This is a genomic window from Rhizobium rhizogenes NBRC 13257 (genome assembly GCF_000696095.1).
In the GTDB taxonomy this organism is placed as follows: Bacteria; Pseudomonadota; Alphaproteobacteria; order Rhizobiales; family Rhizobiaceae; genus Rhizobium; species Rhizobium rhizogenes.
The window spans coordinates 55497-112433 of sequence record NZ_BAYX01000009.1 but is presented as its reverse complement, the minus strand read 5'-3'; the positions used below and the strand labels follow the sequence as shown (position 1 = coordinate 112433).

At 61.2% G+C, this 56937-nt stretch carries 51 protein-coding genes and 1 riboswitch (1 of these 52 cut by a window edge); of the genes, 23 read left to right on the top strand and 28 right to left on the bottom strand.

Translation table 11 applies throughout. The annotated features are described in order from the left end of the window. Window positions 1–56: 56 nt before the first annotated feature. The 3 genes from RRH01S_RS33570 to RRH01S_RS21285 are packed head-to-tail and all read left to right on the top strand — an operon-like array spanning window position 57 to window position 3152. Entirely contained in the window at window positions 57–413 is a 357-nt protein-coding gene (locus RRH01S_RS33570) for an endonuclease domain-containing protein (RefSeq protein WP_012651037.1), read from the top strand. 1 nt (window position 414) lies between these two features. Then, entirely contained in the window at window positions 415–2643 is a 2229-nt protein-coding gene (gene glyS / locus RRH01S_RS21290; RefSeq protein WP_042474129.1) for a glycine--tRNA ligase subunit beta, read from the top strand. A 14-nt stretch (window positions 2644–2657) separates the two neighbouring features. Further along, on the top strand, window positions 2658–3152 hold the full coding sequence (locus RRH01S_RS21285) for a 2-thiouracil desulfurase family protein (RefSeq protein WP_012651039.1): 495 nt from the start codon (window positions 2658–2660) through the stop codon (window positions 3150–3152). 73 nt (window positions 3153–3225) lie between these two features. Here the strand turns inward: RRH01S_RS21285 and RRH01S_RS21280 are convergent, their stop codons facing one another. The 3 genes from RRH01S_RS21280 to purD all read right to left on the bottom strand — a co-directional run bounded on the left by RRH01S_RS21280 (window position 3226) and on the right by purD (window position 7251). After that, window positions 3226–5040, bottom strand: a complete 1815-nt coding sequence (locus tag RRH01S_RS21280; RefSeq protein ID WP_007703771.1) for a methyl-accepting chemotaxis protein — start codon at window positions 5038–5040, stop codon at window positions 3226–3228. Window positions 5041–5430: 390 nt separating this feature from the next. Beyond that, complete coding sequence (locus RRH01S_RS21275) at window positions 5431–5859, bottom strand: plant virulence effector HPE1-like domain-containing protein (RefSeq protein WP_007703769.1); 429 nt, start codon at window positions 5857–5859, stop codon at window positions 5431–5433. 120 nt (window positions 5860–5979) lie between these two features. After that, on the bottom strand, window positions 5980–7251 hold the full coding sequence (purD, locus tag RRH01S_RS21270; protein ID WP_007703767.1) for a phosphoribosylamine--glycine ligase: 1272 nt from the start codon (window positions 7249–7251) through the stop codon (window positions 5980–5982). Window positions 7252–7496: 245 nt separating this feature from the next. Here purD and RRH01S_RS21265 point away from each other — a divergent pair, with 245 nt between their 5' ends. Then, on the top strand, window positions 7497–9806 hold the full coding sequence (locus RRH01S_RS21265) for a Tex family protein (protein WP_012651041.1): 2310 nt from the start codon (window positions 7497–7499) through the stop codon (window positions 9804–9806). A gap of 145 nt (window positions 9807–9951) precedes the next feature. After that, window positions 9952–11211 (top strand): cyclopropane fatty acid synthase, encoded by a 1260-nt coding sequence (locus tag RRH01S_RS21260; protein WP_007703762.1) that lies wholly within the window; start codon window positions 9952–9954, stop codon window positions 11209–11211. Between the two features lie 87 nt (window positions 11212–11298). On the opposite strand, the gene RRH01S_RS34195 is transcribed toward RRH01S_RS21260, so the two are convergent. Both RRH01S_RS34195 and RRH01S_RS21255 read right to left on the bottom strand, forming a co-directional pair. Continuing rightward, window positions 11299–11715, bottom strand: coding sequence for a hypothetical protein (locus RRH01S_RS34195; protein ID WP_131596048.1), 417 nt, complete (start codon window positions 11713–11715; stop codon window positions 11299–11301). A gap of 109 nt (window positions 11716–11824) precedes the next feature. Further along, entirely contained in the window at window positions 11825–12259 is a 435-nt protein-coding gene (locus RRH01S_RS21255) for a hypothetical protein (RefSeq protein ID WP_007703758.1), read from the bottom strand. 307 nt (window positions 12260–12566) lie between these two features. On the opposite strand from RRH01S_RS21255, the gene RRH01S_RS21250 reads away from it, so the two are divergent. From RRH01S_RS21250 to RRH01S_RS21240, 3 genes are all read left to right on the top strand, one after another. Next, window positions 12567–13340 (top strand): MipA/OmpV family protein, encoded by a 774-nt coding sequence (locus RRH01S_RS21250; protein ID WP_178125486.1) that lies wholly within the window; start codon window positions 12567–12569, stop codon window positions 13338–13340. Between the two features lie 64 nt (window positions 13341–13404). Then, on the top strand, window positions 13405–14364 hold the full coding sequence (gene ubiA / locus RRH01S_RS21245; RefSeq protein ID WP_007703754.1) for a 4-hydroxybenzoate octaprenyltransferase: 960 nt from the start codon (window positions 13405–13407) through the stop codon (window positions 14362–14364). A 48-nt stretch (window positions 14365–14412) separates the two neighbouring features. Then, entirely contained in the window at window positions 14413–14865 is a 453-nt protein-coding gene (locus RRH01S_RS21240) for a GNAT family N-acetyltransferase (protein WP_007703752.1), read from the top strand. Window positions 14866–14937: 72 nt separating this feature from the next. Here the strand turns inward: RRH01S_RS21240 and RRH01S_RS21235 are convergent, their stop codons facing one another. After that, window positions 14938–15504 carry a DUF6101 family protein gene (locus RRH01S_RS21235; RefSeq protein ID WP_007703751.1) on the bottom strand — a complete coding sequence of 189 codons (567 nt, stop codon included), beginning with the start codon at window positions 15502–15504 and terminating at the stop codon, window positions 14938–14940. Window positions 15505–15823: 319 nt separating this feature from the next. Here RRH01S_RS21235 and RRH01S_RS21230 point away from each other — a divergent pair, with 319 nt between their 5' ends. Both RRH01S_RS21230 and RRH01S_RS21225 read left to right on the top strand, forming a co-directional pair. Continuing rightward, window positions 15824–18334, top strand: coding sequence for a DUF1217 domain-containing protein (locus RRH01S_RS21230; protein ID WP_042474126.1), 2511 nt, complete (start codon window positions 15824–15826; stop codon window positions 18332–18334). Between the two features lie 218 nt (window positions 18335–18552). Next, window positions 18553–21534, top strand: coding sequence for a DNA translocase FtsK (locus RRH01S_RS21225; protein WP_174014995.1), 2982 nt, complete (start codon window positions 18553–18555; stop codon window positions 21532–21534). Window positions 21535–21818: 284 nt separating this feature from the next. Here the strand turns inward: RRH01S_RS21225 and RRH01S_RS21220 are convergent, their stop codons facing one another. From RRH01S_RS21220 to RRH01S_RS21210, 3 genes are read right to left on the bottom strand one after another with little or no spacing between them, the layout of a single operon-like run. Next, window positions 21819–23249: an FAD-binding oxidoreductase gene (locus RRH01S_RS21220; RefSeq protein WP_042474120.1), complete on the bottom strand. Its 1431-nt coding sequence runs from the start codon at window positions 23247–23249 to the stop codon at window positions 21819–21821. Window positions 23250–23283: 34 nt separating this feature from the next. Further along, complete coding sequence (locus RRH01S_RS21215) at window positions 23284–24258, bottom strand: L-threonylcarbamoyladenylate synthase (protein WP_042474119.1); 975 nt, start codon at window positions 24256–24258, stop codon at window positions 23284–23286. 58 nt (window positions 24259–24316) lie between these two features. Continuing rightward, window positions 24317–24928: a DUF6656 family protein gene (locus tag RRH01S_RS21210; protein WP_007703736.1), complete on the bottom strand. Its 612-nt coding sequence runs from the start codon at window positions 24926–24928 to the stop codon at window positions 24317–24319. 90 nt (window positions 24929–25018) lie between these two features. Between RRH01S_RS21210 and RRH01S_RS21205 the strand changes: the two genes are divergently transcribed. The 3 genes from RRH01S_RS21205 to RRH01S_RS21195 all read left to right on the top strand — a co-directional run bounded on the left by RRH01S_RS21205 (window position 25019) and on the right by RRH01S_RS21195 (window position 28285). Further along, window positions 25019–25420 (top strand): ACT domain-containing protein, encoded by a 402-nt coding sequence (locus tag RRH01S_RS21205; RefSeq protein WP_042474116.1) that lies wholly within the window; start codon window positions 25019–25021, stop codon window positions 25418–25420. Window positions 25421–25646: 226 nt separating this feature from the next. Further along, window positions 25647–25850, top strand: a riboswitch (cobalamin riboswitch). A gap of 98 nt (window positions 25851–25948) precedes the next feature. Continuing rightward, window positions 25949–27193, top strand: a complete 1245-nt coding sequence (locus RRH01S_RS21200; protein WP_034520441.1) for an aromatic ring-hydroxylating oxygenase subunit alpha — start codon at window positions 25949–25951, stop codon at window positions 27191–27193. A 3-nt stretch (window positions 27194–27196) separates the two neighbouring features. Further along, window positions 27197–28285 carry an FAD-binding oxidoreductase gene (locus RRH01S_RS21195; protein WP_012651044.1) on the top strand — a complete coding sequence of 363 codons (1089 nt, stop codon included), beginning with the start codon at window positions 27197–27199 and terminating at the stop codon, window positions 28283–28285. Here RRH01S_RS21195 and RRH01S_RS21190 read toward each other — a convergent pair. Next, window positions 28282–29286: a glycoside hydrolase family 25 protein gene (locus RRH01S_RS21190; protein ID WP_037222160.1), complete on the bottom strand. Its 1005-nt coding sequence runs from the start codon at window positions 29284–29286 to the stop codon at window positions 28282–28284. The two genes, RRH01S_RS21195 and RRH01S_RS21190, sit on opposite strands and share 4 nt — an antisense overlap. Before the next feature lie 217 nt (window positions 29287–29503). On the opposite strand from RRH01S_RS21190, the gene RRH01S_RS21185 reads away from it, so the two are divergent. Continuing rightward, a complete protein-coding gene (locus tag RRH01S_RS21185; RefSeq protein WP_007703727.1) occupies window positions 29504–29995 on the top strand; it encodes a BA14K family protein in 492 nt (163 codons plus the stop codon). 75 nt (window positions 29996–30070) lie between these two features. On the opposite strand, the gene RRH01S_RS21180 is transcribed toward RRH01S_RS21185, so the two are convergent. Further along, on the bottom strand, window positions 30071–31072 hold the full coding sequence (locus tag RRH01S_RS21180; RefSeq protein WP_012651046.1) for a transporter: 1002 nt from the start codon (window positions 31070–31072) through the stop codon (window positions 30071–30073). Window positions 31073–31341: 269 nt separating this feature from the next. Between RRH01S_RS21180 and RRH01S_RS21175 the strand changes: the two genes are divergently transcribed. Then, window positions 31342–33120 (top strand): acyl-CoA dehydrogenase family protein, encoded by a 1779-nt coding sequence (locus RRH01S_RS21175; RefSeq protein WP_007703721.1) that lies wholly within the window; start codon window positions 31342–31344, stop codon window positions 33118–33120. Between the two features lie 10 nt (window positions 33121–33130). Beyond that, window positions 33131–33883, top strand: coding sequence for a crotonase/enoyl-CoA hydratase family protein (locus tag RRH01S_RS21170; RefSeq protein WP_007703718.1), 753 nt, complete (start codon window positions 33131–33133; stop codon window positions 33881–33883). Between the two features lie 9 nt (window positions 33884–33892). Here the strand turns inward: RRH01S_RS21170 and RRH01S_RS21165 are convergent, their stop codons facing one another. Next, window positions 33893–35143 (bottom strand): class I SAM-dependent RNA methyltransferase, encoded by a 1251-nt coding sequence (locus RRH01S_RS21165; RefSeq protein WP_007703716.1) that lies wholly within the window; start codon window positions 35141–35143, stop codon window positions 33893–33895. Beyond that, window positions 35140–35880: a TlyA family RNA methyltransferase gene (locus RRH01S_RS21160; protein WP_007703712.1), complete on the bottom strand. Its 741-nt coding sequence runs from the start codon at window positions 35878–35880 to the stop codon at window positions 35140–35142. Before RRH01S_RS21160 ends, RRH01S_RS21165 begins: the two co-directional genes overlap by 4 nt. A gap of 339 nt (window positions 35881–36219) precedes the next feature. Here RRH01S_RS21160 and RRH01S_RS21155 point away from each other — a divergent pair, with 339 nt between their 5' ends. Together RRH01S_RS21155 and RRH01S_RS21150 are read left to right on the top strand one after the other, a co-directional pair. Next, the gene (locus tag RRH01S_RS21155) at window positions 36220–38157 is read left to right on the top strand and encodes a methyl-accepting chemotaxis protein (protein WP_007703710.1); all 1938 of its coding nucleotides are present in this window, start codon (window positions 36220–36222) and stop codon (window positions 38155–38157) included. A gap of 308 nt (window positions 38158–38465) precedes the next feature. After that, window positions 38466–39494, top strand: coding sequence for a sensor domain-containing diguanylate cyclase (locus RRH01S_RS21150; protein ID WP_012651047.1), 1029 nt, complete (start codon window positions 38466–38468; stop codon window positions 39492–39494). 55 nt (window positions 39495–39549) lie between these two features. On the opposite strand, the gene dxs is transcribed toward RRH01S_RS21150, so the two are convergent. The 5 genes from dxs to RRH01S_RS35245 all read right to left on the bottom strand — a co-directional run bounded on the left by dxs (window position 39550) and on the right by RRH01S_RS35245 (window position 44159). Then, a complete protein-coding gene (dxs, locus tag RRH01S_RS21145) occupies window positions 39550–41466 on the bottom strand; it encodes a 1-deoxy-D-xylulose-5-phosphate synthase (RefSeq protein WP_007703705.1) in 1917 nt (638 codons plus the stop codon). 125 nt (window positions 41467–41591) lie between these two features. Further along, complete coding sequence (locus tag RRH01S_RS21140; RefSeq protein WP_007703703.1) at window positions 41592–42515, bottom strand: pirin family protein; 924 nt, start codon at window positions 42513–42515, stop codon at window positions 41592–41594. A 74-nt stretch (window positions 42516–42589) separates the two neighbouring features. After that, on the bottom strand, window positions 42590–42841 hold the full coding sequence (locus RRH01S_RS21135) for an exodeoxyribonuclease VII small subunit (RefSeq protein ID WP_007703701.1): 252 nt from the start codon (window positions 42839–42841) through the stop codon (window positions 42590–42592). A gap of 2 nt (window positions 42842–42843) precedes the next feature. Next, window positions 42844–43785, bottom strand: coding sequence for a histone deacetylase family protein (locus RRH01S_RS21130; RefSeq protein WP_007703698.1), 942 nt, complete (start codon window positions 43783–43785; stop codon window positions 42844–42846). 242 nt (window positions 43786–44027) lie between these two features. Continuing rightward, window positions 44028–44159: an acyl carrier protein gene (locus tag RRH01S_RS35245; protein ID WP_161833884.1), complete on the bottom strand. Its 132-nt coding sequence runs from the start codon at window positions 44157–44159 to the stop codon at window positions 44028–44030. Between the two features lie 450 nt (window positions 44160–44609). Here RRH01S_RS35245 and RRH01S_RS21125 point away from each other — a divergent pair, with 450 nt between their 5' ends. Beyond that, window positions 44610–45011 carry an acyl-CoA thioesterase gene (locus RRH01S_RS21125; RefSeq protein ID WP_012651048.1) on the top strand — a complete coding sequence of 134 codons (402 nt, stop codon included), beginning with the start codon at window positions 44610–44612 and terminating at the stop codon, window positions 45009–45011. A 3-nt stretch (window positions 45012–45014) separates the two neighbouring features. On the opposite strand, the gene RRH01S_RS21120 is transcribed toward RRH01S_RS21125, so the two are convergent. Genes RRH01S_RS21120 through RRH01S_RS21110 form a run of 3 tightly spaced genes read right to left on the bottom strand, consistent with a single transcriptional unit; the run spans window position 45015 to window position 46886 of the window. Beyond that, window positions 45015–45578 carry a biotin transporter BioY gene (locus tag RRH01S_RS21120; protein WP_007703675.1) on the bottom strand — a complete coding sequence of 188 codons (564 nt, stop codon included), beginning with the start codon at window positions 45576–45578 and terminating at the stop codon, window positions 45015–45017. 28 nt (window positions 45579–45606) lie between these two features. Next, complete coding sequence (locus RRH01S_RS21115) at window positions 45607–46209, bottom strand: energy-coupling factor transporter transmembrane component T family protein (RefSeq protein WP_007703672.1); 603 nt, start codon at window positions 46207–46209, stop codon at window positions 45607–45609. After that, complete coding sequence (locus tag RRH01S_RS21110; protein ID WP_007703668.1) at window positions 46209–46886, bottom strand: energy-coupling factor ABC transporter ATP-binding protein; 678 nt, start codon at window positions 46884–46886, stop codon at window positions 46209–46211. The genes RRH01S_RS21115 and RRH01S_RS21110 overlap by 1 nt, the downstream gene beginning before the upstream one ends. A 108-nt stretch (window positions 46887–46994) precedes the next feature. On the opposite strand from RRH01S_RS21110, the gene RRH01S_RS21105 reads away from it, so the two are divergent. Beyond that, window positions 46995–48185 carry a winged helix-turn-helix domain-containing protein gene (locus tag RRH01S_RS21105; RefSeq protein ID WP_012651050.1) on the top strand — a complete coding sequence of 397 codons (1191 nt, stop codon included), beginning with the start codon at window positions 46995–46997 and terminating at the stop codon, window positions 48183–48185. 123 nt (window positions 48186–48308) lie between these two features. Here the strand turns inward: RRH01S_RS21105 and ribB are convergent, their stop codons facing one another. Further along, window positions 48309–49412, bottom strand: coding sequence for a 3,4-dihydroxy-2-butanone-4-phosphate synthase (gene ribB / locus RRH01S_RS21100; RefSeq protein ID WP_042474111.1), 1104 nt, complete (start codon window positions 49410–49412; stop codon window positions 48309–48311). A gap of 10 nt (window positions 49413–49422) precedes the next feature. After that, window positions 49423–50520, bottom strand: coding sequence for a chorismate synthase (gene aroC / locus RRH01S_RS21095; protein ID WP_042474249.1), 1098 nt, complete (start codon window positions 50518–50520; stop codon window positions 49423–49425). A 309-nt stretch (window positions 50521–50829) separates the two neighbouring features. Between aroC and RRH01S_RS21090 the strand changes: the two genes are divergently transcribed. Next, a complete protein-coding gene (locus RRH01S_RS21090; RefSeq protein ID WP_007703658.1) occupies window positions 50830–51090 on the top strand; it encodes a DUF1344 domain-containing protein in 261 nt (86 codons plus the stop codon). 35 nt (window positions 51091–51125) lie between these two features. Here RRH01S_RS21090 and RRH01S_RS21085 read toward each other — a convergent pair whose 3' ends face one another. From RRH01S_RS21085 to RRH01S_RS21070, 4 genes are all read right to left on the bottom strand, one after another. Next, complete coding sequence (locus tag RRH01S_RS21085) at window positions 51126–51722, bottom strand: histidine phosphatase family protein (protein ID WP_007703656.1); 597 nt, start codon at window positions 51720–51722, stop codon at window positions 51126–51128. A 20-nt stretch (window positions 51723–51742) separates the two neighbouring features. After that, window positions 51743–52561: an enoyl-ACP reductase FabI gene (gene fabI, locus RRH01S_RS21080; RefSeq protein ID WP_007703652.1), complete on the bottom strand. Its 819-nt coding sequence runs from the start codon at window positions 52559–52561 to the stop codon at window positions 51743–51745. A 121-nt stretch (window positions 52562–52682) separates the two neighbouring features. Further along, window positions 52683–53831, bottom strand: a complete 1149-nt coding sequence (locus RRH01S_RS21075; RefSeq protein WP_007703649.1) for a DnaJ C-terminal domain-containing protein — start codon at window positions 53829–53831, stop codon at window positions 52683–52685. 295 nt (window positions 53832–54126) lie between these two features. Then, entirely contained in the window at window positions 54127–54585 is a 459-nt protein-coding gene (locus RRH01S_RS21070) for an RT0821/Lpp0805 family surface protein (RefSeq protein WP_012651054.1), read from the bottom strand. A gap of 63 nt (window positions 54586–54648) precedes the next feature. Between RRH01S_RS21070 and pdxH the strand changes: the two genes are divergently transcribed. After that, window positions 54649–55269 carry a pyridoxamine 5'-phosphate oxidase gene (gene pdxH, locus RRH01S_RS21065; protein WP_007703644.1) on the top strand — a complete coding sequence of 207 codons (621 nt, stop codon included), beginning with the start codon at window positions 54649–54651 and terminating at the stop codon, window positions 55267–55269. 4 nt (window positions 55270–55273) lie between these two features. On the opposite strand, the gene RRH01S_RS21060 is transcribed toward pdxH, so the two are convergent. Beyond that, the gene (locus tag RRH01S_RS21060) at window positions 55274–56332 is read right to left on the bottom strand and encodes a polysaccharide deacetylase family protein (protein WP_007703641.1); all 1059 of its coding nucleotides are present in this window, start codon (window positions 56330–56332) and stop codon (window positions 55274–55276) included. 229 nt (window positions 56333–56561) lie between these two features. Here RRH01S_RS21060 and RRH01S_RS21055 point away from each other — a divergent pair, with 229 nt between their 5' ends. After that, window positions 56562–56937: the 5' end (the start) of a D-alanyl-D-alanine carboxypeptidase family protein gene (locus tag RRH01S_RS21055; protein ID WP_007703638.1), read on the top strand. It continues 914 nt past the right edge of the window; only the first 376 of its 1290 coding nucleotides appear in the window; its start codon is at window positions 56562–56564; its stop codon lies beyond the right edge, outside the window.

Below are 56937 nucleotides of genomic sequence, written 5' to 3'. Positions count from 1 at the left end.
AACAGTCGCCGCCTGCGCGCTGGTTCAACCGATGCCGAGACGAAGCTTGGAAGCATTTGTGGCGCATCCCCATCGAAGGCACGCATTTTCGACGCCAAGTTCCGATTGGGCGCTATTTCGCTGATTTCGCCTGCCACCAGATAGGTTTGATTATCGAACTCGACGGCAGCCAGCACGCGGAAGATGCGGCAAGGCGTTATGATGCCGAGCGCACGGCATTTCTCGAACATCAGGGCTATCACGTCGCCCGGTTTTGGATTGCCGAGGTAACGGATGAGATTGAGGCTGTTCTGGATACGATATTTGCCATTGTGCAGCAGCGGCAAATTTTGCTAGCAGAGGCCGACCATTTTCACCACACTCCGGCACACCGTGCCGACCCTCTCTCTCAAGGGGAGGGTGAGGAACATTGACATGCCCGATCTCCTTCTCGAACTCCGCTCCGAGGAAATTCCCGCCCGTATGCAGCGCAAGGCTGCCGGCGATCTGAAGAAGCTGGTGACCGACGCTCTGGTCGAGGCTGGTCTGTCCTATGAGGGCGTGCGCGAATATTGGACGCCGCGACGTCTGACGCTGGATATTCGCGGCGTGACGGCGCGCTCCGCCGATGTGCGCGAGGAGCGCAAGGGGCCGCGCACCGACGCCAACGAAAAGGCGATCGAAGGCTTTTTGCGCGGCGCTGGTCTGTCGTCCGTTTCCGAAGCACAGGTGCAGAGCGATCCGAAGAAGGGCGATTTCTACGTTGCTGTCATCTCCAAGCCCGGCCGTGCCGCCGAGGAGATCGTTGCCGACGTCATGCCCTGGATCATCCGCGATTTTCCGTGGCCGAAATCGATGCGCTGGGGCAAAGCGTCGGCCAAGCCCGGCTCGCTGCGCTGGGTGCGCCCGCTTCAGTCGATCGTCTGCACGTTCGGCACAGAGCATGAAGAAACGGTGGTCATCCCCTTCGAAATCGACGGCATCGTCGCCTCGAACGTGACCTACGGCCACCGCTTCCATGCGCCGGGCCCGATCACCGTCAAGCGTTTCGACGATTACGTGTCCAGCCTGGACAAGGCCAAGGTCATTCTTGATGCCGAGCGCCGCAAGGATATCATCCTGCATGACGCCCGCGACATCGCCTTTGCCAACGGTTTGGAACTGGTCGAGGACGAGGGCCTGCTGGAAGAGGTGTCCGGCCTGGTGGAATGGCCGCAGGTGTTGATGGGGTCCTTCGAAGAGGATTACCTGTCGATCCCCTCGGAAATCATCCGCCTGACCATCAAAACCAACCAGAAGTGTTTCGTCACCCGCCGGCAAGACTCCCACCTCCCCCTTAACGGGGGAGGTCGCAGCGAAGCTGCGGGTGGGGGTGACCCCTTGCTCCAACAAAATCACCCCACCCCGGCACTTCGTGCCGACCCTCCCCCTCAAGGGGAGGGTGCGCTCTCCAATCGCTTCATCCTCGTCTCCAACATTCAGGCGACGGATGGCGGCAAGGAGATCATCCACGGCAACGGCAAGGTCGTGCGCGCCCGTCTTTCCGACGCGCTGCATTTCTGGAAGCGCGACCAGGGCGATCTGCCGGACCTCGAAACGCTGGAGGCCTCCGCTGCGAAATTCGGCCTCGATCTGAAGAAGCCGCTCGACCAGCGCATGGCCAAGCTCGACGCGCTGAACGTCACCTTCCATGCCAAGCTCGGCAGCCAGGGCGAACGCGTTGCCCGCATTCGTACGCTGGCGGCCGAACTCGCCAAGATCACCGGCGCCGATCCGCTCAAGGTCGACCGCGCGGCCGTGCTCGCCAAGGCCGACCTGCGCACTGAAGCCGTTGGCGAATTCCCCGAGCTTCAGGGTCTCATGGGCCGCAAATATGCGGCGCTGCAGGGTGAAGACGCTTCCGTCGCCGCTGCTATCGAGGATCATTACAAGCCGCAAGGTCCGTCCGACCGCGTGCCGGACGACAAGGTGGCAATCACCGTGGCGCTGGCCGACAAGCTGGACACGCTGATGGGCTTCTGGGCGATCGACGAAAAGCCCACCGGTTCGAAGGACCCCTATGCGCTGCGTCGTGCGGCTTTGGGCGTCGTCCGCATTCTGCTCGAGCGCAAGGTTCGGCTGCCGCTGCTGGCGGTGACGAAGGATGCAGACCTTCTCGCCTTCTTCCACGACCGTCTGAAGGTCTATCTCCGCGATCAGGGCGCCCGTTACGACCTCATCGACTCTGTGCTGACGCCGGAGGCTGACGATCTCCTGATGGTCGCCCGCCGCGTCGAGGCGCTGACGGCCTTCATTACCTCGGAAGACGGCAAGAACCTGCTCGCCGGCACCAAGCGCGCCACGCAGCTCCTCGCCGCCGAGGAAAAGAAGGGCACCGTCGTTGCCGATGGCGTTTCCGAAAGCCTGTTGACGCTCGATGCCGAAAAAGACCTTTTCGCCGCCGTCACCAAGGCTTCGGCCGAAGCCGCCAACGCGATAGTCGGTGAAGACTTCCGCTCCGCTATGGCGGCACTTTCGACGCTGCGCGCGCCGGTCGACCGCTTCTTCGGGGATGTCCTCGTCAACGACGAAGACGCCGCCATCCGCGCCAACCGTCTGGCGCTGCTGCGCCTGATCCGCGAGGCAACGGGGACGGTTGCCGACTTCTCGAAGATTGCGGGGTAAGAAAGGGAGGCGCGATGACCGGAAAAATCCTCGTCAGCGCCTGCCTCATGGGCCACGCCGTCCGCTATGACGGTCGCGCCAAGCCACTTGTTCATCCGGCCATCGACCGATGGCGCGAAGAAGGGCGTCTCGTGACCATCTGTCCGGAGATGTCGGCCGGAATGGTCGTGCCCCGGCCTCCGGCTGAAATTGTTGTGGGAGCAACGGGCGAGGATGTGCTTGCAGGCACGGCGCGCGTGATGGAAATCAGCGGCGGCGATGTCACCGAAGGGTTTCGGCAAGCTGCCGAGAACGCCTTGACGCTCGCCAAGGAAACCGGCTGCCGCTATGCTCTGCTCATCGATGGCAGCCCGTCCTGTGGTTCGGGCTTCATCTACGACGGCACCTTTTCCGGCGGCCGGCATCCGGGCGATGGCGTCACAGCAGCCTTGCTGAAGCGGGCCGGCATCGAGGTCTATTCCGATCATGAAATCGACCGGCTGGTCGAGCGGATTGCCGCCGCCGAGTAATCCTCTTCGATATCTGGACAAAGAAAAACCGCCGGGTGTGCCCGGCGGTTTGTCATGCCCGTTGCGGCGTAGCCTATGCGGCGCGGCGAGTCTGTGCAACGGGGCGGCTGTCGCTGACGTGGAAGCCGCGGATCAGGCCGAGCAGGTCCTCGGTGTCGGCGGCGAGCGTTTCGGCCGATGCCGTCGTCTCCTCCGCCATGGCGGCGTTCTGCTGCGTGGCGGCGTCGAGTTGGTTCATCGACGACGAGATTGAGCGCAGCGTCGTATCCTGCTCGGAGGCGCTGTGGGCGATCTTCGAGACGATCTCGTTGGCCGCTTTGATCTGGTCGGAGATGCGCTTCAGCGCTTCGCCGGCCTCGCCGACAAGGCGGACACCTTGGTCAACCTGGCCGGAGGAGCGGGCGATCTGGTCCTTGATCTCCTTGGCGGCTGCCGCGGACCGTTGGGCCAGTTCGCGCACTTCCTGGGCGACGACGGCAAAGCCCTTGCCGGATTCGCCGGCGCGAGCCGCCTCGACCCCGGCGTTGAGCGCCAGAAGGTTGGTCTGGAAGGCGATTTCGTCGATGACGCCGATGATCTTGCTGATCTCCGTGGACGACTTTTCGATACCGCTCATCGCCTCGATCGCCTGGGCAACCACGGCGTCGCTGCGTGACGCCTCGGTGCTGACGGCGTGAACGCGCTTGCTGGCCTCATGCGCGCCTTCCGCCGTCTGGCGGACAGCGACGGTAAGCTCGTCGAGTGCCGCCGAGGTTTCTTCCAGGCTGGCGGCCTGGCGCTCGGTGCGCTGCGACAGTTCGTTGGAGGCACGGCGGATCTCTTCCTTGCTGACGCCGATGTCGTTGCCCTTGGCATTGACCCGACCCATGGCGGCCTCGAGATGGGAGAGCGCCTCGTTGAAGTTGTTGCGCAGGCCGGCATAGCTGATGCCGATATCGTCGCAGCGCACGGTCAGGTCGCCCCGTGCGAGTTGCTCCAGCGCCTTGCCGATGGTCGAGACGACGCGGGCCTGTTCTTCGGCCTCGTCCTGCTGTTGACGCAGGTTCTGTTGGCGCTCGGCGTTGATTTCCTCATCCTGCGCGACCTGGCGTTCGGTCAATGCATGACGCTCGCGGATCTTCTCCTGCAGCGCCAGAGTGGCCTTGGCCATCAAGCCGATCTCGTTGCGCATGCCGGCATGCGGTATGGTGATTTTCACGTCCTCGTCGGCAACGGCCTTGAGCGCAGCGTGAACCTCGGTGAGCGGTTTGGTGATGCCGCGGATCACGACAAAAGCAGCACCGAGCACTACGATGAAGAGCGCGAGGGTGGACCACAAGGTCGTCCAGATCTTCGCCTCGACCTGCGCGCCGAGGTCGTCCATGTAGACGCCGGTAACGACAACGACCTTCCAGGGCTCGAAGGCGCGGGCATAGGCGGTTTTGGGGAACATGGCATCGGCCGGCTGGCCGGGTTTGTTGGCGTAGAAGTCGGAGAGGCCGCCGCCTTGCTGGCCGAGTTTGACCAGTTCCTCACGATAATAGTGGCCCTTCGGGTCGGGTTGTCCCTTCAGGCTCAGGCCGATTTTCGACTTGTCATAATGGAAGACCATGTTGACGTCGTAGTCATAGCCGAAGAGATAGCCGTCTGGCGTATATTTCATGCTGTTGACGACGGCATAGGCCTGGGCCTTGGCTTGTTCTTCGGTCAGCTTGCCAGCCTGCTCCTGAGCATAATAGAAATTCAGCACGGAAATGCCGGATTCCACCTGCGTACGCAGCATTTCGTAACGCTCGCTATAGATCGCGTCGGCCGATGAGCGGATTTGCAGATAGGTTGCCACGGCGAAAACGGCCATAAGCACGCCCAGAAGGGCAAAGAGCTGATGTGCGATCTTGAGATTCTTCATAGTGCCTCGCAACAGGGTAAGGTGATACCGGCGCGGTTTCCTACCGCCTGTGCGATCGTCTGAGAGAGTCCCAATACGCTTGCCGCTGCTCGAAAAGACATGCTGCTGTCCGGTTCAAGTAAACTCGCGTTTTATGTCTAATAAAGATTTAATCAAAACAGCGGGATCGGCAATTAAGTGGCCTTGAGCGTGAGATATGTTGCGCCGCGATAAATAATGTTGAACCAATTTCAATATTATCTTGAGCCGCAAGCAAAGCGTCCGCGCTTTGTCCATGAAAAACGAATGCGCCCCTGCTTCTCTTCAGGGGCGCATTGGTCCGCCTTGCGGCGGACCCCGTCGACCGAAACTTTGGCCGGGCGGGGCAGGGAACTGGATCGGACAGCTATTTTACTGGCGAAGCTGGAAGCCGGAGAGGTCGAGCGGTGCAGGCTCCTGCGTCCGGGCGTGCTTGGGCAGGGCCGCGGTCTTTGCGGTCATGTCGATGCCGTCGGGCGCTGTGTTCGCGGCCGCCAGCGCCTCGGGCGTCGGCTTGGAGATGAAGACGACCGGCGAGCCGCCCATCCAGGCCTCGGTACGCACCACCTTCTTCTGGCCGTCGACGTCGCGGATGACGATGGATTGCGTGCCCGGCGTCAGTTCCGGCACCACATAGTCCTTCTTGACGATTTGCGGCTTGATGGCCGGGCAATCGGTGCAGACCTTGTCGAGGATGCTGCCGCCGCCTGTCTGCGTCTTGCTGTCGATGGGTTGGATCGACGACGCCATGGCCGAGCCGGCGGCCAGCACGCATGCCAAGGTCAGGAAGAAGGGACGCATAACTACCACTCCGTCTTATCGTGACCGAGAGATTAGCGCGTCTTTGTTTCCATCCCGTCAGGAGATTAGGTAAAAGTTTAGTGGAGACGAGAATTCGGAACAGGCTTTGCGTTTACGTTTTCAGGCTTTTTCCCGCGCGATGGCCTGCCAGCCGATGTCGCTACGATTGAAGCCGTTTTCCCACTCTACCTTGCTGGCAAGGGCATAGGCGCGCTTCTGCGCCTCGCTAACGGTCCTGCCGGTGGCGGTGACGTTCAGCACCCGACCGCCGGTCGCAACCAGCGCGCCATCCTTCAGCGCCGTGCCGGCATGAAACACCTTGGCGCCCTCGCTATCGGCGGGCAGCGCCGCGATCGGCGTGTTCTTGGCATAGGAACCGGGATAGCCCTTCGAGGCCATGACCACGGACAGCGCCACGTCGTCGCTCCATTCCGCGTCGACCTGATCCAGCGTGCCGTTGGCGCACGCCAGAAGCAGCGGCAGCAGGTCGCTCTTTAGCCGCATCATCAGCACCTGGCATTCCGGATCGCCGAAGCGGACATTGTATTCGATCAGTTCTGGCCCTTTCGCGGTGATCATCAGCCCGGCGAAGAAGACGCCGGAGAAGGGATAGCCGCTTTCGGCCATGCCGCGCATTGTCGGCTCGATGATCTCCTTCATGGTCCGCTCGACCATCTCCGCCGTCATCACAGGAGCGGGAGAATAGGCGCCCATACCGCCGGTGTTCGGGCCGGTATCGCCGTCGCCGACACGCTTGTGGTCCTGGGCGGTGGCAAGCGCCAGGGCATGCTTGCCGTCACTAAGGCAGAAGAAGCTGGCCTCCTCGCCATCGAGATAGGCTTCGATCACCACTTCGGCACCGGCCTCGCCAAATGCACCCTCGAAGCAGTCATCGACCGCGGCAAGCGCCTCGTCGACCGTCATGGCGACCGTCACACCCTTGCCGGCGGCAAGCCCGTCTGCCTTGACGACGATCGGCGCACCTTGCTCACGGATATAGACTTTGGCTTTCGGCGCATTGTTGAAGCGTTGGTAGGCGCCGGTCGGGATATTATAGCGGGCGCAGATATCCTTGGTGAAACCCTTGGAGCCCTCGAGCTGAGCGGCGGCCGTGGATGGGCCGAATACAGCAATACCCGCGGCGCGTAGTGCATCGGCGATACCCGCGACCAGCGGTGCCTCCGGGCCGACGACGACGAAGTCGATGGCCTTTTCCTTGCAGAAGGCGACAACCGCGCCATGGTCCTCGATGTCGAGGGCGGCAAGCGTCGCATATTCGGCAATGCCGGGATTGCCGGGCGCGGCATAGAATTCCGTCATCAGCGGCGATTGCGCCAGTTTCCAGGCCAGCGCATGCTCGCGTCCGCCCGATCCGATTAACAGAACTTTCATGGCTTGCCCTCTTCATTAGGTTCTTGTGCGCGGTTAAGGGGGCAGAGCCCAAAGGTCAAGCGGCAAATCCTGTGGAGGCGTGGGCAGCAACATTGCCCTGCCTTTTTATCTCGCTAAAGCGGGACGCTGGTTTTCGAATCGCGATCCCTCCCGGTTGTCCGGATCGGCGATCTCGTCCGAAACCGTTTCGTACTTTCCGGGATCACGCCTATGGTCCCGCCACCGAGTTCAGTTCAGAGAGACATATGGCCGCCGACATTCGCTCCCTTGCCGCAACTATTGCCAACGAGATCAATTCGCGCCCCGATCAGGCCAAGGCCGCGATCGAGCTTCTCGACGAAGGCGCGACGGTGCCGTTCATCGCCCGCTATCGCAAGGAAGTGACCGGCGGTCTCGATGACGGCCAGTTGCGCACGCTGGCGGAACGCCTTGTCTATCTGCGCGAGCTCGAAGCCCGCCGGTCCGCCATCGTCGAGTCGATCAACGGCCAGGGCAAGATGACCGACGAGCTGATGCACAAGATCGCCGTCGTCGCTACCAAGGCCGAGCTGGAAGACCTTTACCTGCCCTATAAGCAGAAGCGCCGCACCCGCGCCGAGATCGCCAGGGAGCGCGGCCTCGGTCCGCTTGCCGATACCATTCTTGCCGACCGCTCCAAGGAGCCGGCTACTCTGGCCGAGGGCTTTCTCACCGCCGACGTGCCTGATGTGAAGACGGCGCTTGAAGGCGCGCGCGATATCATCGCCGAAGGTATTGCCGAAAATGCCGACCTGCTCGGTAAGCTACGCACCTACATGAAAACCAATGCCGCACTGAAGGCCAAGGTCGTCGACGGCAAGCAGGAAGCGGGCGCGAAATTCTCCGACTATTTCGACCATCAGGAACGCTGGGCAACCGCCCCCGGCCACCGCGCGCTTGCCATGCTGCGCGGCTGGAACGAAGAGGTGCTGACGCTGACCATCGAGATCGACGTTGATGCCGTCTCGCCGAACAAGCCGGTCGAGCGAATGGTCGCCACGGCCTACGAGATCGGCTCGAGCCGTCCCGGCGACCGCTGGCTGACGGAGGTCGCGAGCTGGACCTGGCGTGTGAAGCTCTCCATGTCGCTGTCGCTCGATCTGATGCGGGAGCTGCGCGAGCGCGCCGAGGAGGAGGCGATCCACGTCTTCGCCCGCAATCTGAAGGATCTGCTGCTGGCGGCGCCTGCCGGCTCGCGCGCGACCATGGGCCTCGATCCCGGCATCCGCACAGGCGTCAAGGTCGCCGTGGTCGACGGCACCGGTAAGGTGCTGGAGACGACGACGGTCTATCCGTTCCCACCGAGGAACGATGTGCGAGGCACGCAGGCGACCCTGGCGGCGCTGGTCCGCAAGCACAATGTCGAGCTGATCTCGATCGGCAACGGCACCGGCAGCCGCGAGACGGAAAAGCTGGTGGCGGATATGCTCGCCGACCTGCCGGCCCCGAAACCGACCAAGGTTATCGTTTCCGAAGCGGGCGCCTCCGTCTATTCGGCCTCAGAGACCGCGGCGCTGGAATTCCCAGGCCTCGACGTCTCGCTGCGCGGCGCCGTCTCCATCGCCCGCCGTTTGCAGGATCCGTTGGCCGAGCTGGTCAAGATCGAGCCGAAATCGATCGGCGTCGGCCAATACCAGCACGATGTCGATCAGCTGAAGCTGTCGCGCTCACTGGATGCTGTCGTGGAAGACGCGGTGAACGCCGTCGGCGTCGATCTGAATACGGCATCCGCGCCGCTGCTCGCCCGGGTCTCCGGCCTCGGGCCGTCGATTGCCGATGCGATTGTCAAGCATCGCGACGGCGAGGGTCGTTTCGAGACGCGGCGTGATCTCCTGAAAGTCGCCCGCCTCGGTCAGCGTACCTTCGAGCAATGCGCCGGCTTCCTGCGCATCCCCAATGGCAAGGAGCCGCTCGACGCCTCCTCCGTGCATCCGGAAGCCTATGGCGTCGCCAAGAAGATCGTTGCTGCCTGCGGCCGCGATCTGCGCAGCCTGATGGGTGATGCGACTGCGCTGAAGGCGGTCGACCCGCGCCAATTCATCGACGAAAAATTCGGCCTGCCAACGGTGCGCGACATCATCGCCGAGCTGGAAAAGCCGGGTCGCGACCCGCGCCCGAGCTTCAAGACCGCGACCTTCGCGGAGGGGATCAATGAGATCAGCGACCTCAAGCCCGGCATGCTGCTGGAGGGTACGGTAACCAACGTCGCCGCCTTCGGCGCCTTCGTCGATATCGGCGTTCACCAGGACGGCCTTGTGCATGTCTCGCAGCTTGCCGATCGCTTTGTGAAAGACCCGCACGAGATCGTCAAGGCGGGCGATGTCGTGAAAGTGAAGGTTGTGGACGTCGACGCCAAGCGGAAGCGAATCAGTCTGACGATGCGCAAGGATGGCGGCGCTGAGGCGGCCCCGGCTGCGCGTGAGTCGCGAGAGCAAAATGGCGCGCGCAACGCAGGCGGTAAGAACAATAGTCGTCCGAATACCCCTCAGCAGGGTAGTTTCGGTGCCGCCCTGGCGGACGCATTCAAGCGAAAATAAGTACTTAGCACGAATTATTGCAAGAATATCACACTCCGGCGGCGTTGTTGCCGGAGTGCCACAGAGTGCAAAAAGCTGCGCTTGCCACAATGTTCTGAGGCGCTAAAGTTAGCGCTATTGTCATGTCATAACATTCGAGGCGTCCATGGCGTCGGCACTGTTCTCTCTTGTCAAAAAACTGGTCCGTAAAGGCTCCCTGAAACTTACGCTTGCTTCCGGCGAGACGCACATGATCGGCGATGGATCCGGCGAAACAGTCGCCGTCCGCATCGCCGACCAACAGGCGGAGGACGCGGTCGCTCGCGATCCGACGCTGAAGCTCGGCGAAATGTATATGGAAGGGCGCTTCATTCTTGAGCAGGGGGATATCTATGATTTCCTCGCGCTGGTGAAGCAGAATACCACCAACGAAATCTTTGATATGCGTATGGCGACGCTGCTGATCGGCCGCATCGTCTGGCAGCAGCTCAAGAGCCGTTCGCCGATCAACCGCAACAAATACAATGTTGCGCATCACTACGATCTCTCGGCCAAGCTGTTCGATCTGTTCCTCGACGAGGATTGGCAATATTCCTGCGCCTATTTCGTGCCACCGGGTATCAGCCTGGACGAGGCACAGGTGGCCAAGAAGCGCCATATCGCCGCCAAGCTGCTGGTCGAGCCCGGCCAGCGTGTTCTGGAGATCGGCTCTGGCTGGGGAGGCATGGGCATGTATCTTGCCGAAGCCAATCCCGGCCTCGATTTCACCGGCATTACGCTGAGCGAAGAGCAGCTCAAGGTCTCGCGCGAACGCGCCGCCAAGCGCGGCCTGTCCGATCGCGTCCGCTTCGAGCTGCAGGATTACCGCTATCTGAAGGACAGGAAGTTCGACCGCATCGTCTCGGTCGGCATGTTCGAGCATGTCGGCATCGGCGATTACCGCAAATACTTCAACAAGGTTTCGGAGCTGCTCGACGACAACGGCGTCATGCTGCTGCATTCCATCGCCCGTCCGAAGCCAAGCTTTGCGACCAACGCCTTCATCGAGAAGTATATCTTCCCGGGCGGCTATATCCCCTCGGTCGGCGAGACCCTGCCGCCGCTGGAAAAGGCCGGGCTCTTGGTCAAGGATGTCGAAATCCTGCCGATGCACTATGCCCATACGCTAAGGCACTGGCGCAACCGCTTCGTGGCGCGCAAGGCCGAGGCCGTGGCGCTTTACGATGAGAACTTCTTCCGTATGTGGGAGTTCTACCTGGCCGGCTCGGAAATGGGCTTCCGCTGGGATGAGCTTTTCATCATGCAGATCCAAATCACCAAGAACCAGTTCGCGGTTCCCGACAACCGCAACTATATCGGCGAGCGTGAGGCGAAGCTCAGGGAATTCGAGGCGACCCGGGCGCCGCTTGAGAAGATCGTGTTCTGAAGGTTTGTCATCGTTTGGAAGGTTGCGCCGGCCGCATGGAGAACATGGGGCCGGCGTTTTGTCATTGTATGGCCAAACATCGAGCCGCTATTTGACCACCTTGATCGCAACATCAGTCGTCAGTCCTGGCCGGCGAAAGGTCGCTCGGTCGGAGCCGACAAACCCTGGATCGGATCGGTAGAAAACGACGGCACCTTCCACCGATTTTTGGCGGCACGCTGGACTGGAACCCTCGGTTATTGCTTTTGGGCGACCTGAGTGAACTTCAAAACTGATGTTACCATGATCTGGGTATCTGATAGTTTCCGGATAAGTGTAGTATGTATTTTTACAATCTTTTGTTGCAGAAAACATGATTACGAGCGATGTTTTTTTGCCCGAGACGGCCGTTATCGCACGTTGTTCCTGCCTCGTTCCGCCGAACGGCGCGCTGACGCAGCCTGAAAGCGCTAGGCCAGTGACGGCGAGCAAGATACTGCCGCGGACCAGATAGCTGTTTTGCATTTTGTCCCCTTTCGAAAGCGAACACCGAACCATGGCCTCATAGTTCTGTGTTCGATTTTCGACCTCGCCGCCGCCTCACTCCTGCGGATGTGATACGGCGATGGTCCAGTTACTTGCCGACATGAACCGCGAATGTTCTGTCTTGCACTGTGCCGTCTGTATTCAGCCCTGTGAGACGGACCGTGAATTGATCGGTTCCGGCGAAGCCGGGGTTGGAGGTGTAGAAGATATTGTTTCCTTGGACAGGTTTGCCGCTGCAAAGGTAGGCGTTGCTGTCCTTGGGAAACTTTGATGCAACCGGACCATGCTCGACCTCGACCTTACCATGGGCAGGTTGCTTGATGATGCCGGTATAGGGAAAGCCTGCAAAGGTACAATCCGGCTTCACCAGCGAAGCGCCTGTGATCCGTGTCTTCTTGCCGGGCGCAACCCTGCCTGAAAACTGGCTTTGCTTGGCGCCGCCAATTGGCGCGGACACGCAGCCTGAAAGCGCCATGCCGACGCTGAGAAACGCGCCGAGATAAATCAAAGATCCGGGTTTCATTCCACTCTCTCGTTTAATCTTTATATTGGAAATTCATTGTTTATGCCTGAGCCCTGGGGGACACCCTTGATTGAGTAGCGCATGCCAAAATTAAATCGCTGCGACAGATCGGCGCAAGCTGGAAGCCAATGCAAGGCGCGTTGAAAATTGTGCCGTCGATCACGCATTCGGCAGCGCTTGGTTAAGGGAGCGGTAATGCGATCCGGATAATTTGAGACAACTCTCGGAGCGTGTGTATGGCTCCGTTGTATTGCGTATCAAGGAGTTGCATGTGTTTGCGAAGTCGCGTCTATTTTTCACCCTCGGCTTGTTCGTCGCGTCCGCTGGGGCGGCTTCGGCCGGAGACGGCCAGTACTTCTGGTCGGGTAACTGGTACCTAAGCGTCGGTGCGGCCGGTTTCTCGGCGCCCAAGTTCGAAGGCAGCAAGCACAATAAACTGCAGTGGTCGCCGTTGATCTCTGTCGGCAAGCAGGGTCCGGGGCCACGCTTCTCCTCGCGCAACGACAATCCGTCCTTTGCCTTGATCGAGAGTGACGCCTTCCGCGCCGGTATCGTCGGCAAGTTCGTGCCGAGCCGAGACAGCAGCGATGGTCGCGAGCTGAGGGGCCTGAAGAAGGTAAAGTGGGGCCTTGAGGCCGGCGGCTTTGCCGAGGCCTATCCGACCGACTGGCTGCGCGCCCGCGTCGAAGTCCGCCAGGGCATTCGTGCCCATAGCGGCATTGTTGCCGATGCCGCCGTCGACGCCTTCGTCGATATCACGCCGGAACTGCGCCTGTCCGGCGGTCCGCGCATGACGCTCGCCTCCAACGATTATTTCAACACCTACTACGGCGTCGATGCACGGACGGCGGCGGCATCCGGCCTCAGCCGCTACAATCCGGGCGGCGGGGTGAAATCCGTCGGTGCCGGCGGCGCATTGACGTGGAAACCGTCCGAGAACTGGACCACCAGTACTTTCCTGGAATACACGCGTCTTACCGGCCCGGCCGGTGACAGCAGCCTTGTGCGCGAGCGTGGCGATCGCAATCAGCTGCTGGTCGGCGTCTCCGCCAGCTACAAGTTCAATTTCACGATGAACTGAGAAAAGCGCGGGGCTGCGGCCCCGCCGCTTGACCGCGGGCGGCGGATATCACTAATACTCGCCTATGCAAAAGACAGGTGATATCAACGGGCGCGTCGCCGACGCGCCGTCCGGCAACTGGGTTTACCGCATCCTGCCCCCGGTGCTTTGGCCCTATGCGCAGCTCGCGCGCTGGGACAGGCCGATCGGCTGGCAGCTCTTGATGTGGCCGTGCTTCTGGTCGGCGGCTCTTGCCGCCAATGCCGCCGCCGCAGTGGGGCAGTCGCCCGGCTTTCTGGTGGTCTACCACCTCATCCTCTATTTCATCGGCGCGGTCGCCATGCGCGGCGCCGGCTGCACCTATAATGATCTGGTCGATCACAAGATCGACATGGAAGTGGCCCGCACACGCTCGCGTCCGCTGCCGTCGGGCCGCGTGACGCGCTTCCAGGCCAAGGTCTTTATCGCGCTACAGGCGCTGGTCGGGCTGCTGGTGCTTTTGCAGTTCAACTGGTTCGCCGTCATTCTCGGCGTCTTGTCGCTCGCCATCGTCGCGCTCTATCCGTTTGCCAAGCGCTTTACCGACTGGCCGCAGTTTTTCTTGGGGCTCGCCTTTTCCTGGGGCGCGCTGATGGGCTGGGCCGGGCTGTTCGGCAGCCTGTCGCTTGCGCCCATCATGCTTTATGCAGCCGCCATCCTGTGGACGATCGGTTACGACACGATCTACGCCCATCAGGACAAGGAGGATGACGAGCTGATCGGCGTGCGCTCCACCGCCCGGCTCTTCGGCGACAAGACCCGCCTCTGGCTGATTGGCCTCTACGGTGTCGCGCTGGTGCTGATGCTACTGTCCTTCGCGCTGGCGGGGGCGGGATGGCTCTCCTATGTCGGCCTTCTCGTTGCCGGCGGCATGTTCGCCTATCAGATCGCCGTGCTCGACATCAACAATGGGGAGCAGTGCCTGGCGCTGTTCAAATTCAACGGCAAGGTCGGCCTTATTATCTTCGCCGGCCTATTCCTGTCGTTCCTGTTTCTTGTTGCCTGATGAAAACGAGCCGGATTGCCGTCACATAACCAGCGATGGGTGCTTGCCATGGCGTGCGATGTCCGACCGGCTCGCGAAAGTGATGCGAATGCCATCAGCGCGGTGATCCTGTCCGCGCTTCGCGAAACCAACGCGAAAGACTATTCGCAGGATATCATCGCCCGTGTCACGCAGAGTTTCAGCCCCGCCGCGGTGCGAAAGCTTATGGTCAGCCGGACGGTTCTCGTCGCGATGAAAGGCGGGGATGTGGTCGGCACCGCCAGCCTCGATGGTGCTGTGGTCCGCACGGTGTTCGTTTCCCCTTCGGTGCAAGGTCAGGGGACCGGAACTCGGTTGATGGCCGAGATTGAGCGGATAGCATACATCAAGGGTGTCACGCTCCTGACTGTGCCGTCATCCGTCACCGCAGAAGCTTTCTATGCCAGGCTCGGATTCAAGGCTGTCGAGGATAGTTACCACGGCGATGAGCGGACGATCATCATGGAGCGCTCGCTGCCATAACGAAATCGGCCGCAGGGCTGATGCCCCACGACCGATGTCTGACGAATACCAGGATATCAATCCCAGCCGCTTTCAACGCCGCGCGATGATCTCGCGGCCTTCGATCTTCATCTTGAGGCCCAGCGAACCGGTCGAGCGGCGCACCAGGAAGCGCGGACGGCGCTCGGCGAAATAGGAGTGGCGGCGGCGCGGCTGGGTATCGCGGGCGGCGACCCCACCCAGATGCTCTTCCAGCGGACGGGCAACGCCATCGGCTTCGATCATCAGCATCGGAATGCGGAAGGCTTCCGACCACGAGCGCCAGTCGGCGGCGATGTCGCTCAGGTCATGGGCAACGAGGAGAGGGATGCAGAGATCCGGATCGGAATGATGCAATTCCAGCGTCACGGTGACTTCGCCGTCGCCATGATCGATGGCGCGGGCGGCAACACCCATGAAGGCGCGTTTCGGCAGGGCGACGGACAGCGGCAGGCCGCTGGACGGGAGGATCTTGCGCAGCACCGCGCCGCGCTCGTCGATCGTGATGGTGACGTCACCCTCGGCACCCCGCATGGCGTAGCTGACCTGTTGCGGGAAGCGCGCCGGATCAAGCCGCAGTGTGTTTCCAGCCCAATCGGGCTTCAGGACGGTATTTGTCATCTAATCTCTACCCTTGCTTTACCTGAGAGCCGGTTTTCCGGTCTTCTTACGGAGAACGTCATGTCCTCTCGTTGGGTTCAGATTAGGCGGCGTCCCTTCCAGACAGCTTAAAAATTGCGGTTAAGAAAACTTTGCGTCCTCAAATGGTTAGCAAAACCGAATCGATCAGGGTTTCCATAAAGTGAATGCACGGCGCAGGCAGAGCGTGCCGATCCGGCACACGCAATAGATGAAGTATTGTAAGTCTCGGGTAAGGTTTAACTGCGATACTGTGGAGAGATTCACTGGCTTATATTAGAGAATTATTGGGATCGCGCTGATGATATCCACCTATCTTGGTTACACGGTCGCGACCAGGAATATGGCGACGACGCTCAATCAGGTAGCGTCCCAGTCGCAGAACAAGCGTCAGATCGACTACTACAATGCCAATATCGGCAAGGTAACCAATGTCGATGACTTCATGGGCGACTATCAGCTCTATAGCTATGCGATGGAAGCATACGGCCTGTCGGACATGACCTATGCCAAGGCCTTTATGAAACAGGTGCTGACCAGCGACCTCAGCGATTCCACCAGTTTTGCCAATAAGCTGACCGATCCGCGCTACAAGGAATTCGCCGCCGCGTTCAATTTTGGCACGGGCAGCTCCTCGACGGCGCAATCCAGTACCCAGGAAGACGATCTGATCGGCCTTTACAATCAGTCCTTTACGACTGAGGCAACGAATGCGCAGACCGAAACGACCTATTTCAGCCAGAATATCAGCAGCGTTAAGACCGTCGACGACCTCCTGGGCAACAGCCGCCTGAAAAACTACGTGCTGCAGGCCTATGGCCTCGATCCGACCTATACGTCGAATTCGTTCCTGAAGCAGATGCTGACGAGCGATCTCAGCGATCCCGACAGCTTCGTCAATCAGAACGGCAGCGCCGCCGACAAGGCGATCGTCGCGGAATTCAATTTCAATGCCGACGGAACGGTGAAGACCTCGACGGCTGATGCCGATACGACCTACTACGAAAACCATATCAGCACGATCACGTCCGTCAGCCAGCTCACGGCCGATCCCAAGCTGTTCAACTATGTCAAAACCGCCTTCGACATTCCGGCCTATATCACCGCGACCCAATTCAACGCCGCCGCCAAGGATGCAAGTGTTGCGGCGACGAAGGGGCTGACCGATGTCATGGCGCAGTTCAATTTCCAGAGCGACGGTACCGTCGCGAGTGGTTCGCAAGCGCAGACATCGGCTCAGATCAGCGCCACGACGGACGCCTATGCGACGAATTATAAGGGCGGCCCGCAGACGCTCGGCCAAATGGCCGATGTCATGAGCGCTTACAATTCCGCGGTTCCCTCGTACACGACGGATGTCGGCGCCAACGACAACGACCTTTATTACAAGGAGCATATCGGCTCCATCACCACCGTCGACGAACTGACGTCGGATACTCGCCTGTTCGACTATATCAAGACGGCCTATGGGATCGACGCGGATACGCCTGCGGTAGTGCTCAAGAATGCTTTTTCGAGTTCTTCGACCGCGGCCATCTTCGGTCTCACCGATGTCGTCTCGCAGTTCAATTTCCAGGCTGACGGCACCCTTGCCTCGGGTGACACGGCGCAATCCCAGACGGCGATCGATGCCGCGTCGACGGCCTATATGAAGAACTACCAGACGTCGCAGACGTCCTTGACCACCAAAGCCGCCAGCAACTACCAGACGCGCATCGCCGCAGTGAAGACCATTGACGATTTCTTCGCCACCAATGCCACGGCCGATAGCGATACCAGCAACGACAGTCTTCCCGAAGTCTACCAGATGGCGATGCGCGCTTATGGCATCAGCCCGGACGAGATGACGAAGACGCAGATGAAGAAGATCCTCGAAAGTGATCCCTACGATCCGAAGAGCTATGTCAATTCGCTCAAGGACACGCGCTTCACCAATCTCGCCAAAGCCTTCAATTTCGACAGCGACGGCAAGCTGAAACCGCCGGTCCAGGCCTTGTCGCAGACGCAGATCAACAGCTATGTCTCGGAATATTCCAGCCGCAGCAAGATCGGCCTGACGGGCGCCGAGCTGACCAAGGCCACCAGCGACGCCAAGGATGCCGGCACCTATTTTGCGACGAATATCGTCAAGGTCACCAGCGTCACCGATCTTCTCGCCGACAGCAAGCTCACCGACTACATCCTGAAGGCCAACGGCATCGATCCGAAGACGGTCGACACCGCGACGCTGAAAAAGGCCTTCGCCTCCGATCCGAGCGATTCGAAGAGCTTCATCAACACGGATGACGGCGCGCAGTTCAAGAGCATCGTCAATGCCTTCAATTTCGACACGGACGGTAATCTGACCAACACGAAATTAGGGACGGCGCAAAATCAGGGCACGATTGCCGATACGAACGACCTCTTCCTGCATCAGACCCTCGAGGATCAGGAGGGAGAAACCAATACGGGCGTGCAACTGGCGCTTTACTTCCAGCGCAAGGCTCCGGATATCAGCTCCATCTACGATATCATGGGCGACACCGCCCTCTATCAGGTCATCACCACGACCTATAGCCTGCCGAGCTCGATGTCCTCGATGGATGTCGACACCCAGGCCAAGCTGCTTGCCAAATTCGTCGATGTGAGCGATCTGCAGGATCCGACCAAGGTCAACAAGCTCCTGCAGCGATTCTCGGCGATGTACGATCTGGCGAACAACACCACCTCGTCGACATCACCCGCGCTCTCGATCCTGACGAGCTCCTCCTCAAGCGTCGGCATTAGTGCCGATACGCTGCTGTCGATCGCGCAGCTTTCCTCCACCAAGTAATCAATCCCACAAGGGATCTCCGTCGATTCGCGTCGCTTTCCCGGCGACGTAGAGCCAATCGGCATGCCTGTTGCCGTCGTGCCGCTATCGGTCGCTCCCTTGGGCCGGGGATGCGGAATAAGTGCATTCTACGACGATCAGAAGGAACTTATTAACCGTCTTTGCCCTATTCGATTTGGGAAGCCATCGGCAATATCAATGACTGGGTTGCAGGTCTCATGCGTCTTTCCCGAACGAACATTTCGAATGCTGCAAATGGCTCCCAGCCTGAAGGCGAGCTTGACCCGGAACAGGTCGCGGAAGAAGCCCGCCGTGCCGAGCAGATCGCTGCTCGCCGCGCATTCCTGGAAGAAAAAATCCGCACCGTCCGCGAAGCCAAGCGCCAGGCTGAAGAGCGCCGCCGCGCAGAAGAGCGGCGGATTGCCGAAGAGGCGCGCTTGCGAATCGCAGCCGCGCCAAAGCCGGTCGTGGAGGCCCTGCAGGCGAGCACCGTGGCTGCCAGCGAGCCGATCATGCCCGTTACGCCGCAGGGTATCTCGGCCGAGGAGCTTGCCTCGCCCGGCTGGCAGAACGCCTTCCTGATGGGGCCGAACGTCCGCTTCACCCGAACGCGGGAGAACGAGATCGTCAGCCGGCGCGCACCAGCGGAGCCCGTGCCTGTCCTCGTGCCGCCGGCCGCGAACCATGCCGCGATGCGGGTCATGGAACCGCCGGTGGTCGAATCACCGGCGCCGATTGTCGATCGCCCGGCGGAACCGTCGGTCGAATTCGATCTGCCGCCATGGGAGGGCGCGCCGTTTGCGGCTGAAGCCTACCAGCCCACCGTAATTCAGAACTCTCCGGCGACTGCGCCGGACGCATTGGAGATGACTGTCATCGCTACCGCATTTTATAAGGCTCCCGCGACCGCGCTGGATGCTTCTCCGTCATTGCCGAAAATTGCAGAATTCGTTGCCGCGCCTGTCGTCGAGTCGCGGCTCGCCCATCTCTCCGATTTCGCCTTCTGGGACGCCATGCCCTTCGAGGGAGAATTCGTGTCCGCCATCAAGGGGACGCTGGCCCAGCCGGTGCTCGTTCCCGAGATCCAGGCCGAGGTCGAATCGATCGTCGCGAAATTCCGCGTCGTCGAGTGCCGCCGCCCGTCACTCGTTGTTGAAGCACAACAGGAAGCCCCGGTCTCGCCGGTTGTCGCAGTCGTTGCTCCGGTCGAATCCCGGCCGACCCCGATTAATCCGTTCGTCATGGATGAGCTTGCCGCGTTAGAGGCCATTGCCCTGGCGCCTGTGGTACCGGCAGCGATCGAAGCGGTCGCTCCCGTCGCCGTGAAGCCGGCAGCGATGGAGCCCACAGCCTTCGTACCGCCCGCCTTCGTCACTGCCGTCTTTGCCAATGAGGCCGAGGCTGCTGCTGCGCCCAAGGTGGCTCCAGCCAAGCCGGCTCCGGTCATGGTCGTCGCTCCGATGCCGGTGAAGGCATCGGTGCCGCCGGTCGCGGCAGCCGTTGTCGAAGCAGCACCCGTCATTCCCGCCGTCGAGGCCGCCAAACAGCGCCTGATCGATCCGCCGCCGTCGCAGATCACGCCGCGCAGGCCGAACGCCATGACCCCGCCGGAATGGCGGCCGATCGCCCGTAGCGGCGAGGGTGAATATGAATTGCCGCCGCGCGAACTGCTGCAGGAGCCCGTCGCCCGACCCGGCGTGATCATGACGCAGGAAACGCTGGAGCAGAATGCCGGCCTTCTCGAAAGCGTTCTTGAGGACTTCGGCGTCAAGGGCGAGATTATCCATGTCCGTCCCGGCCCGGTGGTCACGCTTTACGAATTCGAGCCGGCCCCCGGCGTCAAATCCTCGCGCGTCATCAATCTCGCCGACGATATCGCTCGTTCGATGTCGGCGCTCTCGGCCCGCGTCGCCGTCGTTCCCGGCCGCAACGTCATCGGCATCGAACTGCCGAACGTCATTCGCGAGACCGTCTATTTCCGCGAGATGATCGAATCCGCGGATTTCGAGAAGAGCGGTTACAAGCTGGCGCTTGGTCTCGGCAAGACCATTGGCGGCGAACCCGTCATCGCTGAACTCGCCAAGATGCCGCATCTGCTGGTCGCCGGCACCACCGGCTCGGGCAAGTCCGTCGCCATCAACACCATGATCCTGTCGCTGCTCTATCGGATGACGCCGGAGCAGTGCCGTCTGATCATGGTCGATCCGAAGATGCTCGAACTCTCCGTCTATGACGGCATCCCGCATCTGCTGACCCCCGTCGTCACCGACCCCAAGAAGGCCGTGATGGCGCTGAAATGGGCGGTGCGCGAGATGGAGGACCGGTATCGCAAGATGTCGCGCCTCGGCGTGCGCAATATCGACGGCTACAACAGCCGCGTTGCCCTGGCCCGCGAAAAGGGCGAGACGATCCACGTCATGGTCCAGACAGGCTTCGACAAGGGCACTGGCGCTCCGATCGAGGAGAGCCAGGAAATGGACCTGACGCCGATGCCCTATATCGTCGTTATCGTTGACGAAATGGCCGACCTGATGATGGTCGCCGGCAAGGAGATCGAAGGCGCGATCCAGCGTCTGGCGCAGATGGCCCGGGCCGCCGGCATCCATCTGATCATGGCGACACAGCGTCCCTCCGTCGACGTCATCACCGGCACGATCAAGGCGAACTTCCCGACACGCATCTCCTTCCAGGTGACGTCGAAGATCGACAGCCGCACGATCCTCGGCGAGCAGGGTGCCGAACAGCTCCTCGGCCAGGGCGACATGCTGCACATGGCCGGTGGCGGGCGCATCTCCCGTGTCCACGGTCCCTTCGTCTCGGATGAAGAGGTCGAAAAGGTCGTCGCGCATCTGAAGACGCAAGGCCGTCCGGAATATCTCGACACTGTCACCGCCGACGAAGATGAGGAAGAAGACGAAGAGGACACCGCAGTTTTCGACAAGGGCGCGATCGCCTCCGAAGACGGCGACGATCTCTACGAACAGGCAATCAAGGTCGTCATGCGCGACAAGAAGTGCTCCACCTCCTACATCCAGCGCCGCCTCGGCATCGGCTATAACCGCGCCGCCTCGCTCGTCGAACGCATGGAAAAGGACGGCCTCGTCGGCCCGGCCAACCATGTCGGCAAACGCGAGATCATCTCGGGCAACCGGAATGGCGGCGGGCAGGCAGCGCAGCCGAGCAATGAGGATTTTGATTGATCCAGCAGGGGGATGATATTGGCCGCGGTAGTCGCGGAGAGTGTTCACCCCCCTCTGTCACTGACGTGACATCTCCCCCACAAGGGGGGAGATTGGTAACTCGCAGCGTCACCTTGCCTCAAACGAACATCGTATCCGCAGAGACCAAAGCATGCTCCCTTGGTTAGGCGGTGCAGCATGCTCCCAACGATCTCCCCCCTTGTGGGGGAGATGTCACGAAGTGACAGAGGGGGGTATCAGAGGCTCGGCATACTCAGAGCTAAACTCTCGGCGCGCAAAGCCTCTCACACCTTCAAAACCTTCCCCGGATTCATCACTCCCGCCGGATCGAACGCCGTTTTGATCCGGCGCATCAGATCCATCTCGATATCCGAGCGGATCGAGGCCAGTTCGTCGCGCTTCAATTGGCCAATGCCGTGTTCGGCGGAAATCGAACCGCCGTGCTTCAGCACCAGTCCATGTACGATCTTGTTCATGTCGTGCCAACGGCCGATGAATTCTTCCTTGTCGGCGCCGACAGGCTGGGAGATGTTGTAGTGGATATTGCCGTCGCCCATATGGCCGAAGGCGCAGATGCGGGCGCCGGGCAGGGCCGCCATCACAGCCACCTCGGCTTCAGCCATGAATTTCGGGATCTGTGCGACCGGCACGGAGACATCGTGCTTGATCGAGCCGCCCTCCGGCTTCTGCGCGTCCGACATGCTCTCGCGCATGTGCCACAGCGCCTTCTGCTGTGCCTCTGAGCTGGCGATAGTTGCATCCTGGATCAGTCCGGCCTCATAGCCCTGTTCCAATAGCGTCGTCATCATCCGCTCGGCAGTCTCGGCCGAATCTGAGGTGGAGACGTCGATCAGCACATACCAGGGATGCGCCGTTTCCAAGGGATCGCGCACGCCGGGGATGTTCCGCGCGGTGAATTCGACACCGATGCGCGGCATCAGTTCGAAGCCGGTCAGCGCCGTGCCGCAGAGGCCGGACGCGTTCTTGAACAGGGTCAGCGCATCGTCGACCGACTGGATGCCGGCAAAGGCCACTTGATGGCCGAGCGGCTGCGGGAAGAGTTTTAGCACCGCGCCGGTGATCACGCCGAGCGTGCCCTCGGCGCCGATGAAGAGATCGCGCAGGTCGTAGCCGGTATTGTCCTTCTTCAGGCGGCGCAATCCGTTCCAGATTTCGCCGGTCGGCAGTACGACTTCGAGGCCGAGGCAGAGTTGGCGCATGTTGCCATAGGCGAGAACGGCGGTGCCTCCGGCATTGGTGGAGAGGTTGCCGGCGATGCGGCAGGAGCCTTCCGAACCGAGGGTCAGCGGAAACATGCGGCCATGCTCCGCCGCCGCCTTATGCACGTCGGTGAGGATGCAGCCGCCATCAACAACCATGGTGTTGCCGATGGGATCGACATCACGGATGCGGTTCATCCGCTCCAGTGACAGGATGATGTCGGAGCTGCCCTCGCGTGGCGTCTGGCCGCCGACAAGGCCGGTATTGCCGGTCTGCGGCACGATCGCCGTACCGGTCTCGCTGGCAAGCTTCAGGATCGCCGAAACCTCCTCCGCAGAGCCGGGCTTCAAGAGCATCGGTGATGCGCCATGATAGAGCCCACGGTTCTCGACCAGATGCGGGGCGAGATCCGCTGCCTCCCGCAACGCGTGCTTTTCGCCGACGATGGCGGCGAAGCGATCGAGAAGGGCGGAGGAGGGGGCGGCGCTGCTCATGGCGTGTCCTTTACCGAATTGCGTGTGGTCGGATTTACTCTCTCGGCGCGGCCGCGCGCTGCAGCCGGTCGTTGATGGCCTCGCCGAGGCCTTCGTCGGGAATGCTGGAAAAGGCGATGGTCGCAGCACCGCTGGCATCGGCGCGCTTCATGAAGTCGAAGAGATTGGCGGCGGCTTCAGCAAGATCGCCGGACGGGCTGAGGTCGAGCACGACGGCCGCCGTCTCGATCCCGGCAATATCGGGCTTGCCGAAACGGATCAGCGCTTCGCCGGGCAAAACTGCGGTCGCGTCGAGCCGCACGGCGGCACCCGGCGCATAATGGGAAGCCAGCATCCCCGGCGCTTCGATGGCCGGCGACGCGCCGTTCTTGCGTGTCAGAGATTGGCCGACGACCCGCTCGATCTCGTCTGCCGCCAGCCCGCCGGGCCTGAGCAGGCGCATCTCGCCGTGCTCGACCTTGACGATGGTCGACTCGACGCCGACGACCGAAGCCCCGGCATCGAGGATCAGCGAAATCCGCTCGCCGAGATCGTCATGGACATGATCGGCGCTGGTGGCGCTGATCTTGCCGGAGGTATTGGCGCTGGGGGCGGCAAGCGGCCGTCCGAAGGCGCGGATCAGCTCGCCGGCAAAGCCCTGCGGCACCCGAATGCCGACCGTATCGAGCCCGGCGGTCGCCAGCGGATGAATGTCGCTTTCCGGACGCAGTGGCAGCACCAGAGTCAGCGGACCGGGCCAGAAGGCTTCCGCCAGCTTTCGCGAAACGGGATCGAAGATCGCGTAGCGCTCGGCCATGGCGAGGTCGCTCATGTGGCAGATCAGCGGATTGAAGCGTGGCCGTCCCTTGGTCTCGTAGATACGGGTGATGGCGGCGGGGTTGGTGGCGTCGGCGGCGAGCCCGTAGACCGTCTCGGTCGGCAGCCCGATCGGCAGACCTTCGGCGAGAGTTGCCGTTGCCGCCGCTATTGCCGCCTCTGGATGCTGGAGAATGTCTATATGTCGCGCCATGGCCTGACCGATTGCCGTTCAGGCCGTTCTTATGCTTTTCAAGTTTGGGGATCAATGATCAAAGCTGGCGAATGATGTCGCGGAGCTGTTCGTTGCGCGCGCCGAGCAGCAACACATTGCGGATGGCGATCTGCGGATCATGGGTGTGGAAGAGCACGCCGTTGCCGCGCACCTCGCGATTGATCGTCAGCTTCTTCTTCGAAGCGTCCTCATCCGGCCTTATGGCGACGGCAAAATACATCCGCGAATATTTCAGGCTGATGTCTTCGAAGAAGTTATCGTTCTGGCCGAGGCGGGCGAAGAAATTGGCGATGTAGAAAGCCCAGCTCACTTCCTCGTACTGCGCAAATTGCGTCCGCGCGGCGGTGACATGGCAATAGCCGAGATGCGGCGTGTCCCTAAGCGTGTGATGGAAAATCAGTTTCGGAAAGCGGATTGACTGGTGAAAGCTGTTGAGCCGTCCATGAGTTGTCTCGCCGGCGTTTCTGAGCTTGGTTGCCGTGCGTTCGGCCACTTCCTCGAAGGTGAGGTAACGCCGTTCCTCGGCGAGCCAATGCGTCTTGTCGCGATTGATACGCCCGGTGCGCAGGAATTCCGTATACCCCGGTGCCGGCAGCGTCGGCTCCGGGTCGGCGGGTTTCTTGGCATCGAAATATCTGAGCTTTGCCATGCCGGCTCGCGATGGAGGTCTGGATACCGAATGATAGATCATCTAGCTTGAGCCGGGCTTGCTGATGGATCGCTGAAGAGGACCAGAACCATGCCCGGCATTACCGATCTCAAGCTGCTGCTTGCCGGCATGAAGCCGGATCTCGTCGAGGGCGAGTTCGTCTATTGCAGTGTGCCGGCCTCGTCGCTGGCGGATTACATTCATATGAATCCGGTTGGACTGTTTCAGGAAAGGGAAGGTGTGACGCTGATCCTGCCGGTCGAGGTGGCCCGACAAGTGGGGCTCCCGGCCGAGCCTGCGATGCGGATGATCACCCTCGACATTCACTCCTCGCTGGAAGCCGTGGGTCTCACGGCTGCGCTTGCGACGGCGCTGGGAAACGAGAGGATCAGCGCCAATGTCGTTGCCGGCTATTACCATGATCATATCTTCGTGCCGGCGGCCGATGCCGGGCGCGCAATGGCGGCACTGCGGGCGCTTTCCGTCGCATAATATCCGCTCTGAAGCCTGTTCGCTGACGGGTCTGTCGCAATTAAGACAAGGCGCCACCGACGCAGATAGGCCGGCGCGGGAAACGATGCTCTTCGCGGGAGCATAAGGATTTGAATTATCTTCCGATATTTCGGCCGCGAGGTCTCTCCGAAACTCTTCTTGGGCCTGTCGTCAATTTCGAAGCGGATGTCGCATTGCAGCAGAGCGGCGAGAGGGGCGCAGATTATGATGGTATCAATCTCAAGGTGCCGCCCGCTAGGGGGGCGGAGAATTGGGAAGCCGGTCGAAATCCGGCGCTGCCCCCGCAACGGTGGTGGAGTAGGGCATGGCGAATGAAGCCACTGGGCTTAAGACAGCCTGGGAAGGTGCCATGGGGTCCTTTGGGGGACCACTCCAGAGCCCGGAAACCAGCCTTGGGGAGACTGATTTACTGACCGCGGCGGGCGGTCGGGACATTGCGTTGCGGTCGTTCGCGGCCGATCGTGCATGTCCTCTGCCTGCTGATCGCTACCGCGCAAGGATAGGCAAATGGACATCAGCAGCAACGTTTTGCGGCAATTGAAGAACCGCCGCGAGGGCTTCAGCCTGGAGCAGCCCTTCTACACTGATCCGGATTATTTCAAGCTCGATATGGAAATGATCTATTATCGCGACTGGCTGTTCATCGGCCATGATTGCGAAGTGCCGCGCGCCGGCAACTATTTCACCGTCCAGATCGGCGATTATCCCGTCGTCATCGTTCGTGGCCGCGATCAGGTCATCCGCGCCTTCCACAATAGCTGTCGCCATCGCGGCTCGCGCGTCTGCACGTCCGAGCGCGGTTCTTCTGCAAAGCTCGTCTGCCCCTATCATCAGTGGACCTACGAACTGAACGGAAGCCTGCTCTTTGCCCGCCATATGCCGGAGGATTTCGACAAGAGCGAGTTCTCGCTGAAGCCGGTCCATTGCGAAAGCGTTGGCGGCTATATCTTCATCTGCCTTGCAGATCAGGCGCCGGACTTTGCGCCGTTCCGCGCCATGGTCGAGCCCTATCTCGTCCGCCACCGCCTCGGCGAGACCAAGGTCGCCTTCGAAAGCACGATCATCGAGAAGGGCAACTGGAAGCTCGTCTGGGAAAACAATCGCGAATGCTATCATTGCGCGGCCAACCATCCCGAACTCTGCCGTACCTATCCGGAAGCACCGAGCGCGACCGGCGTGCAAGGCGCCAAGGACGATCCGGTGATTTCGGAGCATTGGGCGAAGTGCGAGGCGGCGAATCTTCCAAGCGAATTCCGCATGTCGCCGTCCGGCCAGTTCCGCGCCGCACGCATGCCACTCATCCAGGATGCCGAGAGCTACACCATGTCGGGCGCGCGCGCCGTGCAGAGGCCGCTCTCCAACGATGTGCTGGAAAGCCATATCGGCACCTTGCTGCTCTTCCACTATCCGACGACGTGGAATCATGTGCTCGCCGACCATGCGATCACCTTCCGCGTGCTGCCGCTCGGTCCCGAGCAAACGCAGGTCACGACCAAATGGCTCGTCAACAAAGATGCGGTCGAAGGGGTCGACTATCGTATCGACGAACTCACCCACGTCTGGACCGAGACCAACGATCAGGACCGCCGGATCGTCGAGGAAAATGCCTTCGGCATCCGCTCGCCCGCCTACCAGCCCGGCCCCTATTCGCCGGAAGATGAAGGCGGCGTGATGCAGTTCGTCGAATGGTACGCGAATTTCATGATCAACCGGCTGCAGGGCGATCAGGCCAAGCTGTCGGCGGTTGCCTGAGTTATGAACATGACCGTCTCCCTCCGCCATCAGCACCTGGACCAGATGAAACCCTGGAGCGACAGGCAGCATCTGCTCGAATGCCTTTCGGCAACGCCGGAAGCACCCGATGTGATGACCTTCACCTTCCGCTCCGACAAGGACAACTGGTTCCGCTATCTGCCGGGCCAGTTCGTCACCCTGGAGCTGCCGGCGGCTGCGGAGCCGGTCATGCGTACCTATACGCTGTCCTCGACCCCGTCGCGCCCGCTCTCGGTCGCCATTACGGTCAAGGCGCAGAAGGACAGCATTGGCACGCGCTGGATGTTCGAGAACCTGAAGCCCGGCATGCGTGTCAAGGCTTTCGGTCCGCTCGGCGATTTCAGCCATATCCGTCATCCCGGCGAAAAATATCTCTTCGTTTCCGCCGGCTCCGGCGTCACGCCGATGATGGCGATGACGCGCTACATGTCCGATACCGCGCCGCTATCCGACATCACCTTCATCAATTGCTCGCGCAGCCCCGCCGACATCATCTTCCGTTCGGAGCTGGAATATCTCGCGCGCTTCATGCCGAACCTCGATCTCGGCTTCATTGTCGAAGGCTGTGGCCGCACCGATCTCTGGTCGGGGCTGAAGGGCCGCATCGACAAGGCGAAGATCGGGCTGCTGGCGCCCGATTTCATGGACCGCACGATCTTCTGCTGCGGCCCGGAAGTCTTCATGGACGCCGTCCGTTCCATGCTGGTAGCCCACGGCTTCGACATGACGCGCTATCATCAGGAAAGCTTCCAGCCGGCGCAGGCGGCAACGCCGCTGGCCGAAGTCAGCGATGACGCCTCGACGGAAGCGGCGACTTCGATCAGCTTCACCATGGCTGGCAAGGATGTTCCCTGTGCGCCGGGCCAGACGATCCTACAAGCCGCGCGCGGCGCTGGCGTGCGTATCGGCGCGGCCTGCGAGTCGGGCCTCTGCGGCACCTGCCGGGTGATGAAGCTCTCGGGCGAGGTCGAGATGAGCCACAATGGCGGTATTCTCGATGACGAGATCGAGGAAGGTTATATCCTCGCCTGCTGTTCGCGTCCTAAGACGGATGTGCAGATCGAAGCCTAAAAATCCTGGTAGTTCAATTCATTGATCTCGACCGGTTCCGAGCGGCGGGTAGATGCCGTGACGACGGGGTCGACCATTAATGAAATGAGTGTCTGCCGCGGACCATTGCAGCTCGGCGCCTTGGCGATCATCATGTCGGGCGCCGGCATCGGCTTGGCGGGCAGGAGATCGCCCTGTGGCCAGACCTTGGCCAGTTGCAGCTTGGTCATCGGCACGACGTTGACGTCGATGTCCTTCAGTGTTCCCGGCACCCTGTAGGGACAGCTCTTGTCCGAGCAATTGTCGGAGGAGGCAAACTGCCAGAGGGCATAAGTGTCCCAGTTGCCGAGCGGGAAAGTGCCCTTCACGTCGGATTTGTAGCGTGCATACCATAGCGGTAGCCGCGCCAGGATCGGGTAATCCTGGCGGTGGTCGGCGATGTATTGAGCGGTATTGTGGTTGGTATAGAGGATCGGATAGCGCCCGGTCCTCACCTTGATATGGCCGACGAAGACCTGCGCGTCGGAGAGCGACATATATCGCAGGACATCAAGGCCCTCGATATCGAGCACCATCAGTTCGTCCGGTTTCGGATCGGCGTAATCGAGAAAATGATTGGCCTGGTCGACCGGATTGCCGGGTCGTCCGAGATGATAGGCGCCCCATAGCAGCCCGTTCATTTTCGCCAGCATCCGCCGCGTCTGATAGAGTTCGCGGCTGACCGCATATTTGCGCCACATGGTCTTGCAGTGCGCGAAGGTGTCGCCGGCATGGTCGCCGGTGCAGCTGAAGCTCTCGGGCAGGCCGTCGGAAGCCTTGGAGATGAAGGCGGATATGCGCTTGTCCTGCAGGAGCTGCTCCCAGTCGATGGTATTCAGCTCGTAGGCATCGACGATGAGGGCGTTTTGCGGATCGGTCCAGGGTTGGCTTTCACCGGCCGCAAGCCTGGAGGCCAGTCCCAGCAATGCCAGGACCATCAGGAGACTGCAAATCAGAGGGTGAGTCTGCCGGTATCCCTTCATGAATTAAGGGTAAGGATGAGTGGTTAATCCCGGGTTAAGAATGAGATCGCTATAAATTTACCGTGGAGTCTGTGCATAAGGCCTTAAATTGGTGCATATTTAAGGTTGGACTAAATGTCCGCGCGACTTGTGGATGCGCAGAGCAGTAAGGGGAGCCGTCCCCGATACGGAACATTGTTTGCTTGAGCACAAGACAAGCCAGGGAATGGAGAAGTAAATGCTTGGTTTCCGTGCGAGAATTGCGACTATCGCTCTTTCGGCCGCCGTGGCTCTGACGAGCTTCACGCCGTCCTTCGCAATGCAGATGCCTGCCGCACCCGTTGTTGCGGCGGACAAGGCCGCGCCTGCCGGCGTCGAGCGGGTTCAATGGCGCGAGTATGGCGGCTACGGTGGTTACCGTGGCGGCTATTATCGTCGTGGCTACTATCGTGATGGTTGGTATGGCGGTCATCGTGGCTACCGGGACTATCGTCGCGGTTATCGCTATCACGAGGGCTACTGGTTCCCGCTGGCCGCATTCGGCGCCGGCGCCCTGATCGGCGGGGCGATCGCCAGCCAGCCGCGCTATGCGGCTCCGCCGCGCGCCGCTGGGGTCAATCCACGCCATGTCGATTGGTGCTACGCGCGCTATCGGTCCTACCGATCTTATGACAACACGTTCCAGCCCTATAACGGTCCGCGCCAGCAGTGCTACTCGCCCTATTTCTGAGCGAGAGATCAGGACCTGTCGAAACAAGCCGCCCGGTCATCCGCCGGGCGGTTTTTTCTTGGCCGATCGTCAGTGTCAGAGAATGTTGACCCGCTTCAGCAGCCACCAGGCGAGCACCATCGAGGCGATGATCAGGACAACGGCATATTCCGTGCCGGCGCCACCGCCTGAAAACGGCAGGCTCGATGTGTTCATGCCGAAAAAGCCGGTCACCAGTGTCGGCGGCAACAGGAGCGCCGTCATGATCGACAGAATGTAGAGGTGGCGGTTGATCTCGGAGGAGAGCTTCGAATCGATCTCTTCGTGCAGCAGGCGTGCACGCTCCTGTAGCGCATAGACGTCATGGTCGACCGATTCCAGCCGGCCGGTCAGCCGACCCGCGACATCCTCGAAGCCGAGCGGCATCTCCTCGTCGTCGGAGGCTGCTGCGCGCCGCATCAGCGTCAGCACTGTGCGCAGATGCCGATGCAGCCGCACGATCGTCCGGCGTACCGGCGCCAACCGCCGCCGCTCGTCGCGCGGCGCGTTGTCATAGACGAAATCCTCGATGAGGTTCAGCTCCTCGGTAATCTCGATGACCAGCGAGATCAGCGTGCGCTGGAACTCGACGACCAGCAGTTCGAAGAGGTCGATCGGGTTTGTGAATTTCGCGGCATTCTTCTCCACCGCCATGCGTACTCGCTCGACACTGCGCAGTGGCTGCAGTCGGGTGGTGATGAGGAAGCGGTCGGTGAACACGAAATGCAGCCAGCCGATGTCGCTCGTCTCCTGATCGAAGTCACGCTGGAAATCGACCAGCGTGCCGAACAGCATCTGCTCGTCGACGGTGATCGTCGCATGGGTTTCATGTGTGGTCAGAGCTGTGCGGGCCGGCTCGTTCAGTCCGGGGACCTCTTCGAGAAATGCGGCGACACGGGCGTCCACAAGGTTCAGGTGCAGCCAGACGAAGCCTTCGCCATCGAACAATCCCGTACGCTGCATGTCCTCGGATAGCCGTTCGGCCTTGCCCGCGCCGGGAGGGAAGCGGTAGGCCCAGACAAAACCCGGGATCCTGTTGGCTGTCGTGATCGTGTTCATGGCCGGAGGTTTCGCATTATCAAGAGGGTTGCCATAGTCATTGTTCATGACGATTGTTTATGCAAGTGCGGATGGCTGGGGGACAATCGCGCAGAATGGCGAAAATACCGCGGCTTTTATCGCCGAGACGGTCGGGCTCGTCGCAATTTTGATCCAACATCCGTTTCCTAAAATTGACGCTTACGTAAAAATCAATTAGCAATAGGCAACAAGCGGCTGATGGTCTGGGTGAGGTAGACTGTCGGCATCATCACTGCGGAGGAGATACCATGTACAAGGCGCCTGTCGAAGAAATCGCATTCACGCTGAAGCATGTCACCGGCATGGGCCAGGCCATGGAGGAGGGGCGTCTCGGCGACCTGAGCGGCGATGTCCTCGATGCCATCCTGACCGAGGCCGGCCGTTTCGCCGGCGACGAGATGGAACCGCTGGCCGAGATCGGCGACCGGCAGGGCGCCAGGCTTGTCGACGGCAAGGTGGTGTTGCCCGATGGCTGGGAAAAACTCTATCGCGACTGGATCGCTGGCGGCTGGAACGGACTGACCGCGCCGGAAGAGTATGGCGGACAGGGCCTGCCGCACATGCTCAATGTCGCGACGCTGGAAATGTGGAATTCTGCCTCCATGGCTTTCGGTCTCGCGCCGACGCTGACAATGGGCGCCGTCGAGGCACTGGTTGCCCACGGTAGCGCAGACCTCAAGAGCAAATATCTTGCAAAACTGGTGACTGGCGAATGGGCCGGCACCATGAACCTGACCGAGCCGCATGCCGGCTCCGATGTCGGTGCGCTGCGCACCCGCGCTGACCGCCACAACGATGGCACCTATCGCCTCTTCGGCCAGAAGATCTTCATCACCTGGGGCGACCACGAGGCCGCCGAGAACATCATTCATTTCGTACTCGCCCGCATTCCGGATGCGCCGGCCGGCACTCGTGGCATTTCGCTGTTCCTCGTGCCGAAATTCCTGGTCAATGACGACGGATCGCTTGGCGCCCGCAACGACTATTTCGCCCATTCGCTGGAACATAAGCTCGGCATCCACGGCTCGCCGACCTGCACAATGATCTATGGCGACGGCAAATACGGGGATGAGAGGGGCGCGGTTGCCTGGCTCGTTGGCGAAGAGAACAAGGGTCTCGCCTGCATGTTCACCATGATGAACAACGCCCGCCTTGCCGTCGGCATTCAGGGCGTGGCGATTGCCGAGGCCGCGACGCAGAAGGCCATTGCTTACGCAAAAGAGCGTACGCAGGGCAGGGCGCCGGGCACGACAGCTTTCGGCATGAGCCCGATCATCGAACATCCCGACATCGCCCGCATGCTGCTGACGATGAAGGCACTGACGCAAGGCTCGCGGGCCATCTGCTATGCCTGCGCCGAGGCGATCGACATGTCGCACCGCGATGCCGGGAAGGCGCGCTATTGGCAGGAGCGTGCCGCGCTGCTGACGCCGATCGCCAAGTCCTTCTCCACCGATGCCGGTGTCGACGTTGCCTCGCTCGGCATCCAGGTGCATGGCGGCATGGGCTTCATCGAGGAGACCGGCGCTGCCCGCCTGCTGCGCGACGCCCGCATCGCGCCTATCTACGAAGGCACCAACGGCATCCAGGCGATCGACCTCGTCACGCGCAAGCTGACCATCAGTAACGGCGACCAGGTGCGTGGTTTCATCACCGAATTGCGCGGGATCGCCGATGCCGTCGCCAAATCCAATCTCGACGGTTTCGGGCAGACGGCCGACCGGCTCAATGCCGCCATCACCGATCTTGAAACGGCAAGCGAATGGCTGCTGGCACAGCAGGCAGAGGGCCATGTGGCCGAGGCTTTGGCGGGGGCTACGCCCTATCAGCGGCTCTTCGGCCTCGTCTTGACGGGATGCTATCTCGCCAAGGGCGGCTTGGTGGATATCGCGGATGGCGACAGCGAAAAGCGCATCGCGCTCTGCCGCTTCGCCGCCGAAAACATGCTGGCCGAAACCGCCGCGCTCACCGATCGCGTCGTGACCGGCGCTTCCAGTCTTGAAGCCGCACGCATCGCTCTTGCCTGAGGACAAACATTTGACCGACCATATCCTGATTCAGCGCCCTGAGACCGCACCGCATGTGCAGGTCATCCGCTTCAATCGGCCGGAAAAGAAAAATGCGATTACCCGCGTCATGTATCAGACGATGACGGACGCGCTGCAGGCGGCGAATGAGGATCCGGATATCCGCGTCACCGCCTTTCTCGGCACCGAAGGCTGCTTCTCCGCCGGCAACGACATGGGCGATTTCCTGGCCTTCGCCATGGGCGGCAGCATGGGCCGAGAAGTGCTGGATTTCCTGGGCGCGCTTGCCACGGCAAAAAAGCCCATCGTCTCCGGCGTCGACGGCCTGGCGATCGGCATCGGCACGACCATCCACATGCATTGCGACCTGACCGTCGCCTCCGATCGCAGCCTGTTCAAGACGCCCTTCGTCGATCTCGCCCTTGTGCCGGAAGCCGCCTCCAGCCTGCTCGCCCCGCGCCTGATGGGCCACCAGCGCGCCTTTGCCCTGCTTGCGCTCGGCGAAGGTCTTTCCGCTGCGGATGCAAAGGATGCAGGCCTGATCTGGAAGGTGACGACGCCGGATGCGCTGGAAGCCGAAACCCTGTCGCTCGCCACCAGGCTTGCCGCCAAACCGCCCGAGGCGCTGCGGATCGCACGCAACCTGATCCGAGGCTCGACAGCGGACGTTCTCGCCCGCATCGACGAGGAGGCAACACTCTTTGCGGCACAGCTGAAGAGCGCGGAGGCGAGGGCGGCGTTCGAGGCGTTTATGAAGCGTTGAGGCGGAGCCTCACTTCTCCAGTGCCACCACCACCTCGACATGCGAGGTCCAGAGAAACTGGTCGATCGGGGTTACCTTCGTGATCCGATAGCCGGCCTCCGTCAGGATGGCGAGGTCGCGCGCCAGTGTCAGCGGATTGCAGGAGATGGCGACGATTTTTTTGACGACGGAGCGAGCCAGTTCCTTGGTCTGGAACTCCGCGCCGGCGCGGGGTGGGTCGAAGATGACGGCGTCGTAGTTCTTCAACTCCTGCGCCATCAGCGGCCGGCGAAAGAGATCGCGGCGTTCGATCGAGACCGGCTTCAGCCCTTGCGTGTTGCGGGCAGCGTGGTCGAGGGCTGCCAGGGCCTTTTCCTCGCTTTCGACGGCGTGGACGCGACCGATGCGCGCCAGGCGCAGCGAGAAGGTGCCGCTACCGGCGAAGAGATCGGCGATGCGCTTTGCCTTGCCGATATGCGTGGCGACCAGCTCGACCATCGCCTCTTCGGCGGCCTTCGTCGCCTGGGTGAAGGCGCCCGATGGCGGTGAGATCTGCACGCCGCTGAAATCAATTATCGGCTTCGTCGTTTCGACCAGGACTTCGCCATTCAGCGAAACACGGCCAACGCCGCGAAGGGCAAGTACGGTCTCGATGGCGCTGCGCCGGTGCTTGTCGGAGAGGCCCTTGATACCATCGACGGCCAGATCGAGGCCGGTGAGCGTTTCGAGCACGGAGATGCGGAATGCCTCGGCATTGATGGCAAGCGCCGCGCCGACAGCCCTGATCGCCGGAAGTTGCGCCATGATGCCGGGCGACGCGATGGGACATTCTTCGATGGCGACGATGTGGTGGCTTTCGGCCTGATTGAAGCCGATCAGCATGTCCTTCTCGGTCTTGCGCGCGGCAAAGACGACACGCCGGCGCTCACCGGGGTGGGCTGCAATGAGGTCGTCGACCTCGGGCGTCAGCCCCTTGGAACGCAGCGCGTCGATCACCAGCTGGCGTTTGAAGGCGCGGTAGGGCGCATCGGCATAGTGTTGCAGCGTACAGCCGCCGCAGGTGCCGTTGACCCCATCCGGGCCGAAGTGCCGACAGTGCGGCTCCCGGCGGTCGGGCGAAGCCGACGCAATCGACATCAGCGTGCCTTCGCTCTTCACTCGAGCAATGGCGACAGTCTCGCCGGGCAGAGCGAAGGGCACGTAGATCGGTCCGTCCGCGCCTTGCACAATGCCGTCGCCTTGGGCGCCGAGCTTCTGGATGGTGACGGTTTCGGTGCTCATGGCTTGATCCCTGCAAGAAGAAATTCGTTGTTGCCGTCGCCACCCGCGATCGGCGAGGGGATAAGGCCGAGGCTGCGCCAGCCCATATCCTCGACAAGCCAGCGTTCCAGCTCCGCCGCAACGGCCGGAGCAGACGAGGGATCCTTCAGCAGGCCAGCCTTGCCGACCGCATCGCGTCCGGCCTCGAACTGCGGCTTCACCAATAGAGCCGCGCTCGAACCCGGCTCGGCGAGTTCAAGCGCCGGCGCCACCGCCAGTTTCAGCGAGATGAAGGAGACATCCGAGACAAGGAATGTGAAGGGCTTGCCGATATCCTCAGCCGTCAGGTTACGGGCGTTCAGCCCCTCCATACTGGTCACGCGCGGATCGGCCGATATGCGCGGATGCATCTGTCCATGGCCGACGTCGATCGCAGTGACGTGCTCGGCGCCCCGCAGCAGCAGCACCTCGGTAAAGCCACCGGTCGACGCGCCGACATCGAGACAGTGTTGTCCCTTGGGGTCGAGCTCGAAATGATCGAGCGCCGCCACCAGTTTCAGCGCCGCGCGCGAGACGTAATCCTGCGCTGGATCGTTAATCGCGATTTCGACATCTTCGGTAAACAGTGAGCCCGGCTTGGTCACAACCGTGCCGCCGACGGTCACAGTGCCGCGTTGAATGGCGTCGCGCGCCCGCGATCGGCTGGCGAAAAGCGAGAGGGCGACAAGAAGTTGGTCTAGACGTTGTGGTTCGGACATGGGCAGTCCATGCAGGGCAATGGGCGAGGTTGCAAGCGTTTTGTGCTGATGGCGGCAAATGTAGACGTAGACGCTATACTGATCCTCGATATGGCGCGGTGGAATAGGGTTTCCGTTTCGTCTCTTGCATCCCGCAAAATTAAATGAATTTAAAGCCGCGGCGTCTAACTATGCTTGTGATTGCGATCGTCCGGTTCGGGAACGATCGCCTGCCATGACGGCTTTGCGCCCTTTGCGCCCAATCATGCCTCTTCCCTGAATTTTCGAGCATCCGGCCGCGTGCTTCTCCGTGGGGTCGTCGATGCTTGCCAGGACCGGCGCTCAAGGAGGCGCTCGCCCATGTTTGCGAAGAACCTTTCTTTGAATGGCAAGCTTGCCATCACCTTTGCCGCTCTTATCGCTATTTTCGCTGGTGTCTGCGCATTCGTTTACACCAAGGAAGAGGTATCCGCCGGGGCTGCCGCCGAACAGGACAAGTCGCAGCAGCTCGTCAATCTGATCGACGATTCCTTGCAGGCCATGCTGGAGCAGGCTGTCAATCTGCGTGGCTTCCTGTTGTTGCGCAGCGATAGCACCTATGGCGGTATCTTCGAAAATCGCGACCGCATGCTGAAGAGCATCGACGCAGCCAAGGTGGTTGCGGCCGACGCGCCGGACCTGCTGCAGTCCATCGGCAGCATGCAGAAGGCGGCGGACCTCTATTTCCATCAGCTTGCCGAGCCGCAGTCGAAGGCCCGCAAGGAAACCGAGATGCCGCTCGACCAGATCGTCAAGATCGGCCAGAACGAGACCAAGGGCCAGCTTGATGGCTTCCGCGAGGCTGCGGGCAAGATCAAGCAGGCCGCACGTACCAAGGCCGGCGAGCTGGCGGCCATTCAGGACGACGCCAATGCCGACTTGCGCCTGACGCTGATCGTCGGCGGCATCGTGGCTTCGCTTGCCGCTGCCGTGCTGGCCTGGCTGCTGTCGCGCACCATCGTCCGCCCGATCGTCGGCATGACCGCTGCCATGGGTCGGCTTGCCGGCGGTGAGCACGCCATCGACGTCCCGGCCATCGGTCGCGGCGATGAAGTTGGTCGTATGGCCGATGCGGTTGTCGTCTTCAAGGAAGCGGCGGTTGAGAAACTGCGTCTTGCTGGCGAGACCGAGCGCATGCGCGGCGATGCCGAGCGCCAGCGCCAGATGAGCGATGAGCAGAAGGCGCGTGAAGACGATGAACTCCGCTTTGCCATGGGCGCCTTGGCCGATGGACTTGCCGGACTTGCCGCCGGCGATATCGCTGCACGTCTCGACCGCGCCTTCGCGCCGCAGTTCGATGGCGTTCGTGCCGATTTCAACAATGCGGTTGAGAAGCTGGAAGCGGCTCTGCAGTCGGTCGGCAGCAACGCATCGGCGATCAATGCTGGCGCCGGTGAAATCCGCTCAGCCGCTGACGACCTTGCTCGCCGCACTGAACAGCAAGCTGCCGCCGTCGAAGAGACCGCCGCCGCCCTCGAAGAAGTGACGACGACGGTTCGCGATTCGGCCAAGCGTGCCGAGGATGTCGGCCATCTGGTCGAGCGTGCGCGGTTGGGCGCCGAAAAGTCCGGAGACGTGGTGCGCAAGGCGGTTTCCGCCATGCAGCAGATCGAAAAATCCTCGGGCGAGATCAGCAACATCATCAGCGTCATCGACGACATCGCGTTCCAGACCAACCTGCTGGCGCTGAATGCCGGCGTCGAAGCTGCCCGCGCCGGGGATGCGGGCAAGGGTTTTGCCGTCGTCGCCCAGGAAGTGCGCGAGCTGGCGCAGCGTTCCGCCAACGCCGCCAAGGAGATCAAGGCGCTGATCACCACCTCGAGCGATCAGGTCAACACCGGTGTCTCCCTGGTCGGAGAGACCGGCAAGGCGTTGGAACTGATCGTCTCCGAAGTGCAGGAAATCAACCGCCACGTCGGAGCGATCGTCACCGCCACCCGCGAACAGTCGATCGGCCTGCAGGAGATCAACACCGCCGTCAACAACATGGACCAGGGCACGCAGCAGAATGCCGCCATGGTCGAGGAGCAGACGGCTGCCAGCCATTCGCTTGCCCGTGAGGCATCAGCGCTGAACGATCTGCTGCATCAGTTCCGCCTGAGCGGCCGGCCGGCCGAAGCCAAACGCCCGGTGGCCGCGTCGACGCAGTCGAGGCCCACGGTTTCGCCGGCGCGTGCGCTCGGCCGCACCGTCGCCAAGGCTTTCGGCGGCAAGGCAACCGCAGCAGCTGCTGCTCAGGATGAGTGGGAAGAGTTCTGATCTATCACCCTCCCCTTGATGGGGAGGGTCGGCACGGGCGTGCCAGGGTGGGGTGACGACGGCATACGCCGAAGTCTCGTTTCGCGGGAAATCACCCCCACCCGCCGCTTTGCAGCAACCTCTCCCCTCAAGGGGGAGGTAAACCTACCCGGCAGTCCCAACGATCCGGCTACGCCCCAATGCCTTGAACACCGTCTCGACGATGCCGCCATGGTCGAGGCTGGTAATGGCGTTCATAACTTCGGGCTTGCGCTGTTCGCCGAACCATTCTTTTCTACATCACAGCATGATCAGCGATGGAGAAAAGAATGGGACAGGTCGTCCGAATTCCGGTCAATGAACCCCAGAGGTTATTGGCTGTCCGCTCCCTGAATTCCATTCACAGCAGTCCGACGCCCGAACTTTCAGTCCTGGCCGAACTTGCCAAGGGCATTTTCGGCTCGCCCTATGCGGCAATCAATATCATCGACGAGGATTGGCAGCGGATCGCCGGCCAGGCGGGACTGAAGATTGCCGAATGTTCGCGTGGAATGTCGATCTGCACGCGGGTGGTTTTCGAGGACGAGCTGCTGGTCATCCCCGATCTGGCTGAGGATCCCGAACTGAAAGCCATGCCCTATGTCACCGGCGAGCCGCATTTCCGCTTCTACGCGGGAGCCCCGGTGCGGCTGGAGGGAGGGCTTGCCGTTGGCGCTCTCTGTATTCTCGATCACAAGCCCCGGCAGTTTTCCAAGGATGAATCGGAGAACCTCGCGCGTTTTGCGCAGGTGGCAAGTGCGCTTCTGCGTCTTCAAAAGACAAATCTGATGATGGGGATCGCCACGAGCGGCCTTCGCACCGCGGCGATGACCGATCCTTTGACCCTCTTTTTCAATCGATCGGCGCTGGTTTCGGTTGTCGACGATGCGCTCAATGCCGCAGTCGCCGTGGGGCGGGGTTTTGGTGCTCTCTATCTCGACATGGACGGTTTCAAGGCTATCAATGATAGCCTCGGCCATCACGTCGGTGACGAGGTTCTGTGCGAAGCCGCCCGGCGCATTCGCTCGGTTGTTCGCGCCGACGATATCGTTGTCCGCATGGGCGGAGACGAATTCGCGATATTCGTTCCCGATCCTCCCGACGCGAGTGCCCTGGTCTCGATGTCGGAGCGGCTGCTTTCCGCTTTCCGTGTGCCTTTCGAGATTGAGGGCAAATCCGTTGTCGCACGGCTCAGCATCGGCGCTGCGATCGCGCCGCAGGACGGCACGACGCGAACGGAGCTGCTAAAGAACGTAGATAGCGCGCTCTATCGGGCAAAGGGAGCGGGCCGAGACCGCTTTGCAGTCTTCGCGCCCTGATGCGACGAACAGGAAATCCGGCGGATTGGTTGGTTCGGCAATGCAGAACCGATTCCTATCCAGCAGCCCCAACGATCAGGCTGCGTCCCAGCGCCTTGAACACCGTCTGAACGATGCCGGCGCGGTCGAGGCCGGCCATGGCGTTCATGACTTCGGGCTTGGCCTGTTCCACCCAGATGTCGGGCATGACCAGCGTGCGGATCTTCAGGCCGTTGTCGAGCAGGCCCTCGCTGGCGAGGAACTGCATAACCTGGCTGCCGAAGCCGCCGACCGAGCCTTCCTCGATGGTGATCAGCACCTCATGGTGGCTGGCGAGCTGGCGGATGAGATCGTGGTCGAGCGGCTTGGCGAAACGGGCGTCGGCAACGGTGGTCGGCAGGCCGGCGGCGTCGAGGTCTTCGGCGGCGGCCAGGCTGTCAGCGAGACGTGTCCCAAAGGACAGCAGCGCCACTTTCGAGCCCTGCTTGACGATACGGCCCTTGCCGATCTCGAGAATCTGCCCGCGTTCCGGCATCTCGATGCCGACACCTTCACCGCGTGGATAGCGGAAGGAGATCGGACCGAGATCATAGGCGGCGGCCGTACGCACCATATGTTTCAGCTCCGCCTCGTCGGCGGCCGCCATGACGACGAAGCCGGGCAGGGTAGCGAGAAAGGTTGTGTCGAAGGAGCCGGCATGCGTCGGCCCGTCGGCGCCGACGAAACCGGCACGATCGATTGGGAAGCGGACCGGCAGGCCCTGGATCGCCACATCATGCACAACCTGGTCGTAGGCGCGCTGCAGGAAGGTCGAATAGAGCGCGGCAAAGGGCTTGAAGCCCTCGGCGGCAAGACCTGCGGCAAAGGTCACGGCATGCTGCTCGGCAATGCCGACATCGAAACAGCGCTTGGGGAAAACTTCCTGCAGCTTGTCGAGGCCGGTGCCGCTCGGCATGGCGGCGGTGATGCCGACGATCTTGTCGTCGAACGTCGCTTCCTGCACCAGGGCATCGGCAAAGACGCTGGTGTAGCTCGGGGCATTCGGCTTCACCTTGGCCTGCGCGCCGGTGATGACGTCGAACTTGTTGACGCCGTGATACTTGTCGGCCGCCGCTTCGGCAGGGGCATAGCCCTTGCCCTTTTGCGTGACGACATGGATCAGCACCGGACCCTGCGCATTGTCGCGAACATTGCGCAGAACAGGCAGCAGATGGTCGAAGGAATGACCGTCGATCGGGCCGATATGGTAGAAACCCATCTCCTCGAACATCGTCCCGCCGGTGACATAACCCCGCGCATGTTCGACGGCGCGGGTAATCGCGCGGTCGACATTCTTGCCGAGATAGGCGGTCAGCTTCTTGCCGAGATCACGGAAGCCCATATAGGTCCGGCCGGAGGCAAGGCGCGCGAGATAGGCGCTCATGGCGCCCGTCGGCGGGGCGATCGACATATCGTTGTCGTTGAGGATGACGATCAGCCGGGCGTCGAGCGCGCCGGCATTGTTGAGCGCCTCATAGGCCATGCCGGCCGACATCGCCCCATCGCCGATGACGGCAATGACGCGGCGGTCGGTCTTGTCGAGATCGGCGGCAACCGCCATGCCGAGACCGGCGGAAATCGACGTGGACGAATGCGCTGCACCGAAGGGATCGTATTCGCTCTCCGCCCTGCGAGTAAAACCGGAAATTCCGCCTTCCTGGCGCAGCGTGCGGATACGGTCGCGCCGGCCGGTCAGGATCTTGTGCGGATAACATTGATGACCGACGTCGAAGATCAAGCGGTCGTTCGGCGTGTCGAAGACGTTGTGGATAGCGATGGTCAGTTCAACGACGCCGAGACCGGCGCCGAGATGTCCGCCGGTGCGCGATACCGCATCGATCATCTCGTCGCGGACTTCGCGGGCGAGTTGCGGCAGATCCCGGTCCTCCAGCTTTCGCAGGTCGGAGGGATAATGGACCTGATCCAGCAGGGGCGTCTCTGGCATGTGTGTCAAGGCTGGAGCCTCTTTCTTGCTATTCTTGGGCGGCGGCCCGCCTTTGCGTCAAAACAAATTGCGACGAAAGCCGACGAATTCAAGGAGTGGCCGAACAAGAAACATTTGGCACTGTTATGAACCCGTTAGCTCTCCGGCAAGGGAATGAACTCTTCCTCGTCTCCCGGTACGATATCGAAACGACCGGTGCGCCATTCTTCCTTTGCCTTTTCGATGCGCTCCTTGGAAGACGATACGAAATTCCACCAGATATAGCGCTTCGAATTGAGCGCCGCACCACCAAAAAGCATCAAATGACAGTCTTTTTCGGACGCTTCCAGCGTTATGGCGTCGCCGGGACGAAATATCAGGAGTTGATCCTGCTCGAAACGATCGCCAGCGACGACGAGCGAGCCGGAGAGAATATAGACCGCGCGCTCCTCATGGCCCGCCGCAAAAGGAAACTTTGCGCCGGGCCGGAGCTGAAGATCGACATAAAGCGTGTCCGAAAACACCGTCACGGGCGAGGTGACGCCCTCGAAGCTGCCGATCACCACGCGCCCGGTTGCGCCACCGTCATTGATCAGCGGCAGGTCGGTCTTTTCCGTATGGGTAAAGGCCGGATCGATCTCTTCCTTGTCGTCGGGAAGCGCCAGCCAGGTCTGAAGCCCGGACATTGCCAGCGGATGGCCGCGCAGATTGTCCGGCGTGCGCTCCGAATGCACGATGCCGCGCCCGGCTGTCATCAGGTTGATATCGCCGGGACGGATGACCTTTTCCGTGCCGAGGCTGTCCATGTGGCGGATTTCACCGTCGAAAAGATAGGTGACGGTGGAGAGCCCGATATGCGGATGCGGCCGGACATCCAGCGCCTCGCCGGGCCGCAGCACCGCCGGTCCCATGCGGTCGAAAAAGATGAATGGCCCGACGAGCCGCCGCCGGCTGCTCGGCAACGCGCGCCGCACGGAAAAGCCGCCAATATCGCTGGTGCGCGGAATGATGAGATGCTCGATCGCATCGCAGGCAAAGGCATCGCCAGGCTGCGGATCTTTTCCGGGAAAGAAGGACATGGCGGGCGCTCCATTCGGTTGAAGCGCAACCTACCGGGAATAGGCGGGAAACTCAAATTTTCCCACGCTTCGCCTCACTGCCCGTCCAGCGGCTCGGTGCCTTGTGGCTTGCCGGCGCGGTCGAGCCTGATCTTTTCGATCCGGTTCTCCGCCGCCGAGAGCAGCGTTTCGCAATGCTTCTTCAGCGCTTCGCCGCGCTCGTAGATGGCGATAGATTCGTCCAGTGCCACGTCGCCGCGTTCCAGGCGCGCAACGATGCTTTCGAGCTCCGCCACTGCCTTTTCAAAGGAATAGTCGGACACATCCAATTTGGCGCTTTCGCTCATCGTCAACCCTTCATCATGCGCAGAATATGCAGCCCGGCCGACTCGGCCAGACCTTCCAGATCATAGCCGCCTTCGAGCAGGCTGACGACCCGGTTCTTGGCGCTGCGATCGGCGGCCTCCAGAATCCGCCCGGTCGCCCAGTCGAAATCCTCGCCGGTGAGGTTCAGTTGCGCCAGCGGGTCGCGGTGATGGGCGTCGAAACCGGCGGAGATGATGATGAGGTCGGGGCGGAAATCATCGAGCGCCGGCAGCACGCGCGATTTGAACGCCTCGCGGAAATGATCGCCGCCGGTGTTCGGCGACAACGGCGCGTTGACGATGGTGTTATGCGCGCCTCGGTCGTCCTTCTTGCCGCTGCCGGGGTAGAGCGGCATCTGGTGGGTGGAACAGAAGAGCACGGACGGATCGTCCCAGAAGATGTCCTGCGTACCGTTGCCGTGATGCACGTCCCAATCGACGATGGCGACACGCTCGGCCCCATAGGCCTTTTGCGCATGGCGGGCGGCAATCGCGGCATTGTTGAAGAAACAGAAGCCCATGGCCTTGTTCTTCTCGGCATGGTGGCCGGGCGGTCGGGCCGCGACGAAGACATTGTCGGCGGCGCCTGAGAACACGTCATCGACCGCCGCCATCGCGCCACCGACGCCATGCATGATCGCCTGCAACGTCTTCGGGCTGGCATAGGTGTCGGCTTCGAGCTGGTTGATCTCACCCTCGTCGCCCTTGTCGGGCATCGAGCGCAGGACGAACTCCAGATGCTCCTCGGAATGGGCGAGCAGCATGGCATCCTCATGCGCGGGCGGCGCCTTGCGCCGGTCCAGCCGGTCGAAATTCGGATGCTCGAGCGCGATATTCAGCGACCGCAGCCGGTCCGGCCGCTCCGGATGACCCGGCGGGACGATGTGCTCAAGAAAGATCGGATGTTCGTAAAGACGTGTGCTCATGAAACCAATCTACAGGTGAGATATGACGGTGCTACTGCACATGGACTATATCACCGCAATGTCAACACAGCATGTTGCGCAGGCCGTGTTGACGGATTGGTCGAGACGAATACGTGCGATTGGGGAATTTTGGTGTTGCGACTGCGGCTTCCGCTGCCAACCGTCGCCCCGATGCAGGGCGCCGTTTGACCCTATCCCAGGGCCGATACGACACCCACGTCACGGACGATCAATGCGGTCGATCAGGATTTCGCATGGATGGTGTCTGCGAGTTCGCCGAAGGTCTTCGCCCCGGCTAGTTCATTGAGGGGGATATCCAGCTGCAACTTATCCAGTGTGGCAATGACGATCTCGGCCAGATCGAGCGAATTGATACCAGAGCGTCAAATGAATCGGTGCGTTGGACAGAGCCACCCAAGTCGGGAACGATTTGCTGGGCAGAGCGTTCGAGGGTGTCGAAAATCTGGTCTTTGGTCATGGTATCATCTCCAATTGCCTGTCTGTTTTCTCATAAAAACATATGCTTACTTGGAAATATAAGTAGCTTCATTTCCCGCGCACAACGTCTCAAGGAGTTGATTCTGCTTTATTTTTACGGCTCATGATTGTGGAGGTTGGGTCGCGTTCGGCGGAACGTCATCGGCGGAGATGGCCGCAAGCGCGATGCTTTTGCGCCTGCAAGACTGTCGTAAAGTCGTGCCAGAAGAGAGCTTCGGATCGGGTGCAGTCATCCCGATCAATTCCGCCGGCTCCCGTTTACTTCGCGGGGCGCAGTGTTAAGCTTTCCATCAGGTGCGGGGAGCGCCGGCCAAGGTCTTTTCGTGATGACAAGTGCAGAACGATCCGATGTCGTCGAGATGCGGGTAGCACCCCGCGATGTCGACAGGCATGGGCGGATGTTCATCGCCTCCTACATCTCGGAGGCGGAAACCGCCCTGTCGAATTTCTGGCGAACACGGCCGCTGGTCGACGACGAGCCGGCCTATATCGCCACCAAGGCCTCCTGCTCGCTGCATCGGGCGCTGCGCCATGACGATCTCGCCCGTTTTTCGGTCCGGGTCAGCAAGATCGGCGGCAAGTCCATCGGCTTCAAGATCATGGTCGAAACCGGTCAAGAGCTGGCCGCCGAGGTGGAGATCCTTTGGCTTGCTGTGCGCGGCGAGCAGTATGAGCCAGTCCCGCTGCCTGAAGACACCCGCGACTGGCTCTATAAGTATCTTGATTAAGGATCAGGTCCGCTGCGGCAGCAGCGGATAACCGGCCATGACGGCGCGGCCGACGAGAGCGGCGACCACTGCCTTGGCGAGATCGCCGGGCACGAAGGCCATCGACCCGAAGAATGCCTTGCCGAAGTCGATATTGGCCACGAGGGCCAGCCAGCCGATGCCAAAGGCATAGAGGACGATAACGCCACCGATCACCGAGGCTATAAAGAAGCCAATGCCCTGGGCGATGCCGGTCTGCTCGGCCTTGACCAATCGTTCGGAGAGATAGCCGGTGATGTAGGCGGCAAAGGTCCAGCCGATGAAGAAGCCGGCCGTCGGCCCTGCGAAGACGGAAAGCCCGCCACGACCGCCCGACAGTACCGGCAGGCCGATCGAGACCAGCACCACGACGATCAGCACCGCGATCGCGCCGCGTTTTGCGCCGAGCACCACGCCCGCCAGCATGACGCCGAGCGACTGCGCGGTGATCGGCACAGGAATGAGGCCGATCGAGATCGGCGGCAGCAGGCCGAGCGCCACGATGATGGCGGCAAAAAGCGCGGAGAGAACGAGGTCGCGGGTCGTCATGACGGCTCCATTCAAAAACAATCTCTGTTCAATGCCGCCGAATGCCGCGGGCGTCAATCGCAGCCGCGATATTATCGGCATCACGCAAGGTCAGGATGATCAGCGGCACGAGCGTCGTGGCGATGCGGATCTTGATCCCGCGCGCCTCATGCGCCTCGCGGATGGCGCGGTAGCGGTCGAGAATTTCAGGCACGAAGCGGACGACCAGGCCGACCGCAAGGCCGATATCGGCGGCCTTCAAAAGACCGAGCCTTTCGAGGGGAGCGGCAAGCGCAGTGATTTCGTCCATGAAGGCTGAGATCGAGGTCGTCGCCGTGACGGTCGCCGCGAACAGCACCAGCGCGACCAGCCGCAGCACGGTGACAACAGCGACATGGAGCGGATTGAAGATCAGGCCGAACAGCGCCACGACGGCGATGGAGAGAAGGACCGGCCGCAGCCGTCTCAACGCTTCGCCCGCCGGCAGGCCGGTGCGGAAGTAGAGGGCGGCGCCAATGATGATGGCGATAGCGAGCAGCGCAATGGAGTCGATCAGGAACAGGACGATGCCGAGCGCCGCCAATACGCCAAGCTTCAGACGCGGCGATATCCGGTGCATCCATGTGTCGGCGTCGACATGCAGTGTCTGCATCAGGCGGCCAGCTCCCTGTATCGGGTGATGGCTTCGGCAGGCGGTGCGTCGACGACAAGGCGGCCCTGATCGAACAGCAGCACGCGGTCGAAATCCTCGACCAGCGGCAGGTCATGGCTGATGACGATGACGCTTTCCGGCAGGCCGGCGATGGTTTTCTGCACCAGCGCCCGGTTCTTCAGGTCGAGCTGGTTGGTCGGCTCGTCGAGAATGAGGATATCAGGCCCGGTGACGAGCACGGAGCAGAGGGCGGCCATCTGCAACTCGCCGCCCGAAAGTTCGTGCGCCCGCCGTTCCGCCAGATGCCGCACGCCAAACCGGTCGAGAATGCCATCAACCGCCGTCTCGATGTCGGCTTTCCCAAGCCCGCGAGCCTTCAGGCCAAAGGCGATGTCGTCACGGATGATCGGCAGGATGATCTGGTTCTGCGGCGACTGGAAGATATAGCCGACCTTGCCGAGCACAGCTTTGGCATCACTGAGCGTGTCGAGTCCATCGACGGTGACGCGGCCGGCGGTCGGCTTCGTCAGCCCGTTGATCAGCCGCGCGAATGTCGTCTTGCCGGAACCGTTCAAGCCGATCACGCCGATGCGCTTTTCGCTGAGCGTCAGGCTGAGCGGCAGAAGGGCTGCCCGTGTGCCGAAATCGACGCCGGCATTGTCGAAGCGGATATCCAAGCGGCTGGTCCCATTCCGTGGTGGTGTTGCGGTCCTATAGCCCATCATGGCGAATTATCAAATCAGCGCCTATTTGAAAGCATGGGAATTTATGCCTATGATCTGGTCATGACGAATCTGCTTTCCAATCGCGACGCCCGCCGGGTCTTTCTCGCCAAGCAGGGGCTTTCAAATCCACCGAACCGCGCCTTGACCAAGGCGGGGTTGCTGCAACTCATCCACGATATCGGCTTCGTACAGGTCGACAGCATCGGCACCGTCGAGCGGGCGCATCATCAGATCCTGTTTTCGCGCAACCAGACTTACCGGCGCGAACATCTGACCGAGCTGCTCGAAAAGGACGGCGCGCTGTTCGAACACTGGACGCACGACGCCTCGATCCTGCCGAGCGCCTTCTTCGTTTATTGGAAACACCGGTTCCGCCGTGAGGAATTGGCGCTGGTCGAGCGCTGGCGCAAGTGGCGCGGTGAGGGGTTCGAGTCCGCCTTCGAGGAGACCTACGAGCGCGTGCTGAAGAATGGCGCCATCATGGCCCGCGAGATCAAGGCGGAGAACCATGTCTCCGGCGGCTGGTGGAACTGGCATCCGAACAAGACGGCGCTCGAATATTTCTGGCGCACCGGCAAATTCGCCATCGCCGGCCGCACGAACTTCCAGAAGGTCTACGATCTGGTCGAGCGCGTGCTGCCGGATCATGTCCATACACCGGAGGTCGGCCACGACGAATTCGTCGACTGGGCCTGCCGCGGAGCATTGCAGCGCCTGGGCTTCGCCACCTCGGGCGAAATCGCCGCCTTCTGGAACCTGGTGACGCCGCAGGAGGCGAAAGTCTGGGTGGAAGCGCATCGCGACGAACTCTCGGAAATGCTGATCGAGCCCGCGGGCGACGGCAAGCCACGCCCTTCTTTCGCCTTTGCCGATTTTTCTTCCACACTCGACAGCTTCCCCGAGGCTCCTGCCCGCATCCGCGTCCTCAGCCCCTTCGATCCGACACTACGCGACCGCAACCGCACCGAACGCCTCTTCGGTTTCTTCTATCGCATCGAAATCTTCGTGCCGGAGCCGAAGCGGGAATATGGTTATTACGTCTTCCCATTGCTGGAAGGAGACCGTCTGATTGGACGGATCGACATGAAAGCCGACCGCAAGGCGGGAACGCTTGATGTCAAACGCCTATGGTTGGAACCGGGCGTAAAGGCGTCTGCCGGCCGGCTGGAGAAGCTGGAGGCAGAACTGGAGCGCGTCGCGCGCTTTGCCGGGGTTGAGAAGGTGGTGTTTTTGGAGGGGTGGCGGGGTTAATTACCTCTCCCTTGAGGGGGAGGTCGCGCGGAGCGCGCGGGTGGGGGTGACCCTGGGCGTGGAGAGACATCACCCCACCCCAGAGCTATGCTCCGACCCTCCCCTTCGAGGGGAGGGTGGAAATCAACAAATCTCCGTCGCAGCGATCTTGATGCCGAACCCTTCGAGGCCGACATAGTGGCGTTCGCGGCTGGTGAGCAGCTTGATCGAGCTGACGCCAAGATCCTTGAGAATCTGTGCGCCGAGGCCGATTTCCAGCCATTCGCTGTCGCGTGCCTGCGCCTCGGCATGGCTTTCGCGCTCGGCCTGGCGTGCTTTACGGCCATTGTCGAAATGGCCGACGCCGACAGAGCCTTCGCGCAGATAGACGATGACCCCGCGGCCCTCGTCGGCGATCTTCTTCATGTAGAAATCGACCGGTCGGCGTTTGCCGAACAGGTCCTCGGCGACGCTTTCCGGATGCAGGCGGACAGGAATGTCGATGCCGTCGCGGATGTCGCCGAAGACGACGGCGAGGTGCTGCATCGTGTCCGAGGGCAGCGAATAGGTATGCGCGCGTGCCTTGCCGAACGGCGTGTCGATGTCGAAGCTGGTGCCGAGTTCGATCAGCGTTTCCTTGCGCTGGCGATAGGCGATGAGATCGGCGACGGAGACGAGCTTCAGCCCATGCTGCTCGGCGAATTCGACCACCTGCGGGCCGCGCGTCACCGTACCGTCGTCGTTGACAAGTTCGCTGATGACGCCGATCGGCGGTAGATTGGCAAGCCTGCAGAGGTCGACCGCAGCTTCCGTATGGCCCGAGCGCATCAGCACGCCGCCTTCGCGGGCGATCAGCGGGAAGATATGGCCGGGACGAACGAAATCGGTCGGGCCGACATTCGGATTGGCGAGGTTGCGCACCGTCAGCGTCCGGTCGTCGGCGGAAATGCCGGTGGTCGTGCCGTGCTTGAAGTCGACGGAGACGGTGAAGGCGGTCGTATGCGCCGAATCGTTTTCCGCCACCATGGCATTGAGGTTCAGGCGTTTGGCCTCCTCGCGCGGCATCGGCGTGCAGACGATGCCCGAGGTATGACGAACGATGAAGGCCATTTTTTCCGGCGTGCAATGAACGGCGGCGACGATCAGGTCGCCTTCGTTTTCGCGGTCATTGTCGTCCATGACGACGACGATTTCGCCTGCTTCGAAAGCCCTGATAGCATCGACAACACGCTTCTGGTCATAGGGCATGAGAAAGTCCTTATTTCAGCCGGCCTGTCTGGCCACGGTCTCTGAGGTAATGATCGGCAATGGCGCATGCAACCATCGCTTCGCCGATCGGCACGGCGCGGATGCCGACGCAGGGGTCATGGCGGCCCTTGGTACGGATATCGACATTCTTGCCGTCGGCGTCGATCGACTGGCGTTCGGTCAGGATCGAGGAGGTCGGCTTGATGGCGAAGCGGGCGACGATGGGTTCGCCGGTGGAAATGCCGCCCAGAATGCCGCCGGCATGGTTGGACAGGAAAATGCGATTGCCGTCATTGCCCATACGCATCTCGTCGGCATTTTCCTCGCCGGTCAGTTCGGCGGATGCAAAGCCTTCACCGATTTCGACGCCCTTGACGGCGTTGATCGACATCAGCAGCGAGGCGATATCCTGGTCGAGCTTGGCATAGATCGGAGCGCCAAGGCCGGCGGGTACGCCCTCGGCGATGACCTCGACCACCGCGCCGATCGAGGAGCCTGCTTTGCGAATGCCGTCGAGATATTCCTCCCAGACCGGCACGATCGCTGGATCGGGGGCGAAGAACGGGTTCTGGTCGACCTGCGCCCAATCCCAGTTGGCGCGATTGATCTTGTGCTTGCCGATCTGCACCAGCGCGCCACGCACGGTGACGCCGGGCACGACGAGGCGGGCAATGCCGCCGGCAGCAACACGCGCCGCGGTCTCGCGGGCCGACGAACGCCCGCCGCCGCGATAGTCGCGAATGCCATACTTGACGTCATAGGTATAGTCGGCATGGCCGGGGCGATAGCTGCGGGCGATCTCGCCGTAATCCTTGGAACGCTGGTCGGTATTTTCGATCAGCATGGAGATCGGCGTGCCGGTCGAAATCATCGTCTCGCCGTCCTCGTCCAGCATCACGCCGGAGAGCACCTTGACGAGATCGTCCTCGCGCCGCTGCGTCACGAACCGCGACTGGCCGGGCTTGCGCTTGTCGAGCCAGGCCTGGATGTCTTCCAGCTTGAAGCGCAGGCCGGGAGGGCAGCCATCGACGACGCAGCCGAGCGCCGGCCCGTGGCTTTCGCCCCAGGTGGTGACGCGGAAGAGGTGACCGAAACTATTATGCGACATGGGAACAACCGGATTGCGGCGGCCCGGCGGCGGGCCGCGTCTTGTCTCTTGGAATTGCGGCACACTCATAGGCCAAAAAGCCGCCGAGGCAAATCTTTCTTTCCACAATGACGGCACAAGCATGAGGGGGTGAAAGCCCGCCAAGCACCTGATATGGTAAACAAAGATTAGGCCATGCTGTGGATTGTGACGATACATTCATCAATTGGGCGGCGAAAGCCATTGTTGCGGGCAACTTCCGCCATATTCAAAGTATTATCTATGTCAGATCAAAAATTGGCACTGAAATGGAATAAAAGGGTCCCTCTAATGCGCTTCTTTGTTGCGACGCTCCTGGCCACGGCAAGTTTTCTTGCCCCTGTTGCCGGTTTTGCCGAAAGCGCCGACGTCCAGTCCACGATCAAGAAGGTCGACGCGAAGAATTTCAGCATTACGTTGGATGACGGCAAGAACTATCAGGCGCCGGAGGATTTCGATTTCAGCGGCCTGAAACCCGGCGTCAAGGTCGACGTTTTTTACACCGAAGTCGACGGCAAGCGCGTCATCAACGATCTCGATATCGTTCAGTGAGAATTGACAGCCGCTAGCCGAACACGCGGCTGCTTCTAGATCCAGCCGATGATCTTCATCTGCGGATCGACCTTCAGGATACGATCCTGCGGGATCTCTGCCTCCGAGGCATATTCTTTCGATACATCGCCGACCAGCCGGAACAACGAACGGATGACGCCGCCATGGGTGACGCAGACGGTCGGCTTGTCGACGGATGCCAGCCATGAGCCGACGCGCCAGGAGAGAATCTCGTAGCTCTCCGCATCCTCGCCGGGCGGGATGAAATCCCATTTTCCGGCATTGCGCTCGGCAAGACGTTCGGCCTCGGTCGCCTTCAGTTCCTTGATAGTGAAGCCTTCCCAGGCACCGAAGGAGACTTCGACCAGCCGCTCGTCGGTGTGATAGTTCTTGGGCGGCAGGCCCATGGCTTCTCGCGCGATCTCCATGGTCTCGCGCGTGCGGCGCATTGGGCTCGCAACAAAGTCGAAGGGCTGGTTTTCGAAGGCGAGAATTTCGGCCAGTTCAAGGCCGTTCTGCCGCGCCTGCGCGCGACCGATGGCATTGAGGTCTATGTCCTTCTGGCCTTGCAGTCGGCGCTCGGCATTCCAGTCGGTCTGACCGTGGCGGATCACATAAAGGATAGGCGGCACGGTTCAGACTTCCTGTTGCTTCAGTCCTTGAGGACCGACATGTCGGGCGCATCCACAGCCTTCATGCCGACGGTGTGGTAACCGGAATCGACGTGATGAATTTCGCCTGTGACGGCGGTGGAGAGATCGGAGAGCAGGTAAAGTGCGGAATTGCCGACCTCATCGATCGTAACCCCACGCTTCAGCGGCGCATTATATTCGTTCCACTTCAGGATATAGCGGAAATCGCCGATGCCGGAAGCGGCCAGCGTCTTGATCGGGCCGGCCGAAATCGCATTGACGCGAATGCCGCGGCCGCCGAGATCGACGGCGAGATAGCGAACGCTCGCTTCGAGAGCGGCCTTGGCAACACCCATGACGTTGTAATGCGGCATGACCTTTTCCGCACCATAATAGGTGAGGGTGATCAGCGAGCCGCCGTCATTCATGATTCGCTCGGCGCGCTGGGCGACGGCGGTGAAGGAATAGACCGAGATGTCCATCGTGCGTGCGAAGTTATCGCGGCTGGTGTCGACGTAACGGCCGGTCAGTTCGTCCTTGTCGGAGAAGGCGATGGCATGCACGACGAAATCGATCTTGCCCCATTTCGCTTCCAGCGCGTCGATGACGGCGTCGATCGTCGCGGGTTCGGTGACGTCGCAATGGCCGGCCATGAAGGCGCCGAGTTCCTGAGCAAGCGGCTCGACGCGCTTCTTCAAAGCGTCGCCCTGCCAGGTCAATGCGATTTCGGCACCGGCGTCCGAACAGGCCTTGGCAATGCCCCACGCTATGGAACGGTTGTTTGCAACGCCGAGAATGACGCCGCGCTTGCCTGCCATGAGGCCAGTGGCTTGAGCCATATTATGCTCCCTTGAATTACAATTGAACCTGCCTATGGCATAGGCCGATCCCCTGTTCAAGCATTGTCAAGATCATCAACTGTTAGGGAGCGTAACAAAGGGTGCGGTTGTCACTGAAATTTCACAGAAAAAAGCCCTCGCGCATGCTGCGCATCAAATCCGTGACTTTGTCGTCCGGCTTTTCCCAGAGCATCAGGCGCAACTCCACCACCAGGTCGCCTTTTCCGCCCTGTCCGTCCGGAAGACCTTCGCCGGAGATTCGGATGACTTGATCCGAACCCGACCAGGCGGGAACCGTCAGTCGGACCTGACCGTTCAATCCCTCGACCTCCGTCTCATAACCGAGCACGGCATTTTCGATGGTGACCGGAAGCGTCGTGCGGACGTCGAAGCCGTCGAGTGTGAAGCGGCTGTCGGTGGAAAGATGGACGGTGATTGCCACATCGCCGCGCAGCATGCCCGGCAGTTTCAGTCCCTGATTCTTCAGGTGCAGGACTTGTCCGTTGCCGATATCCGTTGTCGCCTGGAAGCGTGCTTCCCGCCCTTCGGGGAGCGGAACGGTGATCCATTGTCCCTTGAGCATGTCGTCGAGCGTAATGGTCGCCTCGGCGGCGATCTCCGGCGTTTTCTCCGGAGGCTTGTCCTGCGCGACGCCGGTGATGCGGCGCACGAGCGAACCGAGGATACCTAAAGGGGAGCGCACGGCGCTCGAGCCGGTTCCCGTCGCAAGCTGTTCCTCTTCGACGAAAGCTTCGCCGTTCGTGTCGCGTTGCTTCGCAGTCTCCGTGGCGCTGGTATCGGCCGCAGCCTGGTTCTGTGCCATTTGCGCGGTCTTCACGCCAAAAATGCGCTCGACCATATCTTCCGGCGATTCGCTCGCGCCGGCGGCCTGCGGATTGGCGGTCGCAGCTGCCTGCGCCTTGCGGGCATTGGCGCGGGCGAGTTCTTCCATGATCTTTTCGGCGTTGGCACGCGCTGCCTTGGCGCGCTCCTCGGCTTCTCGCGCCGCCTGGCGCTGCTGCATAATGGTCTGCTCGCGGCTCTGCGCCTTGGCTTCGGCCATGTGCGCTACCTGATCGTAACGGCTCCGCTTCTGCGGATCCTTCAGCGTTTCGTATGCGCGGCCGATTTCGGCAAAGCGCTCCGTTGCGGTGGGATCGCCAATATTGTGGTCGGGATGGACAGCCTTCGCCAGGTTGCGCCACGCCGTCTTGATTTCGTCTGGTCCGGCATCCCTCTTAACGCCAAGTAGCTTGTACGGATCGCGCATCATCTCAACCACCGATTTGGACGGCGCCAGGTCTCGTTGGGGCGCCCAAAAGGAAACAATAGAATGGATCGCGCTCCCTCCGTGGTCCCCGGACGCGAAGAGGGTCAGCGCGCATGTGGTGTGATCCTGCGGGAACAGTTGCTAATCAGTTGTTACGTCTGGTGCGCCCTGCTCAGGCGATCTGCCGGAATGGTTAGCCGTTCGCTAAGCCTCGGCGCTGCCGGCCGGCGCGCATTGCATCGCGTCCACCGGTCCAGGGGGGCACTTGATGGGAATAACGAGGAGAACGAAGTGGTCAGCCGGCCTGCTGGAAGCTCAGCAATTGCCATTCGCCCTGGCCGAGAAGGCAGGTCCTGCCGGAAAAATTGGCGATGCCCTGATAGGAATGCCGGGTGGTGCGGAACTGGCGGCAGACTTGGCCCGAGGCGCTGTTTTCGACGATCGTGTCGATGACGCCGGCGCTGCCCGTCGATGCATTTGCCCAGGGAACGGGCTGCCCATTGAGTTTGTGGAGATCCGCCGAGGTCACGGCATTACGCACGGTGGTCTCGTCTGAAACGCTGTCGGCGGTGACGGGAGCCGTCGGTATCGTGCCCGTGGCCACGCTTCGATCCACCTTCGCAGAACTCAGGATATCCATGCCGCCGCTGACACAGCCGCCAAGGGAGAAAAGGGAGAGAATGGCAACCGCCATCGCTGCGCCTTTTACAAGCTTGCGCTTTGTATGAACCGTCGACTTTGCTATGACTTCCACCCGAGTGTCTTGGCCAGCATCAGGGCTGGCGATTTTTAGGAATTGCGGAGCATTTGAGCTAATATGTCGGAAAACGAGTTAACAAGCGGTGACTTCACCGAACAGAATGAACCCTTCGCGCTTTTCGCCGCCTGGCTGCGCGAAGCAGAAGCCACTGAGCCGAATGATCCGAATGCGGTTGCCCTGGCAACGGTTGATAAGGATGGATTGCCGAATGTCCGCATGGTCCTTCTGAAAGGTTTCGATAGTCAGGGATTCGTATTCTATACAAATTTCGAGAGCCAGAAAGGCCAAGAAATTCTTTCCCAGAAGAAAGCGGCCATGTGCTTCCACTGGAAGTCGCTGCGACGGCAGGTACGGCTGCGCGGTCTGGTTGAGGTGGTGAGCGACAAGGAAGCCGACGAGTATTACAAGACGAGGGCTCGCGGCAGCCGCATCGGCGCCTGGGCTTCAAAACAGTCGCGCCCGCTTGAGGGCCGTTTTGCGCTGGAAAAGGCGGTCGCCGAATATACCGCGCGCTATGCCCTCGGCGACATTCCGCGCCCGCCGCATTGGTCTGGTTTCCGCATCAGGCCGCTGTCGATCGAATTCTGGCACGATCGTCCATTCCGTCTGCATGACCGCGTCGAATTCCGCCGCGAGGTGCCGGAAGGCGCCTGGGAAAAGGTGCGGATGTATCCGTAACCGATTATGCCGGCGCCCGGCGCCCCATCAGCCGCATGGGGATGCCGGAGGCAAGCGCCGAGGCGTAGCGTTCTTTCTGATAATGGCCGTTGAGAGATAGCCGGGGCAGGAGGGTGGTGGCGGCAGCATTTGCGGCAGCAATCGTCCCGGGCCGGGTCGTAACGCCGACCGCAAAGCCGAGCTCCGCCGCAAGCCGGGCCTCGCGCGGTGAGGCCGCTTCAGTCGTACCGTAAGGATAGGCGATTGCCGCCGGCCGTCGACCGATGATCTCGGCAACATAATCCGCCGACAGCGACATTTCCGCCGCCGCTTCCGCTTCAGGCAGCCGGGCAAGCGCCCGGTGGCTCACCGTATGGGCGCCGAGCGAGGCGAGCGGATACGCAGCAAGCCGCTTCAACTCCGTCCGGTCCATGATCGACGCGAGCACGAGATCGAGCGGCTCGATGCCGTTCTGGCGCGCAAGCGCGTCGATCCGGCCGACGGCTTCCGTCTCGTTGTGGCCATGAACATAGGCCGCGAAGCGTGCGAATACGGTTTGCCGTTGACTGGCTCTATTAAGAGCGAAGCTCTCCGCACCTGTACCGAAATCGAATGTCAGCCGGTCCAGCCGGTTAAGCAGCTCGGCCAGTGTTTCCCACCATAGGCTATGCGTCCGCTCAGACAGCCCCTGGGCGACAAAGACCGTGAAGGGGACTCCGTGGCGGGCAAAGACCGGTAGTGCATGGTCGAAATTGTCGCGATTGCCGTCATCAAGGGTGAAGGCTGCAAAGGGCTGCCTGTCACCCTTGCTTGCCATTCGCTCCGGTAGCGCATCGAGAGCGATGAAATCGTAGCCGTCCCGTTTCAACCGGGTCAGCGCGCGATCGAGGAATTCGGGTGAAATTTCCAGATGTGCGTTCGGCGCAAAGCGGTGGGGCTGCGGCGGACGGACATGATGCAGGGTGAAGATCACGCCGAGGCCGGCGGCGTCGCGCATCAGCCCGAGGCTTTTCAGAATTGTGGCGGTTTCCAGCCCGCCGGAGATCGCGGCGCGCTTGAGACGGTCTCTGATGGCCTGCTCCATGGGGATTGACCCGGTTGACGAAGACCCATGCTGTAGCCCGAGTGCCGTTAATCCTTGCTGAATCTGCGCCATATTTTCAATATGTTAACCGTTATTTTACCAGCAAAGGCAAAATTGGGAATCTCTTGAGGGTGTTGCCTCAATATCGCACCGAATATCAGGCTTCTGTCGCAAAAGCGCACAATGGGTTGACGCGGTGTATTGGCATTTGTTTCGTTTGGGGACGAATATGAAAAAATTTCTGATGGCCCTCTCTGCGGCCGTCGTGCTTCTGGGTGCGCCCGTCGCAAGCTTTGCGGGCAGCGCCTATTTCATCATGGATGCGAAGACAGGCGCGGTGCTTGCTTCGAGCAACGCCGATGATCTCAATCATCCGGCGTCGCTGACCAAGATGATGACGCTCTATATGACGTTCGAGGCAATTAATCGCGGCAAGCTGAGCTGGAACAGCAAGATACCGGTTTCGAGCAATGCCGCCGGCAAGCCCCCGACCAAACTCGGCCTGAAGCCCGGCGGTACTGTCACCGTGCGCGAGGCCGTCGACGGCATGATCATCAAGTCCGCCAACGATGCCGCCGCCGCGATGGCGGAAGCGCTGGGTGGCA

Coding starts and splice junctions, on each gene's coding strand:
- glyS (WP_042474129.1), top strand. CDS start 415: ATGCCCGATCTCCTTCTCGAACTCCGCTCCGAGGAAATTCCCGCCCGT.
- RRH01S_RS21285 (WP_012651039.1), top strand. CDS start 2,658: ATGACCGGAAAAATCCTCGTCAGCGCCTGCCTCATGGGCCACGCCGTC.
- RRH01S_RS21280 (WP_007703771.1), bottom strand. CDS start 5,040: ATGAAGAATCTCAAGATCGCACATCAGCTCTTTGCCCTTCTGGGCGTG.
- RRH01S_RS21275 (WP_007703769.1), bottom strand. CDS start 5,859: ATGCGTCCCTTCTTCCTGACCTTGGCATGCGTGCTGGCCGCCGGCTCG.
- purD (WP_007703767.1), bottom strand. CDS start 7,251: ATGAAAGTTCTGTTAATCGGATCGGGCGGACGCGAGCATGCGCTGGCC.
- RRH01S_RS21265 (WP_012651041.1), top strand. CDS start 7,497: ATGGCCGCCGACATTCGCTCCCTTGCCGCAACTATTGCCAACGAGATC.
- RRH01S_RS21260 (WP_007703762.1), top strand. CDS start 9,952: ATGGCGTCGGCACTGTTCTCTCTTGTCAAAAAACTGGTCCGTAAAGGC.
- RRH01S_RS34195 (WP_131596048.1), bottom strand. CDS start 11,715: ATGCAAAACAGCTATCTGGTCCGCGGCAGTATCTTGCTCGCCGTCACT.
- RRH01S_RS21255 (WP_007703758.1), bottom strand. CDS start 12,259: ATGAAACCCGGATCTTTGATTTATCTCGGCGCGTTTCTCAGCGTCGGC.
- ubiA (WP_007703754.1), top strand. CDS start 13,405: ATGCAAAAGACAGGTGATATCAACGGGCGCGTCGCCGACGCGCCGTCC.
- RRH01S_RS21240 (WP_007703752.1), top strand. CDS start 14,413: ATGGCGTGCGATGTCCGACCGGCTCGCGAAAGTGATGCGAATGCCATC.
- RRH01S_RS21235 (WP_007703751.1), bottom strand. CDS start 15,504: ATGACAAATACCGTCCTGAAGCCCGATTGGGCTGGAAACACACTGCGG.
- RRH01S_RS21230 (WP_042474126.1), top strand. CDS start 15,824: ATGATATCCACCTATCTTGGTTACACGGTCGCGACCAGGAATATGGCG.
- RRH01S_RS21225 (WP_174014995.1), top strand. CDS start 18,553: ATGCGTCTTTCCCGAACGAACATTTCGAATGCTGCAAATGGCTCCCAG.
- RRH01S_RS21220 (WP_042474120.1), bottom strand. CDS start 23,249: ATGAGCAGCGCCGCCCCCTCCTCCGCCCTTCTCGATCGCTTCGCCGCC.
- RRH01S_RS21215 (WP_042474119.1), bottom strand. CDS start 24,258: ATGGCGCGACATATAGACATTCTCCAGCATCCAGAGGCGGCAATAGCG.
- RRH01S_RS21210 (WP_007703736.1), bottom strand. CDS start 24,928: ATGGCAAAGCTCAGATATTTCGATGCCAAGAAACCCGCCGACCCGGAG.
- RRH01S_RS21205 (WP_042474116.1), top strand. CDS start 25,019: ATGCCCGGCATTACCGATCTCAAGCTGCTGCTTGCCGGCATGAAGCCG.
- RRH01S_RS21200 (WP_034520441.1), top strand. CDS start 25,949: ATGGACATCAGCAGCAACGTTTTGCGGCAATTGAAGAACCGCCGCGAG.
- RRH01S_RS21195 (WP_012651044.1), top strand. CDS start 27,197: ATGAACATGACCGTCTCCCTCCGCCATCAGCACCTGGACCAGATGAAA.
- RRH01S_RS21190 (WP_037222160.1), bottom strand. CDS start 29,286: ATGAAGGGATACCGGCAGACTCACCCTCTGATTTGCAGTCTCCTGATG.
- RRH01S_RS21185 (WP_007703727.1), top strand. CDS start 29,504: ATGCTTGGTTTCCGTGCGAGAATTGCGACTATCGCTCTTTCGGCCGCC.
- RRH01S_RS21180 (WP_012651046.1), bottom strand. CDS start 31,072: ATGAACACGATCACGACAGCCAACAGGATCCCGGGTTTTGTCTGGGCC.
- RRH01S_RS21175 (WP_007703721.1), top strand. CDS start 31,342: ATGTACAAGGCGCCTGTCGAAGAAATCGCATTCACGCTGAAGCATGTC.
- RRH01S_RS21165 (WP_007703716.1), bottom strand. CDS start 35,143: ATGAGCACCGAAACCGTCACCATCCAGAAGCTCGGCGCCCAAGGCGAC.
- RRH01S_RS21160 (WP_007703712.1), bottom strand. CDS start 35,880: ATGTCCGAACCACAACGTCTAGACCAACTTCTTGTCGCCCTCTCGCTT.
- RRH01S_RS21155 (WP_007703710.1), top strand. CDS start 36,220: ATGTTTGCGAAGAACCTTTCTTTGAATGGCAAGCTTGCCATCACCTTT.
- RRH01S_RS21150 (WP_012651047.1), top strand. CDS start 38,466: ATGGGACAGGTCGTCCGAATTCCGGTCAATGAACCCCAGAGGTTATTG.
- RRH01S_RS21140 (WP_007703703.1), bottom strand. CDS start 42,515: ATGTCCTTCTTTCCCGGAAAAGATCCGCAGCCTGGCGATGCCTTTGCC.
- RRH01S_RS21135 (WP_007703701.1), bottom strand. CDS start 42,841: ATGAGCGAAAGCGCCAAATTGGATGTGTCCGACTATTCCTTTGAAAAG.
- RRH01S_RS21130 (WP_007703698.1), bottom strand. CDS start 43,785: ATGAGCACACGTCTTTACGAACATCCGATCTTTCTTGAGCACATCGTC.
- RRH01S_RS21125 (WP_012651048.1), top strand. CDS start 44,610: ATGACAAGTGCAGAACGATCCGATGTCGTCGAGATGCGGGTAGCACCC.
- RRH01S_RS21120 (WP_007703675.1), bottom strand. CDS start 45,578: ATGACGACCCGCGACCTCGTTCTCTCCGCGCTTTTTGCCGCCATCATC.
- RRH01S_RS21115 (WP_007703672.1), bottom strand. CDS start 46,209: ATGCAGACACTGCATGTCGACGCCGACACATGGATGCACCGGATATCG.
- RRH01S_RS21105 (WP_012651050.1), top strand. CDS start 46,995: ATGACGAATCTGCTTTCCAATCGCGACGCCCGCCGGGTCTTTCTCGCC.
- ribB (WP_042474111.1), bottom strand. CDS start 49,412: ATGCCCTATGACCAGAAGCGTGTTGTCGATGCTATCAGGGCTTTCGAA.
- aroC (WP_042474249.1), bottom strand. CDS start 50,520: ATGTCGCATAATAGTTTCGGTCACCTCTTCCGCGTCACCACCTGGGGC.
- RRH01S_RS21090 (WP_007703658.1), top strand. CDS start 50,830: ATGCGCTTCTTTGTTGCGACGCTCCTGGCCACGGCAAGTTTTCTTGCC.
- fabI (WP_007703652.1), bottom strand. CDS start 52,561: ATGGCTCAAGCCACTGGCCTCATGGCAGGCAAGCGCGGCGTCATTCTC.
- RRH01S_RS21075 (WP_007703649.1), bottom strand. CDS start 53,831: ATGCGCGATCCGTACAAGCTACTTGGCGTTAAGAGGGATGCCGGACCA.
- pdxH (WP_007703644.1), top strand. CDS start 54,649: ATGTCGGAAAACGAGTTAACAAGCGGTGACTTCACCGAACAGAATGAA.
- RRH01S_RS21060 (WP_007703641.1), bottom strand. CDS start 56,332: ATGGAGCAGGCCATCAGAGACCGTCTCAAGCGCGCCGCGATCTCCGGC.